Origin of the sequence: Paenibacillus hubeiensis, from assembly GCF_032334105.1 — a bacterium.
Lineage (GTDB): Bacteria > Bacillota > Bacilli > Paenibacillales > Paenibacillaceae > Paenibacillus > Paenibacillus hubeiensis.
This window is the reverse complement of the sequence record NZ_JAVYAE020000004.1, coordinates 288357-346027: the sequence shown is the minus strand read 5'-3', so window position 1 is coordinate 346027 and position 57671 is coordinate 288357. Positions and strand designations below refer to the sequence as shown.

General features: G+C 50.7%; 49 protein-coding genes and 1 pseudogene (1 of these 50 only partly in view). 38 read left to right on the top strand and 12 right to left on the bottom strand.

What is annotated here, in order from left to right:
• The 4 genes in view from RSX24_RS14925 to RSX24_RS14910 are tightly spaced (at most 19 nt apart) and all read left to right on the top strand, a layout consistent with a single transcriptional unit that may run on beyond the window.
• A protein-coding gene (locus tag RSX24_RS14925; RefSeq protein WP_343261026.1) for a PEP/pyruvate-binding domain-containing protein crosses the window boundary here: on the top strand, positions 1–843 show its 3' portion. The gene continues 1134 nt to the left of window position 1, outside the view; 843 of the gene's 1977 nt are visible here — the last part of the coding sequence; its start codon lies beyond the left edge, outside the window; it ends in the stop codon at positions 841–843.
• Position 844: 1 nt separating this feature from the next.
• Positions 845–1996 (top strand): nucleotidyltransferase domain-containing protein, encoded by a 1152-nt coding sequence (locus tag RSX24_RS14920; protein ID WP_343261025.1) that lies wholly within the window; start codon positions 845–847, stop codon positions 1994–1996.
• Between the two features lie 12 nt (positions 1997–2008).
• Positions 2009–2263 (top strand): acyl carrier protein, encoded by a 255-nt coding sequence (locus RSX24_RS14915; protein ID WP_343261024.1) that lies wholly within the window; start codon positions 2009–2011, stop codon positions 2261–2263.
• 19 nt (positions 2264–2282) lie between these two features.
• Positions 2283–3428: an aminoacyl--tRNA ligase-related protein gene (locus RSX24_RS14910; protein ID WP_343261023.1), complete on the top strand. Its 1146-nt coding sequence runs from the start codon at positions 2283–2285 to the stop codon at positions 3426–3428.
• A 180-nt stretch (positions 3429–3608) separates the two neighbouring features.
• Here the strand turns inward: RSX24_RS14910 and RSX24_RS14905 are convergent, their stop codons facing one another.
• Entirely contained in the window at positions 3609–4481 is an 873-nt protein-coding gene (locus RSX24_RS14905; RefSeq protein WP_343261022.1) for a helix-turn-helix transcriptional regulator, read from the bottom strand.
• Positions 4482–4796: 315 nt separating this feature from the next.
• On the opposite strand from RSX24_RS14905, the gene RSX24_RS14900 reads away from it, so the two are divergent.
• The 9 genes from RSX24_RS14900 (at position 4797) to RSX24_RS14860 (ending at position 14512) form a co-directional block, all read left to right on the top strand.
• Complete coding sequence (locus RSX24_RS14900) at positions 4797–6011, top strand: LLM class flavin-dependent oxidoreductase (RefSeq protein ID WP_339273441.1); 1215 nt, start codon at positions 4797–4799, stop codon at positions 6009–6011.
• Between the two features lie 44 nt (positions 6012–6055).
• Positions 6056–7327, top strand: coding sequence for an ABC transporter substrate-binding protein (locus RSX24_RS14895; RefSeq protein ID WP_343261020.1), 1272 nt, complete (start codon positions 6056–6058; stop codon positions 7325–7327).
• A gap of 3 nt (positions 7328–7330) precedes the next feature.
• The gene (locus tag RSX24_RS14890) at positions 7331–8203 is read left to right on the top strand and encodes a carbohydrate ABC transporter permease (protein WP_236416361.1); all 873 of its coding nucleotides are present in this window, start codon (positions 7331–7333) and stop codon (positions 8201–8203) included.
• 46 nt (positions 8204–8249) lie between these two features.
• A complete protein-coding gene (locus tag RSX24_RS14885) occupies positions 8250–9062 on the top strand; it encodes a carbohydrate ABC transporter permease (RefSeq protein ID WP_236416360.1) in 813 nt (270 codons plus the stop codon).
• A 273-nt stretch (positions 9063–9335) separates the two neighbouring features.
• On the top strand, positions 9336–10025 hold the full coding sequence (locus RSX24_RS14880; RefSeq protein ID WP_343261019.1) for a DUF8580 domain-containing lipoprotein: 690 nt from the start codon (positions 9336–9338) through the stop codon (positions 10023–10025).
• A gap of 450 nt (positions 10026–10475) precedes the next feature.
• Positions 10476–11693 (top strand): MFS transporter, encoded by a 1218-nt coding sequence (locus tag RSX24_RS14875; RefSeq protein ID WP_236416356.1) that lies wholly within the window; start codon positions 10476–10478, stop codon positions 11691–11693.
• Positions 11694–12135: 442 nt separating this feature from the next.
• On the top strand, positions 12136–12819 hold the full coding sequence (locus RSX24_RS14870; protein ID WP_438286835.1) for a cell wall hydrolase: 684 nt from the start codon (positions 12136–12138) through the stop codon (positions 12817–12819).
• Between the two features lie 251 nt (positions 12820–13070).
• Complete coding sequence (locus tag RSX24_RS14865; protein ID WP_343261017.1) at positions 13071–13790, top strand: DUF421 domain-containing protein; 720 nt, start codon at positions 13071–13073, stop codon at positions 13788–13790.
• 95 nt (positions 13791–13885) lie between these two features.
• On the top strand, positions 13886–14512 hold the full coding sequence (locus RSX24_RS14860; RefSeq protein WP_343261016.1) for a histidine phosphatase family protein: 627 nt from the start codon (positions 13886–13888) through the stop codon (positions 14510–14512).
• Between the two features lie 229 nt (positions 14513–14741).
• On the opposite strand, the gene RSX24_RS14855 is transcribed toward RSX24_RS14860, so the two are convergent.
• Positions 14742–16094 (bottom strand): right-handed parallel beta-helix repeat-containing protein, encoded by a 1353-nt coding sequence (locus tag RSX24_RS14855; RefSeq protein WP_343261015.1) that lies wholly within the window; start codon positions 16092–16094, stop codon positions 14742–14744.
• Positions 16095–16430: 336 nt separating this feature from the next.
• Here RSX24_RS14855 and RSX24_RS14850 point away from each other — a divergent pair, with 336 nt between their 5' ends.
• The 4 genes and pseudogenes from RSX24_RS14850 to RSX24_RS14835 all read left to right on the top strand — a co-directional run bounded on the left by RSX24_RS14850 (position 16431) and on the right by RSX24_RS14835 (position 18289).
• Complete coding sequence (locus RSX24_RS14850; RefSeq protein ID WP_343261014.1) at positions 16431–17090, top strand: hypothetical protein; 660 nt, start codon at positions 16431–16433, stop codon at positions 17088–17090.
• A pseudogene (locus RSX24_RS14845) lies at positions 17091–17439 on the top strand (sigma factor); the annotation flags it as partial.
• Between the two features lie 96 nt (positions 17440–17535).
• A complete protein-coding gene (locus RSX24_RS14840; protein WP_343261013.1) occupies positions 17536–17715 on the top strand; it encodes a hypothetical protein in 180 nt (59 codons plus the stop codon).
• Positions 17708–18289, top strand: a complete 582-nt coding sequence (locus RSX24_RS14835; protein ID WP_343261012.1) for an ATPase — start codon at positions 17708–17710, stop codon at positions 18287–18289. Before RSX24_RS14840 ends, RSX24_RS14835 begins: the two co-directional genes overlap by 8 nt.
• Before the next feature lie 212 nt (positions 18290–18501).
• Here the strand turns inward: RSX24_RS14835 and RSX24_RS14830 are convergent, their stop codons facing one another.
• Positions 18502–20100 carry a catalase gene (locus RSX24_RS14830; protein ID WP_343261011.1) on the bottom strand — a complete coding sequence of 533 codons (1599 nt, stop codon included), beginning with the start codon at positions 20098–20100 and terminating at the stop codon, positions 18502–18504.
• 204 nt (positions 20101–20304) lie between these two features.
• On the opposite strand from RSX24_RS14830, the gene RSX24_RS14825 reads away from it, so the two are divergent.
• Positions 20305–22272 carry an ATP-dependent DNA helicase gene (locus RSX24_RS14825; protein WP_343261065.1) on the top strand — a complete coding sequence of 656 codons (1968 nt, stop codon included), beginning with the start codon at positions 20305–20307 and terminating at the stop codon, positions 22270–22272.
• On the opposite strand, the gene cysK is transcribed toward RSX24_RS14825, so the two are convergent.
• From cysK to RSX24_RS14805, 4 genes are all read right to left on the bottom strand, one after another.
• Positions 22269–23204 carry a cysteine synthase A gene (gene cysK / locus RSX24_RS14820; protein ID WP_343261010.1) on the bottom strand — a complete coding sequence of 312 codons (936 nt, stop codon included), beginning with the start codon at positions 23202–23204 and terminating at the stop codon, positions 22269–22271. The genes RSX24_RS14825 and cysK overlap by 4 nt on opposite strands.
• A 455-nt stretch (positions 23205–23659) precedes the next feature.
• Positions 23660–24046: a YhjD family protein gene (locus RSX24_RS14815; RefSeq protein WP_236420078.1), complete on the bottom strand. Its 387-nt coding sequence runs from the start codon at positions 24044–24046 to the stop codon at positions 23660–23662.
• 362 nt (positions 24047–24408) lie between these two features.
• Positions 24409–24648 (bottom strand): hypothetical protein, encoded by a 240-nt coding sequence (locus RSX24_RS14810; RefSeq protein WP_236420076.1) that lies wholly within the window; start codon positions 24646–24648, stop codon positions 24409–24411.
• Complete coding sequence (locus RSX24_RS14805) at positions 24645–25682, bottom strand: nucleotide-binding protein (protein ID WP_236420074.1); 1038 nt, start codon at positions 25680–25682, stop codon at positions 24645–24647. The genes RSX24_RS14810 and RSX24_RS14805 overlap by 4 nt, the downstream gene beginning before the upstream one ends.
• A 690-nt stretch (positions 25683–26372) precedes the next feature.
• Between RSX24_RS14805 and RSX24_RS14800 the strand changes: the two genes are divergently transcribed.
• Positions 26373–27092, top strand: coding sequence for a YitT family protein (locus RSX24_RS14800; protein WP_343261009.1), 720 nt, complete (start codon positions 26373–26375; stop codon positions 27090–27092).
• 110 nt (positions 27093–27202) lie between these two features.
• On the opposite strand, the gene RSX24_RS14795 is transcribed toward RSX24_RS14800, so the two are convergent.
• Positions 27203–27673, bottom strand: a complete 471-nt coding sequence (locus RSX24_RS14795) for a DUF2188 domain-containing protein (protein WP_343261008.1) — start codon at positions 27671–27673, stop codon at positions 27203–27205.
• A 274-nt stretch (positions 27674–27947) separates the two neighbouring features.
• On the opposite strand from RSX24_RS14795, the gene RSX24_RS14790 reads away from it, so the two are divergent.
• Complete coding sequence (locus tag RSX24_RS14790; RefSeq protein WP_236420068.1) at positions 27948–28754, top strand: lipid II flippase Amj family protein; 807 nt, start codon at positions 27948–27950, stop codon at positions 28752–28754.
• A 197-nt stretch (positions 28755–28951) separates the two neighbouring features.
• On the opposite strand, the gene msrA is transcribed toward RSX24_RS14790, so the two are convergent.
• Both msrA and RSX24_RS14780 read right to left on the bottom strand, forming a co-directional pair.
• Complete coding sequence (msrA, locus tag RSX24_RS14785) at positions 28952–29911, bottom strand: peptide-methionine (S)-S-oxide reductase MsrA (RefSeq protein ID WP_339273395.1); 960 nt, start codon at positions 29909–29911, stop codon at positions 28952–28954.
• A gap of 139 nt (positions 29912–30050) precedes the next feature.
• Positions 30051–30662: a TVP38/TMEM64 family protein gene (locus tag RSX24_RS14780; protein ID WP_343261007.1), complete on the bottom strand. Its 612-nt coding sequence runs from the start codon at positions 30660–30662 to the stop codon at positions 30051–30053.
• A gap of 262 nt (positions 30663–30924) precedes the next feature.
• On the opposite strand from RSX24_RS14780, the gene RSX24_RS14775 reads away from it, so the two are divergent.
• Positions 30925–31866, top strand: a complete 942-nt coding sequence (locus tag RSX24_RS14775) for a Gfo/Idh/MocA family protein (RefSeq protein WP_343261006.1) — start codon at positions 30925–30927, stop codon at positions 31864–31866.
• Positions 31867–31908: 42 nt separating this feature from the next.
• The gene (yxiS, locus tag RSX24_RS14770) at positions 31909–32217 is read left to right on the top strand and encodes a protein YxiS (RefSeq protein WP_236420061.1); all 309 of its coding nucleotides are present in this window, start codon (positions 31909–31911) and stop codon (positions 32215–32217) included.
• A 154-nt stretch (positions 32218–32371) separates the two neighbouring features.
• On the opposite strand, the gene RSX24_RS14765 is transcribed toward yxiS, so the two are convergent.
• Positions 32372–33190, bottom strand: coding sequence for an AraC family transcriptional regulator (locus RSX24_RS14765; protein ID WP_236420059.1), 819 nt, complete (start codon positions 33188–33190; stop codon positions 32372–32374).
• 154 nt (positions 33191–33344) lie between these two features.
• Here RSX24_RS14765 and RSX24_RS14760 point away from each other — a divergent pair, with 154 nt between their 5' ends.
• From RSX24_RS14760 to RSX24_RS14735, 6 genes are all read left to right on the top strand, one after another.
• Positions 33345–34403: a Gfo/Idh/MocA family protein gene (locus RSX24_RS14760; protein ID WP_236420057.1), complete on the top strand. Its 1059-nt coding sequence runs from the start codon at positions 33345–33347 to the stop codon at positions 34401–34403.
• Positions 34404–34602: 199 nt separating this feature from the next.
• Positions 34603–35571, top strand: coding sequence for a sugar phosphate isomerase/epimerase family protein (locus RSX24_RS14755; RefSeq protein WP_339273388.1), 969 nt, complete (start codon positions 34603–34605; stop codon positions 35569–35571).
• A 25-nt stretch (positions 35572–35596) separates the two neighbouring features.
• Complete coding sequence (locus RSX24_RS14750) at positions 35597–36325, top strand: ThuA domain-containing protein (protein ID WP_343261005.1); 729 nt, start codon at positions 35597–35599, stop codon at positions 36323–36325.
• A gap of 496 nt (positions 36326–36821) precedes the next feature.
• Positions 36822–37118, top strand: a complete 297-nt coding sequence (locus RSX24_RS14745) for a winged helix-turn-helix transcriptional regulator (protein ID WP_236420112.1) — start codon at positions 36822–36824, stop codon at positions 37116–37118.
• A gap of 212 nt (positions 37119–37330) precedes the next feature.
• Entirely contained in the window at positions 37331–38035 is a 705-nt protein-coding gene (locus tag RSX24_RS14740; RefSeq protein WP_343261004.1) for a hypothetical protein, read from the top strand.
• A 182-nt stretch (positions 38036–38217) separates the two neighbouring features.
• Complete coding sequence (locus RSX24_RS14735) at positions 38218–38928, top strand: hypothetical protein (protein WP_339273384.1); 711 nt, start codon at positions 38218–38220, stop codon at positions 38926–38928.
• A 61-nt stretch (positions 38929–38989) separates the two neighbouring features.
• On the opposite strand, the gene RSX24_RS14730 is transcribed toward RSX24_RS14735, so the two are convergent.
• Positions 38990–39706 carry a Crp/Fnr family transcriptional regulator gene (locus tag RSX24_RS14730; protein WP_236420047.1) on the bottom strand — a complete coding sequence of 239 codons (717 nt, stop codon included), beginning with the start codon at positions 39704–39706 and terminating at the stop codon, positions 38990–38992.
• A 414-nt stretch (positions 39707–40120) separates the two neighbouring features.
• Here RSX24_RS14730 and adhE point away from each other — a divergent pair, with 414 nt between their 5' ends.
• The 10 genes from adhE (at position 40121) to RSX24_RS14680 (ending at position 57525) form a co-directional block, all read left to right on the top strand.
• Entirely contained in the window at positions 40121–42733 is a 2613-nt protein-coding gene (gene adhE, locus RSX24_RS14725; protein WP_236420045.1) for a bifunctional acetaldehyde-CoA/alcohol dehydrogenase, read from the top strand.
• A 635-nt stretch (positions 42734–43368) separates the two neighbouring features.
• Positions 43369–45627, top strand: coding sequence for a formate C-acetyltransferase (gene pflB, locus RSX24_RS14720; protein WP_343261003.1), 2259 nt, complete (start codon positions 43369–43371; stop codon positions 45625–45627).
• A 56-nt stretch (positions 45628–45683) separates the two neighbouring features.
• Complete coding sequence (gene pflA / locus RSX24_RS14715; protein ID WP_236420041.1) at positions 45684–46436, top strand: pyruvate formate-lyase-activating protein; 753 nt, start codon at positions 45684–45686, stop codon at positions 46434–46436.
• A gap of 246 nt (positions 46437–46682) precedes the next feature.
• Positions 46683–48047, top strand: coding sequence for an ABC transporter substrate-binding protein (locus RSX24_RS14710; RefSeq protein WP_343261002.1), 1365 nt, complete (start codon positions 46683–46685; stop codon positions 48045–48047).
• Between the two features lie 51 nt (positions 48048–48098).
• The gene (locus tag RSX24_RS14705; protein WP_339273374.1) at positions 48099–48983 is read left to right on the top strand and encodes a carbohydrate ABC transporter permease; all 885 of its coding nucleotides are present in this window, start codon (positions 48099–48101) and stop codon (positions 48981–48983) included.
• Entirely contained in the window at positions 48983–49813 is an 831-nt protein-coding gene (locus RSX24_RS14700) for a carbohydrate ABC transporter permease (RefSeq protein WP_343261001.1), read from the top strand. Before RSX24_RS14705 ends, RSX24_RS14700 begins: the two co-directional genes overlap by 1 nt.
• 30 nt (positions 49814–49843) lie before the next feature.
• A complete protein-coding gene (locus RSX24_RS14695; protein ID WP_343261000.1) occupies positions 49844–51679 on the top strand; it encodes a cache domain-containing sensor histidine kinase in 1836 nt (611 codons plus the stop codon).
• The gene (locus RSX24_RS14690) at positions 51680–53332 is read left to right on the top strand and encodes a response regulator transcription factor (RefSeq protein ID WP_343260999.1); all 1653 of its coding nucleotides are present in this window, start codon (positions 51680–51682) and stop codon (positions 53330–53332) included.
• On the top strand, positions 53329–54915 hold the full coding sequence (nagZ, locus tag RSX24_RS14685; RefSeq protein ID WP_343260998.1) for a beta-N-acetylhexosaminidase: 1587 nt from the start codon (positions 53329–53331) through the stop codon (positions 54913–54915). Before RSX24_RS14690 ends, nagZ begins: the two co-directional genes overlap by 4 nt.
• 252 nt (positions 54916–55167) lie before the next feature.
• The gene (locus tag RSX24_RS14680) at positions 55168–57525 is read left to right on the top strand and encodes a copper amine oxidase N-terminal domain-containing protein (RefSeq protein ID WP_339273366.1); all 2358 of its coding nucleotides are present in this window, start codon (positions 55168–55170) and stop codon (positions 57523–57525) included.
• The last annotated feature ends 146 nt before the right edge of the window (positions 57526–57671 follow it).

Genomic DNA, 57671 nt, shown 5'->3' with positions numbered 1-57671 from the left:
TTTTCGTGCAGTGAAGGAGTTTCAACCATATGCGTTTCGGAATTCCTGCATGCAGGAAAGTCCGGTTATTCCAAGCAGGTTGGCGATCGAATTTATATTGAGGCTATTAACGGTGGGTTCAATGCGCTTTGGAAGGATGGGGGCATACCGTCGCGTTATGAAGTAACGTTGGAGGGAACAGTTCTATCTTCAGAAATTCATAGTACAGCCTTCTATTATGCATACGATGCCGATAGAGGGGCATGGAAAAGATGCGAACTGAAGGATGAAACGGAGTGTATCTTACAACAAAGTGAGATTTTGCAGATCGTCCAATTAACGACGCTGCTTGAAAGCAAGTTGAGTAATGCAAGCGTGGAGTGGACCTCTTCCCCAGTGGAAGGAGGCGTTACATTTTTCGATCTTTCTCAGGAAAAGAATTCACAATTCTCTACCGCATTCAATATTTTATCGGATGGATCGTGCCAAGGTAAAGTCAAAAGACTTTCAGCCGACGCACTCGATAATTTATTTAGCACAATTCATGAAATTAATGTGATTCCGACCCAAGCTTATATTGAAAAGATAAATTCAAGCCATTTCCAGCAAGCTATTTTTAATAGCATCGGATCCGATAAACCTATCGTGGTGAGCGATTTTCCCAAAAGATCATTAGCACCGCTGATTCCCTATGTTAGCGGATTCATATTTGAAAAAGGCGCCGTTTTATGTCATTTGAGCATTTTGCTTCGTGAGGCGGGGATCCCTGCGATGATTAGCGGTGAGATGTATGAAACGTTGAAAGATGAAGAGGAAGTTTTGTTTACAGAGAAAGCGATTATTCGATTGGAGGAAAGCGTATAGTATGAATCACTTAAATTATGACCAGTTAAACAATGAAGAACGACTCATCTTGTTGACTTCCAAAATCGCACTTACCTCAGAAGAAGAGAAGCAGATCGGGACTATAATTGAAGAAGGTTTCGATGTGGGAAGGTATACGGCCATTGCAGTAAAACATAAAGTGCTGCAGCTTTCCAGTCGCCATGTTATACGATTGGACCATAAAGATAAAGTGAACATGCAGTACAAGCGGCTTTTCGAATATAACTATTTGGGCAACAAGGAAAAAAACAATCTGTTGTTTCTAGAACTTGCTAACCTTCTCAGACACTTTGCGAAAAAGGGGATCAAGGTGATTCCGGTCAAAGGCGTAATCCTTGCTCCCGAGTTGTATGGCGATTATGGTCTTCGAACATTGAATGACATCGATTTCATCATTCGACCGGAAGATCGAACCAAGGTCTCCAACGCCCTGCTTGAAGAAGGATATGATATTGGCGATTATGATTGGGCTTCTCAAGAGATCATTCCCGCTAAGAAAGAAGAAGCTTTAATGTGGAAAATGAACGCAGGTAATTTGCATCCTCATGTGAAAATGGTTGAAAACCCGTTCTTAAAATGCGTAAGGGTAGACTTCTCCTATGATGTGGATCTGCAAAAGGATTTTCAGGCAACGCAATCCTTAATGCAGAATGCCAAGGAAAGTACGTTATTGGAAATAAAGGTTGACAGATTAGATCAAATTGATTTTTTACTCCATATTTCCATTCATTTATATAAAGAGGCAAGCAATGTGAAATGGATTACGATGGGTGAAGAGCTTTCGCTTATTAAATTTTGCGATTTCAGAGAATATTTGCTGAGCATAAATGAACAGTTGGATTGGCAAATGGTGTATAAACGTGCACAACAGTTGAATGCCGTTAGTTCCATGTATTACAGTTTGTTTTTTTGCAATTTTTTGTATAGAGAAAACTATGGAAATGAATTTATGGCTAATGTACAAGAGATGAACATTACTGAAATTGATCAGTTCGGACAGGCGGATTACAACCGTAAAGTCCAATGGGAAAAACCGTTTATTGAAAGATTTTTCAGCGATTCGAACAGAGATCAATTGACTTCTGGAAGCAAGCTTGATAGCTATAAACAATCTTTATCCACTAAATCTTAAGGGAGCGATTACATGAGCGGAAATATACTAACCAGTCAAGAACTGATTACAGCAGTAAAATCTAAGGTTGCTAGTGAACTAGCTATAGAGGAGGCATTCAATGATGATGCCGATTTGACCAATTACGGACTTGATTCGATGAGTACGGTCCGGATGTTGGTTTCGCTTGAAGAAGAGTTTCAAGTTACGTTTGAGGATGAGGATTTATTATTGGAAAATTTCCGTACGGTATTAAAAATAGCCCAATTGCTTGAAAAAAGAAAATAACGTTAAAGGGGGAAGAAGAATGAAAAGAACCTATGTCACTAAGGGGAGATTGTCCACAAAACAAGCTGAGGCACTCCTCTCTAAGCTTATATACAGTATCGAAGAAGTGTCAAATTGTTATTTGGATACAGATCAAGGGGTTATATGTATTGAAACAAAAGCAGAGGCCAACTTGGAGGCCATAGATGAAACGGTCAATCGACTCATAGAACAGCAACAGGGGATCCGGCCATTTGCTGTCCAGACGTTGCATGAGCATGATGGATTTTCTTTAGATTCACATGTCATTGATGAAGAACAGCTCTCAGAGTTATTTAATGGAAACCTAAAAAAAGATGCTGCAGTCATATTGTACGAGGCAATTGACGAAAAGATTAGCCAGTATGCCAAATCGCTGCAGGCATCTCTGAGATCGTACCCCTCCATGATTGATAAAGATGTTTTGGAGACTTGTAATTATATTAAAAGTTTCCCCCAAAATCTTTATGCAGTTTCGGAATTTCCACATCGCAATGTCACGCTTGAAAAAGTGAGAGAGGATGACAATTACCAGCAACATCTTAGGGACTCTACTAAACTGCTTTCGCCGGCAGTATGTTTTCATTGCTATGCTGAGTATAAGAACCGTACATTGGAACAACCTGTGCTTTTGACAGCTGCAGGTAACTGTTTCAGGCATGAGGTTCCTTGGCGTTTAGGGCAGCATCGATTAAGCGAATTTAAAATGAGGGAAATCGTGTTTATCGGTTCACCCGATTTTGTTGAAGAAACACGCACAGCCATTATGAAAGATATATGGGAACTTTTTGTGGGACTAGGGATGTCAGGGAAGATTGAGACTGCACATGACCCATTCTATTTCCCTAAGGATGCAATCAAACAGCAATATCAACTAATGTCAAGTATGAAGTTTGAGTTGATAGCTGAAATGAAAAATCGCGGTTCTGCATTTTCTATCGCGTCCTTTAATAATGTGAAAGATACACTTTGCAAAGAATTTTTGATAACGAACGCAAAAAATGAGTTTCTTCACTCCGGTTGTGTGGCATTTGGAATCGATCGTTGGGTGTATGCAATTTTGGAAACTTATGGTACAGATATTGCGAATTGGCCTTCTTCACTGACATCACAGTTACCGGCTGATTATGCCATGTTAACTTTGTAACCCCTCAAGAGGCAAAACTCTAAGGAAGGATTTCTATGCCATTGCACTTTTTGTAGGGGGATGGGAGGAGGTGAGAAAGGGACTGAGGGCTATTTTACGGTCATATTCATGACAGTAAAATAGCCTTTTTTTGTTGAATACTCCGTCAAATGTCCAAACATTCGAAATAGAAATAGAAGCTTAGTTTCTGCTGCGCTCTATCATGCGGTATCGGTTGGGCGGCTGCCCGACCTGCTTTTTGAACGCTTTGGAGAACGAAAACAAGTCCGGATAACCGACCGAGTGCGCGACTTCGGTTAACGTCAGCGGTGTCTGAACAAGCAAACGCTTGGCCTGGTTCATTTTGAGCTGTTGGATATACTGCACGGGAGAAAGACCGTAGGCTTTGCGGAACTGTTTCGCGAAATGGGTGCGATCCACCCCGGCATGCGCCGATACGCCTTCCACCGTAATGCCTCCCGCAAAATGAATGTCCATGTACTCCTTGCCTTTTTGAAGCCAGGGGATGGAGACGTCGGGCTGAAGCTCACGGGCTGCCGGTGAACGGCTGATCCGGTCGAATAGCCCCAGAAAACGGGTAAGCCGGCCCAGGTCGCTTGAACCTCCTTTGGGCTCGCGCACTTCCTCCATGAAAGCACGCATGCCATTCGCTGTTTCCGGCGTGAGTACGCCTGAGCGGTGCGGGGAGTCTGGCGTAAGGCCGATGCGTGCCAACAACTCGGTCGCGAGTTTTCCGTCGAAAGCGATGAATATTTTTTGCAAAGGTTCTTCCGGATGGGTCCAGTATTCGTGCGTGACGTGGGGAAAAAGACAGAAGGCATCTCTCGGACGCAGTGCATGACGCTGCCCGTTCTGAATGAATGTACCCTCGCCCTCCAGCACGAACAACAAATAATGGAACGGCGTGGTCCGCGGTCCAATGTGATAGTTGGTTTTGGCCATGTTGCGGCCGATACGGATCGGCCAGGCTCCGCCGGATTTTTCGAATTCGGATGGAGTGAAAAAAATGATATCCAAAAATTCGTGGTGATCCTCCTTCATGCGCTCGATCATGGGAACACCTCTTTTATCCCTAGAAGTATATAACCTATTATACAGGTGGGTTTTGTATATATTCAAGATGGAATCCGTCTCGTTTTTCATATTGACCACAAAATGACAAATTTAAGTTGTCGTAAAATGACATTGATCACAGACAAATCAATTGTTATGATGTGCATACCTTATTAAACCAAGTTAACTAATAGGCATATTAAACCAAGTTAACTAATAGGCATTTGAGAATATGATGATCAGAAGCGATGAGTAGCTATATAAGTTGAATTTCCCTTTGAAAAAGGGGATCAGGAGAATTATCGGATGAAAGGAATGACCATGTTGAGTAAACACGAAGAGAGCAAACGCGAGGAATTGTCGTTCGGCTGGTTTTTGCCGACGGCGGGAGACGGAAAATATGTAGGCGTTGCGCCGGAAAGAGAGCCAAGCCTGGATTACCTGGTGCAGGTCGCTCAGACGGCGGAAACGGCCGGTTTTGAATTTGTGTTGATTCCGACGGGTGGAGCGTGTCTGGACGCATGGGTTGTCGGCTCGGCCGTCATGAGCCATACGCAGACATTGCGCCCGCTCGTCGCCGTGCGGCCCGGGTTGGTGGCTCCTGTACTCGCTGCCCGGATGGGGGCGGCTCTGGATCAGCTGTCCGGCGGACGGGCCATGATCAACGTGGTCACCGGAAGTTCGGTCAAAGATTTGGAAGAGCTCGGCGATCCGCTCGCTCATGCCCATGATGAACGTTATGAACGGGCGAGCGAATACATGGAAGTGATGAAACGCTCATGGACCCAGGCATCCGGCCTGAACCTGACGGAATTTGCCGGCAGCGGAGCAGGCGAAGAAGAGCAGGGATCGCAGACGGAGTTTAACGGGAAATATTACCACTTCAAAACGCCGGTAGGCATGCCGGAAACGGTGCAAAACCCGCACCCGCCCTTTTATTTGGGAGGCAGCTCGCCCATTGCCAAACGCATTGCGGTGGAACATGCGGACACGTTCCTGATGTGGGGAGAACCGCACGACTGGATTCAGGAACAGATCGAAGAAATTGAAACGATCCGCGAGCAGATCCGTCAGGAGACGGGGCAGAAGCGCGACATGCGTTACGGCATGCGGGCACAAGTGCTCGTGCGTGAAACCGAAGAAGAAGCATGGGCAGCCGCGTGGGAGATTATCAGCAAGGTGCCGCCTGAAGCGATCGAAAAAGCGAAGGCGGCATTTGCCGAGACAGATGCTACCAATCAGCGCAGACAGAACGAGCTGCGGGAGTTGTCCGAGAAACAGCAGTTTGTTGTTGGACCAAACCTCTGGACCGGATTGTCCGTCGTTCGTTCAGGGGGTGCCATTCTGATCGTAGGTACGGCGGACCAAGTTGCGGAACGGTTGCTGGAATATGCCGACCTTGGCGTGAAAACGTTCATCCTGTCGGGATACCCGCACCTGGAAGAGGCTGAGAATTTCGGCCGCACAACGCTTCCGCTCATCCACAGCAAATGGAACGAACGGCGTAAGCAGCATCAGCCGCAGTCATAAGGTTTGGCGAATTCATTTCACTATTCATCTGGAGGTCAATGTTTATGAAAAAACATAAAAAAATGCTGCTTCCCTTGGTCAGCCTGCTCATCTTGTCCATCGTGCTGTCCGCTTGCGGCAGCGGGGCGGCTGAAGGAGGAAACGGCTCCTCGGATTCTTCGGGCAAGGTGACGATCAGCTTCATTCACTGGCGCGGGGAAGACTCCGAGGCGCTGAACCAAACGATTGCCGCCTTCGAGCAGGAGAACCCGAACATCAAGGTGGAAATGCAGACCCTTCCTTCCGATCAGTATCAGTCCACGGTGCAGTCCAAGCTGGGTGACGGTTCGGTAGGCGACGTGTTTACTTCGTTTCCGGGCGCGCAGTTCGAGGCCTTTGCCAAAGCGGGACTGTTCACCGATCTGACGGGATCTTCCTTCCTGTCGTCTTATAATCCGAAACTGATCGAAGCCGGGCAGAAGGATGGCAAGCAGTATGCCATTCCATACCAGCTCGTGTACAACATGCCGATCTATAACGTCAAACTGTTCGAAAAATACGGCCTCACGCCGCCGAAAGACTGGGATGGTTTCCTAAAGGCAGCCCAAACGCTGAAGGATAATGGCATTATTCCGATTGCTTTTGCCGGAGCAGATATCGGACCAGGGCAATTCATGAACACGATGGTTATGAACAATGCGCCGAGTGACGACATTTTTACAAAAGTAGAAGCCGGCGAAGCCAAGCTGACCGACGAATTCTGGGTCAAAACGCTGACCCAAATCAAAGAATTGAACGACAAGGGATATTTCCAGCCGAACGCGCTCGGAACGAAAGATGCTGCGGCCGGAGCGCTCTTCATTCAAGAGAAAGCGGCCATGCTGGCCAGCGGTTCGTACCAGCTCGCGCAAAACAAGCAGCAGAATCCGAATTTGGAACAAGGGCTGCTTGCTCCGATTACGGTCAGCGCCGACCAGGCCAAATATGAGGGCGTGCATACCACCACATTTATGTTGGCGGTGAACAGCAAGTCCAAACATCCGGAGGAAGCGAAGAAGTTCATCGAGTTCCTGAGCAAGCCCGACGTAGCTGCCGAGTATGCCAATGCGACTGGACAGAACGTAACGGTGGACAACGTAAAATACAATTCGCCGGAGCTGCAGGTGGCAGGCGGCTGGTCCGGCAAAAAAACGGTATTCCAGCCGCGATTTACGATTCTGAACGGAGACAACCAAAAGGCGGTCACCAACTCGATCCAGGCCGTGCTGAGCGGCACGTCTCCCGAAGAGGCTGCGCAGCAAGCCCAGGCGATCATTGATCAGAATATCGGGAAATAAGCCATGAAAAATCGGTTTCAGCTATCCCTGTTCCTGCTGCCCGGGTTACTGCTGTACGCTGCGCTGTTCGTGTTTCCAACGTTGACGGGGCTGTTCTACTCCTTTACGGATTGGGACGGGGTTTCCCCGTCCTATGCATTTGTGGGGTTGGACAACTACAAGGACAGTCTCGGCAGCATCGTTTTCCACAAAGCCTTTGGCAACAACGTCAAGTTCATGCTGACGGTGGTCATCGCGCAAACGTTCATTTCGCTGGTATTGGCATTGCTGCTCGTGCGCAATAGCAAAAGAAGCGTTGTATTACGGGCTTTGTATTTCCTGCCGGCCATTCTGTCCTCGGTATCGGTCGGCCTGATCTGGGCTTTCTTATATGATCCGTCCATCGGTTTGATCAACTACGGCTTGAATGAGATTGGCCTGACAAGCATGGCGCGCAACTGGATCGGCGATCCGTCCATCGCGATTTATTCCATTGCATTTGTACAGGTGTGGGCCCATGCCGGACAAATGATGATCGTTTTCATTGCTGGCCTGCAAAGCATCCCGGCCGAGTTGTACGAAGCGGCACGCATGGACGGAGGCGGCAGATGGCAGGTGTTCCGCAACGTGACCTGGCCGCTGCTCGCTCCATCGGCAACGATTGTGGTGGCGTATACGACGATTCAATCGTTCAAGGCGTTCGACCTGATCTTCACGATGACCGATGGCGGACCCAACTATGCGACCGAAATATTGACGACCTACATTTACCATACCGCCTTTGGCAGTTACTCGTTTGGTCTGGCCTCTGCGGGGTCCATGATCTTCCTGGTATTGCTTGCGCTGCTGACGCTCTTGCAATTCAAGGCACTGCGCGCCGATCGCGTCAGCTACTGATATCGGAACATCCGTCACTGAGCCGAGGCAGAAGGGAGTTTTCAAGTTGTTCAAATGGTTTAGCCGCCTGATTCTGCTCATTTATGCACTGCTCGTTCTGGTGCCGCTGTACTTTGTATTCATCTCGTCGTTCAAAACAAGCAGCCATTTCTTCACGAGCCCCTTCGGCTGGCCGGACCCGTTCACATGGGATAACATCACGGGCATGTTTCGCAACCAGCCGATGTGGCAGTACTTTGGCAACAGCCTGATCGTCACGCTCTCGACCGTTGCGATCGAACTGCTGCTCAGCAGCATGATCGCCTACGCCATCGTCCGTTGGGGAGGCAGTGTGGGCAAGGTGGTGTTTGCCCTGTTCGTGGCAGGGCTCATCGTACCTTCGCAGGTCAGCATGCTGCCGATCTATTCCTTGACGCGCACGCTGGGGTGGTCGGATAGCCTGACCGGGCTGATCGTGGTATCCGCCGCGATGCTGATGCCGGTTTCCGTCTTTATGCTGACCGGGTTCATGCGCATGCTGAATGCCGAAATTTTGGAGGCAGGCAGCATGGACGGCGCGAGCGAGTGGAAGCTGTATTCCCGCATCGCGCTGCCGCTGGCGGCACCGTCCCTGGCCGCGACGACCACCTTTTTGCTCGTGATGGTCTGGAACGACCTGCTGATTCCGATGCTGATGCTGAGCAGCAAGTCCAAGCTGACGCTGCCGCTCGCGCTGATGCAGTTCCGGGGCGAGTACGTCACCAATTATCCGATGCTGCTCGCCGGCGTGTTGATCACGGCCGTTCCGATGATTGCGCTGTTCATCATGCTGCAGCGGTATTTCGTGGCAGGCATGACGGCGGGATCGCTGAAAGGATAGAAAGATGCATGAAACCGGATCGAGCTTAACGTTCGATCCGGTTTTTTGTGAGCGTTGCATTTTGGCTGAATTCGTGTTGGTCTTCGCCAATGAAGTGCTTGCACGGTATATGGGTAAAAAAACTAAAAGGATGTTTATGGTTTGTAATATGGGAAATGGAGGGACGAGGACCTATTTTCGTTTATATCGGTAACCTTTTTAATCGTCGGCGCGTTTGGGTATGTAAGTGTAACAAAGGTAAGTGAGCTTACCGAATCGAAAGGGAGATCTGCCATGATTTCGTTATCTAACGTATGGAAGAGCATACCGATATTGGCCATGGCCCTTGTGTTCGCAGCATGTTCTGAGGCTAATGAACCGTCTTCTTCGCCTGAAATTTCCGCCCCGTCGCAAAATACGGAAACGCCGGAGTCGTCCCCTTCCGCAGAAGAAGGCGAACCGAATTCGGACAACGAACCGGGTAAGGATGAAGAGGCGTCACAGTCAGGCTCCGAAGCGGTACGCCCCCAGAGCGAAAGCTTCGGCATGTTGACGCCGGAAGGAAATCAGACGCTGAACGCGCAGCTTCATCAGGGCGAAGGATTTTCCCTGTACGTGTTTGACGGATTTGCTTTTGATGCGGAGAAAGGTCGTCTGTCGCTGCAGAAAAACGCTGATTATTACGCAGATATCGAACCGCTACCTGCAGGATATAATCTGGAAGAGCTTCGGGCAGCGGGCGAGAAAGAGCTGGGCGCCCACGGCGAGGTGGCCGATTACAGCGGCGAACTGGTGGAACATCCGCTGGGCTTTGCGGCGCTGTATCTTCAAACCTCGGGCGAGGACGGAGTGTGGGACTACATGGTTTGGGAATCGGAAACGGGAGATGCGTTCCTGTTCCGTCTTCATAACCCAAAAGGGGAGGAAGCATCCGATTTTGCCAGCCCGGTTCTCGTTTCTTTATCCACGGTTCGCAGCGATTAGATCAGTTGAACCAATGATTTTTACACGGAGCCACTACGTAGTTAGAAACATCTTCCGATCGCTGTTATCCCCAGATTTCTCCAATCCCCTTGTTTAAAGGAAAATCCAGTTAACAGTCTATGCTTCCGATGCAGCTTTCTTTCAGAAGGCTTTCAAGCGACGGCTCTGCTTCTCCAGATTGGTTCTGCCTCTCCATTAACATGCGGATATTTTTTTGCGGTTTATATCAGAATATAAATTTTAAAGGGCAAATTTGAAGGTAAGGGCGCAGGGTGCAAGGAGTTGTTGCATCCTGTTTTTTTATTTTCTCCCATTAACAGGATGAATGCCGCAACCAGGCTGTAAACGGTTGGTCATTCCTACGTATTTTTCATTGCTTTCTGGATCATTCTGCATAATAATGGGTTAGTGTCATTATGACGATTACGAGATCGAGGGAGCAATGATCGAATGAGCAATCTGGAAGTATTGCGTAATCCCAAGCAGCGCAAGCTGCTATTCAGTGCCGGCATGAGCTGGTTGTTCGATGCGATGGAGGTAGGCATGATCTCCTTCATCGTGGCTGCGCTGGCCAAGGAATGGAACCTGAGCGCAGGTCAGGTGGGCGTGCTCACCAGCATTAATTCCATCGGCATGGCGCTTGGCGCGCTTCTTGCGGGAGCGCTTGCCGATCGCTACGGCCGCAGGGCGATCCTGATCTGGACGCTGTTAATTTTTACGATCGCAAGCGGGTTGTCCGCGCTTGCCACCGGATTCGCCGTGCTGTGCGTGCTGCGCCTCGTGGCCGGCATCGGTCTGGGCGGAGAGCTGCCGGTAGCTTCGACGCTGGTATCCGAGTCGATTCCGACCAAGGAACGCGGCCGGGCCGTCGTGCTGTTGGAGAGCTTCTGGGCGGGCGGCTGGATCGTATCCGCGCTGGTGGCGAACTTTGTCATTCCGGAATACGGCTGGCGCATCGCCTTTGCGATCGGTGCGGTGCCCGCAATCTATGCGCTTTATTTGCGCAGAGTCATCCAGGATCCGCCACGGTTCAAGGAGAACACGACGATCCGCAAAACGACGTTCCGCGAAAAAGTGGCTACTGTCTGGTCCGTTCCGCATCGCCGTACCACGCTGATGCTGTGGATTCTGTGGTTTACCGTCATTTTTTCGTATTACGGCATGTTCTTGTGGCTGCCTTCGGTCGTGATGGCCAAAGGGTTCACGCTGGTGAAGAGCTTCCAGTACGTGTTGATCATGACGCTGGCGCAGCTGCCGGGATATTTCACCGCTGCGTATTTCATTGAACGGTTTGGCCGCAAGTTTGTGTTGGTCGTTTATCTGACCCTGACCGCAGTGAGCGCGATCGCCTTTGGATTGGCAACGACGGAAGCGGCGATTTTGACGGCAGGGATTTTCCTTTCTTTCTTCAACCTCGGTGCATGGGGCGGATTGTACGCATACAGTCCGGAGCTCTATCCGACATCGGTGCGTTCCACGGGCGTTGGCTTGGCAACATCGGTTGGCCGGATCGGCGGCGTCATCGCACCATTCATGGTCGGTATGCTAGTGCAGCGAGAGGTGCAGATCAGCACGATTTTCACCATTTTCTTCGTCACCATCCTGGTCGGAGCCGCGGCGGTATTGTTCCTGGGCCGGGAAACCAAGGGACAGGAGCTGGAAGATTAGACGGCATAAGAAAACCAATCATTCCCTGTGCAGGTCTGTCAGCCTAAGTTGTACGTGATTGGGCAAGTTTTAATGCAATGTTAGAAGAAAGGCGTGAGCTTGGCGTGACCCAGGACTCATGCCTTTTTGCGTTGTGTTTTCAGAGCGTGTGCCTCTGCTCCATCGGTCCGATAGACTTCGTTTCCGGCATTGCCTAAGATTATAGAACGTGGAACGATCACCGGCATGAACGATCCATGAAGCCAATCCGGATGCATTGAAGTGGAGGTAATCCGAAATGATGAACAAGCTGAAATCGATGAAAGATCTGAAAAAACTCATTCAACTCAAAAACTTGAAAAACGCGCGAAATACGATAGACACAAACGACATGCATAACATAACTGCGAATGTGCTGGAGCATCCATCGGTGACACTTCAGACAGCAAGCTTGGGAGAGTCCATGCGGCCGGAGCGCGGCCAAGCACGCAACAAACGCCCGGGGAGGGGGGCTGTACTGCTTGGCACATGCTTGTTGGCAGCAGGCCTGGCCTTCTCGGTGGGTGTACCTTCGGCGGAAGCCCAGAAACTGGCGCAGGGCGTGCAGAGTGATCAGGTGCTGCAGCTGCAGGAACAACTTAGCGACCTGGGCTATTTTAATGCAGGCTTGACCGGATATTACGGATCAGTGACCAAGAGCGCAGTACGTAATTTCCAGCGCCATGTCGGTCTGAGCGCGGACGGCATCGCTGGCCCGAAGACGTTAACCAAGCTGAATGCCAAAATAAAGGCTGAAGGTCGGACGTTACGTCAGCTCGCCAAACTGATCCACGGTGAGGCTCGGGGCGAATCGTTTGAAGGACAAGTGGCAGTCGGCGCGGTTGTGCTTAACCGTGTGCAGTCGGACAAGTTCCCGTCGTCTATTTCGAAGGTCATTTTCCAGAAAGGGCAGTTTACGGCGATTGATGACGGCCAGTTCAACCAGAAGCCGAGCCAAACGTCGTATCGTGCCGCCCGCGCCGCACTGAACGGTTCAGACCCGACGAACGGTGCGCTGTATTATTACAATCCGAAGATCGCAACGTCCGTGTGGAGCAAAAGCCGACCAACACTGCTGACGATCGGCCAGCATGATTTTACGAGGTAGAAAAAGCAAAGAGACTAGATTCGAACATAGTGACACTGCGGGTTGTTTGGGAGGGGATCATTGTTTGTTCTCCTACAATCTTTTACTATGTTTAGCATAAAGGCACCTCATCGCTTTGAAAGTCGCTAATTTAGCGGCTTTTTCTCATTATCGGTATAAATTCAGCTCCCGAGCCGAGGACAACCTTATATTTAGGGGAAATAAAGTTCATACTTGAGAAATAGTCCAACCCATTTTTAATAAGCGAAAGGATGCTGACATTGATCGGTCACTTTATTATCCTCATTCGAAGTATCTCTGCCTTCTTACTTCTATTGGTCATCGCGCGAATACTCGGAAAACAAACGTTGTCCAATATGAACTTTCATGAGTTCGTAACAGCAGTCATTATGGGGGCTATAGCTGCTAATTTGGCCTTTAACGAAAAAATGGAGGTTACGCACCTGGTTATATCGCTTATCGTTTTTACCGGAACATCTTACTTACTCTCGAAAATAAATATTAAAAGCAGAAAAATGCGTTTATTAGCTGAAGGTTCTCCTACAGTTTTAATTGAAGGGGGAAAGGTTCTCGAACAAAATTTAGCGAAGAATAAATTGACTTTAGATTCTCTTAACCAGGCCCTGAGACAAAAAGATGTCTTCGATATTAATGAAGTGGACTATGCATTGCTTGAAGTAAACGGTCAAGTTTCAGTCATGAAAAAAAAGAAATTTAGAACCGTTACAGTGCAGGACATCGATGAAGGATATAATGGAAAAGAACGGTTGCCTATAGAATTAATTATGGATGGAAAAATGCTGAAGGAAAATATGAGTTTAAACCATGTTTCCGAAGATCATTTATTGAAACAGCTTACGTCCCATCAAAAACAAATTAGCGATGTTTTCTATGCAGTTATGGGGAGCGATGGTCGACTATATATCGACTATTATAAAGATCAATTAAAACATCCCATTGACGTAGAATAACTTATTGTTAATTTATAATGCTTAAAGTTGACTGACGATACGTTGTATAAAAAAATCCAACAAGGGGGAAAGTAGGAAAAAAAGGTGGAAGAGATATGTATCGTTTACTCGCTTTCGTGCCCTGTCTGTTACTGTTGCTCGGAGCGTCTTTTATTACCGAGCCGTCGGAGATTTCCACTCCTTCTCTCATAAAAGATCTCCAAAAAGGAGGTTATATCCTTTATATTCGACATGGAGACGCAACTTCAGGGGAAGACCAACCCGGTTTTAGTCTGACAGATTGCTCCACACAAAGGAATTTAAGTGTTACTGGTAAAGAACAGGCACAAAAATATGGCGATGCGATTCGAAAACTAAATATACCCATCATTTTTCCAGTGGAAGCAAGCCCACTTTGTAGAACTTATCAAACCGCGCAGATTGCTTTTGGTGCTCAGAATGTAACGGTGAATGAATTCTGGCTAAATATATATGAGCTTAGCAAAAACACGAGCACTGAGAATGTAAACAAAACGCTTCAAGCATTTACGAACGAAGTTGAGCGTATACCTTCAGGCAATTCAAACAGGGCAATTGTAGCTCACTCTTTTCCTCAAGGTGTGGGATTGGGGGAGATTTCAAGTATGGAGACCGTTGTTCTAAAACCACTGGGAGAACATAGAGGATATGAGGTTATTGGAAAATTGACTCTGGAAGATGTTTTAAGGCTAGCTGAAATGTAATATTTCTAATCAGAAAGTTACTTTACGTCCATGTATGTGGAAGCGGCGTTCGAGCAAGGTTTTCGCACAGGCGGCAGACTCATCATCGAGATTTTAGGCAAAGCGTGAGTATTTATCATCCTAGAAATCAGTAGGTGCATACGGCAATTCAAAAATCCCCTTCTTCATAACCATCGCTTAGGCTGGCATGGTGAAGGGGATTTGCTTTTAATTTATGTTTTTACTTCGCCTATCTGGCCCCGATATTGGTACCCGAAGGTGTACCCGAACCGATCAGGTCGCTGCCGGTGGCTAATTTAAGGAAATTACCCAGCACGGGCGTGCCGTCGCTGCCGCGGGTGACGGACGGCGTCAGGGAGACAAAATCGTCCGCGCTTGCGAGCAGTCCTTTGGCGTTGACGCTTTTTTTGTTTTTCCACCAAACGTTGGTGCTGTCCACATCCGTGCCGCTTGTTTTGTCGCTGGCGCCGCCTTGGAAGGACAGGTTGTTGGTGAAGATATGGGTGCCGACGTCAAAGGCAAAGTTGCTCTGCCCATTGTTCCAGGACGTATTGTTTTTCATCGTAATGGAACCGGGATTGCTGTTATAGGTGAAGCCGTGTTTTTTGTTGTTAAACGCAATGCTGTTCTCGACAATATGGTTTACAGCGATTTTTTCGCCGCCCAGCTTGAAGCCGTTGCCGTCGCTGTTGGAGGTGGATGTACCGTCGGAAGTTGCGCCGTTGCTGTAGGCGATGCTGTTGCGGATCGTCACAGCGCCAATGGGGCCTGTGTCTGTTTTGCTGTACAGATCCCAACCGTCATCCACATTGTAGGCCGCGATGCAGCCATCGAACACGTTGCCCGGGCCTACGGTCAGCTTGGCCGCAAAACCGTCGGCATCTTCGCCATCGTCCGGATCGTAGTTGTCGTGGGAGTAAGAACGTATGATTTCGTTATATGCCGGCCACTCGTTGGTTGCAGCGGTGGAAGCGTAACGTCCAAGCTGGATGCCCGTGTCGCGATTATGATGTGCTTCGATCTGCTCCAACCGGTTGTAGCTGCCGCCGATGAAGATGCCGTTGTCTCCGGCTCCCTTCACTTCAAGTCCTTTGACGAACCAATAATCGCCGAACATTTGCAAGCCGCGATTCGCGGAGCCGAACGATTGTGCCGAGAAATCGAGGACAGGCTTCTCCGAGCCGTAGGCAACCAGCCCTTTGCGCTGCCCGGACGTGCCGCTATTGCCGCGCTGAATCGTGATCGTTTCGGAAAAGCTGTACGTGCCGCCGCGCAAATAGATCGTTTTGCCAGGTGCGATCTGGGTTAAGGCATTCGCCAAGGACGTGGGGCTGTCCAGCGTTCCCGGATTGCTGGCAAGGCCGTTCGGCGCGACATATAAATCCCCGGCGGCCAGCACCTGAGCGATGGCGGAGGGCTCAGCCAACGTTGGCGGATTCAGGTCTGCTGCACCTGCCGTTCCACCGCTAATTAATAATAGAGGCAGGGCGGCACCCAGGCAGAAGCGCGTCATTTTCTTTTTCAACGAGCGATGGGCAGATGAGCGGTCACGGGATGTGGGGGAAACGGAAACGAGTTTCATGGCAAAAACCTCCTTGGATGGAATATGTGCGGCAAGCACCTGCGGCACATATTTATCGTAAATGTTGTAAACGTTACCATAAATAATCATTTGATTAGGTATACAGAAACCGTCTCAATCATCAGACCATCGCTTGTATTTAACGCTTCATCAGCTGGATTGAACGTATTTTTTCCGGGGTTTGCATGTGATTTGTGCTGGCATTAGCCTGGCTGTTCCGGTTTGAACTTGAGAATGATGCACGGCGAGGTGAGTCAAGGTACAAAACGACGGCTCCCCATAGGGAGGTATGATCTGATAAACGGCGAATCGATGATAGTAAAGGAGGAGGGCCTATTGAAAAAGACTCGATGGACCATGTGGATGATCATTTCCTTCCTGATTGTGTCAGGTTGTTCAACCGTTCCAGATGTGCCACCCCGTCTTTCAGACGAAAGAATGCAACAACTGCGCAAGGAGTATCCTTTCTCCACAGGATATCCCAGTAATATACAGATGAGGGATGTACCTTTCGACGAAATACTGGATTATTCCGATGCGGTCATTATTGCCGAAGTTCTGCAGCGGGACGCGGATTTTCAGGTTGATTTAATGGCAGAACCCGGAACTCCCGAAGCTGACTTGAAAGAAAAAAAGCGGCAGCAAGGGGGCGAACCATACCAGCCTACATTTGTGTCTTATAACGTAAACGTTCGGGAAACGATTGTGGGAGAGAAGGTGGAAGGGCACGTTCAATTATTTTATAATGCGGACTTCAAGGGCGTTGAACCTGATTTGAAGCCAGGCATGAACATTGTCGTTTCGGTGAAAAAAGGAACAGCTCCGGCCCAACAAGACAAATACTCCTTCACCAGATATGCCACCTACTATATCGTGGATGAAAATTATGTTCTCGCTGCGTTCCAAGGTCAAACGGATGAAATGAAAGTCTTCACGGATCAAACGGATGGTACAACGCTCGCTCATCTTGTAGAAATCATCAAAGAATGTTGGTAAACCAGCGAAGAAATAGAAGACCTAATTTCCATCGGCACGATAAGATTGGATTAAAGCGATTGAGAGTGATTTGACTCGCCAATGGGAGAAATTTTTCCATTTTTTCCGTACGTTGCATTGAAAACGAAATTCTAATGCACCTTCGGTCTTTGAAAAAACGTAAAGATGTATCGCTTCATGACCCTCCCGATGGATAAAGAAGGCAATGAGATCACTCTAATTGATATTTCGGCTCGGAAATGGACGGTCAATGAAGGAAGTTGATCTGAGGATAGAAAACAAGTAACATTTACCGCATTCTCGATATCTCGATGAGCTTGACAAAGAGGGTGTTGTCGGCCGCATCGGCCAGGACACCGACTGAATTATGCGTAAAGCTTTAGGCAGATATAAAATGTGGTGTTGTGGTATACTCCAAATAAAAGTGAAAATGAGGTGTTTCTATATGACGGACCTTACGCAGGATCTTGCCAAATTAATCAGACTGACAGGTGACCGTGCAAAATTGGATGCTAAAGCAAATGGGACATATATAGTATATAAGACAACTGATGGGCAAATTGTTAGAGAATATAGTACGGGTAAGATTGAGAAAATGAATGAACAGGACTTTAACCATGAATAAGACAACTGCAACGATGTTTGTGTTTGCCGGCAATAACGGAAGCGGTAAGAGTACCATTCGTAACTTGATTGTTGACCGGCTTGGGGTAAGTATAAACATTGATCCGGATGCACTCGCTCGTAGAATGAATCATGGACATCCTGAAAAGAGTAAAGTATCTGCTGGGAAAGAAGCCATCCGAATAGCAAGGGAATGTATCCGAAATAAGTGGGACTTCACTGTGGAAACCACTTTAGCGGGTGGTAACGTCATAAGGCAGATGAGAGCCGCAAAGGAACAAGGCTTTGAAATCATGATGTTTTATGTGGGACTAGGGGATGTTCGACTTAATATTGAACGTGTGGCTTTGCGCGTGAAGAATGGTGGTCATCATATTGAAACCGAGGATATTGTTAGACGCCATGTAACAAGTATGAATAATCTGTTATCTCACTTAGATCTTATTGATCGGTTAATTGTTGTTGATAATAGTAAACACGATGGCGAGATGATTCTAGGGTCAGATCAAAGTGGGATAAAATATTATACAAACGAATTGCCTGAATGGGCCCGAATCATCGATAGACAATTATAAATTACATATACAGCACAAAAATAAACCAATTCGAATCGGGCTCGATCGTCATTGGTTTATTTTTTGACTTCGTACGTTGTACTTGTGAAAAAAATCCCCCTGAAGCCAGGCAGCCGGCGGCTGCGTGCATTCAGGGGGAAGAAGAAGCCAGCGACAACGCCCCGTGCCTGCCGAAGCAGGCATGCCCGGGAACCCGCCTGGCTTCTTTCAGGTCAATACCGGTCGGCCTCGCGACCGCGCTGCTCCGCCTGTTCGGCGGCTGCGGAGCGCTTCGGCTGAACGGCGGCGCTGTCGTCGGTCGGCACCGACGCCAAGCCTTCGGCCACGCGGCGGCCGTAATCCGCGTCCGCCTGCGTGAAGTAGCCGATCATGCGCTCGCGGATGTCCGGCTTGCACTTCGCCAGCGCGCCGACGAGATTGCTGATGAGCTCATCGCGCTCCCAATCCTCGAACGCACGATACGTATCCCCGGCTTGGCCGAAATCGTTCGTGCGATCGATCTTTTCGCGGACAAGCCGCCCTTCGACAAGCGGTTCATGCTCCTTGCCGGGCTGCGTCGCCTCCTTCAGCCCGCCGAGGGAGGACGGCTCGTAGTTCACATGGGGGTTTTGCCCGGGGGCACGGTCGACGCGGTACTGCATCTGTCCGCCGCTTTGATTCGTCGCTACGGGTGTCTTCGGCGCATTGATCGGCAGCTGCAAATAATTGGTGCCGACCCGGTGCCGCTGGGTATCTGAATAGGAGAAGGTGCGGCCCTGCAGCAGCTTGTCGTCCGAGAAATCAAGCCCGTCGACCAGCACGCCCGTGCCGAACGCCGCCTGTTCGACCTCAGTGAAATAATCCTCGGGATTGCGGTTCAGCGTCATTTTGCCGACGCGCAGGAACGGGAACCGATCGGTCGGCCACAGCTTGGTTGGATCAAGCGGATCGAAGTCGAGCTCAGGATGATAGTCGTCCTCCATGATTTGCACGCACAACTCCCACTCGGGATAGTCTCCACGCTCGATGGCGTGATAGAGATCCAATGTGGCATGGTTGAAATCCATGCCCTGAATTTCGTTCGCTTCCTTCTGCAGCAGGTTGCGAATCCCCTGCTGCAGGGGCTCCCAATGGTATTTGACGAGCACGCCTACGCCCTCCTGGTTGACCCATTTGTATGTATTCACGCCGGAGCCCTGCATCTGGCGGTAGTTTGCCGGAATGCCCCACGGGGAGAAAACAAACGTGATCATGTGCGTGGCTTCGGGACTAAGGGATATAAAATCGAAGAATCGTTCCATATCCTGCGCGTTCGTCAGCGGATCGGGCCGGAAAGCATGAACCATGTCCGGAAATTTGAGCGGATCGCGGATGAAAAAGATTTTCAAATTGTTCCCGACCAGGTCCCAGTTGCCGTCCTCGGTATAGAACTTGACCGCGAATCCGCGCGGGTCACGCAGCGTTTCGGGCGAATGCCCGCCGTGAATGACGGTGGAGAAACGCACAAACACCGGCGTTTGTTTCCCTTTCTCCTGAAAGAGGCGTGCCCTTGTGTACTTGGATATCGGCTCGTCCCCGGCGGTGCCGTATGCCTCGAAAATGCCGTGTGCTCCGGCGCCTCTCGCATGAACGACGCGTTCCGGAATGCGCTCGCGGTCGAAATGGGTGATTTTCTCCAGCAAATCGTAATTTTCCAGCGTTGTCGGTCCGCGGCGGCCTACGGTGCGTACGTTTTGATTGTCCGTGACGGGATGGCCCTGCCGGTTCGTTAAGATGTCGCTATCGTTTGCGGATGGGGTAAACTGAACTGAAGGGGGATGATGTTCTTTCATGATGGAAAAAACCACCTTTCCTGACATTGGATTCCCGTATAGATTTTCCCTGATCGGTGGTTCTATGCATAATGGAGACAAAAACACCTTGTCAGCCTGCGCCTGACATGAGATAATTAACTTTTGCCTAGCGGTCTTTTTTTGAAACGGAATCCGTTCCGCCAGACCGCTTGTATAAGAATGGAGGCTGACACGGGATTGGCTATGGAACAACGTTATCCTTTTGCATATGATCCGGCAGAATCGTTCGTTCCCCGGCTCGGGGAATGGGTTGCCGATGTGTTTTACGATATTTTGCCGGAGGCCGGCTTCGAGGTTCGGGATGAGCAGATTTTTATGGCATACCAGCTGGAGCGGGCGTACGGAGACAAAAAAACGATTATGGCCGAAGCCGGCGTGGGCACGGGCAAAACGCTCGTTTACCTGCTCTACGCCGTATGTTATGCACGGTATACGGGCAAACCTGCGGTCATCGCCTGCGCGGACGAATCGCTGATCGAACAGCTCGTCAAACCGGGCGGCGATATCGAAAAGCTGGCGCGCCATCTGGATTTGCAGGTGGATGCAAGGCTGGGCAAATCGCCCGACCAATACATCTGTTTGAACAAATTGAGCGCAGTGCGGTTCGCGGATGAGGACGCGCCGGTGATTGAAGACGTGCACGACAGCTTGCCGGATTTCGTCAACTCGCCGGGCACGCTGCAGGCGTTTCATCCTTACGGGGATCGCAAGCAATATCCGCACCTGAATGACCGCCAGTGGAGCAAAATCAACTGGGACCCGTTCCAGGACTGTTTTGTCTGTCCCAAACGGCAGCGCTGCGGCTTGACGTTATCTCGTGACCATTACCGCCGATCGCGCGATATCATTATCTGTTCCCATGATTATTACATGGAGCATGTGTGGACATATGAAGCGCGCAAACGCGAGGGTCAACTGCCGCTGCTTCCGGATCATAGTTCGGTGGTGTTCGATGAAGGGCATTTGCTGGAGGAAGCTGCGCTGAACGCGCTGAGCTATAAATTGAAACATCGCATCTTCGAGGAACTGGTGACCCGCCTGCTGGAAGGCGAAATCCGCGAATCGCTCGCGGAGCGCATCGACGAAGCGATCGAGAGCAGCGAGCAGCTGTTTGCTTTGCTGGATCGCAGCACGGTAGCCATTCCGGGGTCGGACCGTAAAGAAGTGCGCGTGGACGCGCCTTTGCTGGCAGCCATTGAACGCCTGACGAATGTGCTGGATGCCATCGGGGAAGAGCTCGTGTTCGAGAGCGGCCTCTTCTCGCTGGACGGTTATCAAATGCGCGTCGTCGAGGAGCATCTGGATATGATCCAAACGGCGCTGTCGCTGTTCCGTAAGCAGGACGGCTACATTTGCTGGGCAGAGGAAAACGACGAGGAAACGACGCTGTCGATCATGCCGCGCACGGTGAAGGAGATTTTGAACGAACGCGTGTTCAACAAAAACATGCCGATCGTGTTCTCCTCCGCAACGCTGTCCGTGGACGGATCGTTCCGGTACGTCGCGGACAGCCTCGGCATCTCCGATTTCGTGTCTTTCTCGGTCGCTTCGCCGTATGAATATGCGGACAAAATGCAAATGCGCATTGCCGCTGAGACTGCCCCGGGACAACCTGAAAATGCGCGCCGCATGCAAGATGCCGTTTCGTTATTGCAGCAAAGCGGAGGTCGCGCGCTGATTCTGTTCCGGACGATGGAGGAATTGCGGACGTTCAAGCAGGACATCGCGAGCATGCCGGAAGTTTCCGGGCTGCGATTCATGTTTGAAGGGGATCGCGAAATAAGTGATCTCATCGCCGCTTTCCAGGAAGACGAAGAGAGCGTGCTGTGTTCGGTCAACCTGTGGGAAGGGCTGGATGTTCCGGGATCGTCCCTGTCGAACGTCATCATCTGGTCGCTCCCTTATCCGCCGCAGGATCCTGTGTTTAACGCCAAACGCACAGCGTCGGCCGCACCGTACGAAGAGATCGATCTGCCGTATATGCTGCTGCGGGTGAAGCAGGGATTGGGACGTTTGATCCGGACGAGCTCCGACTCCGGCATGGCGGCGATTCTCGACGAAACGCTGCACAGCAAAAAGGAAGCCAAGGACCGCATCGCGGCCCTGCTTCCCGAAGGGGTGGAATGGACAGTACTGCCCCGTTCCGTTTAAAAGAAACCTGTGCTCAAATACCGTTCCCCGGTATCGGGCGCAATGCAAAGCACGCGGCGGCCCGGGCCAAGCTCCTGCGCGATGCGCAGGGATGCCCGCACCGAGGCGCCCGATGAAGGGCCGAGCAGCAGCCCTTCGCGGGCGGCAAGCTGCCGCATCGTCTCCAGTGCGTCCTCGTCGGACACCTGGATGATGGCATCCCAGACGTCGGTATTCAGGATGTCCGGCACGAAGCCCGGACTGGTACCGACGAGCTTGTGCGGCCCCGGCTCGCCGCCGGACAACACGGGTGAGCCCATCGGCTCGACCGCGTAGATGCGGATGGCGGGCAGCTGCTTCCGCAGCTCCTCGCCGGTGCCGGTAATCGTGCCGCCCGTGCCTGCGGTCGCAACGAACGCGTCCAGCCGGCCTTCCATCTGCGCCATGATCTCCGGCGCGGTCGTAACCCGGTGAATGTCCGGGTTGGCCGGATTCTCGAACTGCTGCGGAATGAAGCTGCCCGGAATATCCGCGTGCAGCTCTTTCGCTTTGCGAATGGCGCCGGGCATGCGCTCGGCCGCAGGCGTCAGCACGACCTGTGCGCCGTAGGCTTTCAAAATGTTGATGCGCTCCATGGACATGTTGTCCGGCATGACCAGAACGGCTTTGTAGCCTTTCGCCGCCGCGTTCATGGCGAGGCCGATGCCCGTATTGCCGCTGGTCGGCTCGATGATGGTTGCGCCTGGACGCAGCAGCCCGGCCTTCTCGGCCTGGGCGATCAGATTATAGGCGGCACGGTCCTTGACGCTGCCGCTCGGATTGAAATATTCCAGCTTGACGTATACGTCGGCCGATTCCGGCCCGGCAAGCCGATTCAATTTCACGGCCGGGGTGTTGCCGATCAATTCGGTGACATTGGCAGCCACGCCTTTAGGGTTAACAGGTAAGTTCACGTTGGTCCAGCTCCTTGAAGGTTCACGCCCAAACATCGTTTCTTGCAAACAGGTCTGTTCGCCAATGGCGGACGGGCCTGTTTGTGCTTTAGCTGCATTTGGGGTCGAAATCAGATGAATGGATGGAAGGTTTCGTTTACATCTATATAAACCGGACTAATCAATCACACAAGGCCACTACGAGTGCAGCACCATCTTCCGATCGCTCTTATCCCCAGATTTTTTCGAATCCCCTTTTTCAAGGGAAAATCCGGTGATAAGCCTATGCTTCCGAAGCAGCTTTCTTTCAGAAAGCTTTTAGAACGCTTCGCTTCTTCAAATTGGTTCTGCCTCTCCGCTAATGTGTGTATGTTTTTTTACGGTCTATCTATCATCTTAATGAACCCTTCCTGACAAGGTCAACCTGTTTTGCACCGAAGTCCACTTCAATCATCGTGATCAAGAGAGAGAATGAACTATTCTGTCTGCGTCAAATCGACGTTAAGATGCAGGCTTAACTCTTTTTTGACCTCGCTGCGCGCAAATGACCATAACATATAGAATCTCTGTTGGTAACCCCGGCATAAATATAATGCTTCAATGCCTTGGACCTGACGATTTTCCGCGAAAATTTTGACGCCGCGCTTCCGCATCCGCTTGCGCAAGGCTTGCATTTCGCGCAGCACGTCATTTTGCACCTTCTTCAGGGACAGGACGTAGACCTCGGGCATTTTCAGCGGCAGCGTGCCCAGGGTGCGCATATCGCGCTCGAGCACATCCAGCAGCAGCGTGCGCACGACGATGCTTTTGACCAGATGGTGGTCTTCGTCCGCAGGGGAGGGAACGGAGGAGGGGAGGGGCATTCGCCTTCACTTCCTTAACCTGAAATCGGAATTAATATTATATTCGGAACGTACGTTCTTATATTATATTCAATATATGCAGGGGGCATACCCAAAAACAAGCGGAAAAATATGGAGCCGAATTGGCGGGAGCCCAAACGGGGTCTGCGAAAAAGGGACGGGCATCTCCAAAAAGTGGGTATAATTTGCGGGGGTTGAAGGCAATCTAAGCATAGAAGATTTGGAACGAACGACAAAGGGATGACCGCATCGCGCAGATGCAAAGGCTTGATTTCGACCGCGAAGGTAAAAACAAAAAAGCCCTGTCCGGAGACGGGGCGGGTCCAAGCTGCCGAACAGACGGCAGCGTTGCTCTAGCAGCGTTAAGCCAAATATTGCGGCTTTTCGTATAAAGCTTCTTTTTCCAGAATGACCTTGTAGGGCCGTTCTTTGCCCTTGAGGGAAGGGCCGATGGTCGTAAGCGGTACGGCTGGCTTGTGGAAGCGATCCTTATCCTTTTCCTTGGGTTCCGGAACCGGCCGTGATGAATCGTGCGCAGAACTGAGGCGTACTTTTTTTTCGCTGCCCCAGCGTTTGCTTATTTTTTTCATTTCCGGTTTCATTCCGGTTCGCCTCCTAATAAATCGTTGATGGCGTTGAACAGCTGACGGTTCTGTATGTCCATTTGCTGAAAAACGGCCTCGTCTGCTTCCGTATGCCCAATGATATGCACCGTAATTACATACCTCTTGGCTACAGGATAGCATAGCAAATATTCTTTCTCAAGGTAATCGTCAAATAGATTGATCTTGATTTTATTTTCTTTATAACAATCAATAACCAAAATTCGCTTCGGATCATCAGGCGGTTTGTCGTCGTTGGCCGTCAAATCGTATCTTCTGCCCGGCTCTCCAACATTTCCGCACAATTGTTCGATATACCCCTGATCATCCTTGCGGTAGATCGCCGTGCCGCGTACGGCAAAAGGGGGATGGGAGACAAAAGCGGTGCGGAGTGCATCGCTCATGCGTTCCAGCATGGCCGGATCGGGCCTGCGGGAACGCAGCAATTCCCTGAAGAAGCGCAGCAGCTTGAGCAGCTGGATCCGGGCTTCGCTCTCGGTTTGTTTCAATTCGGCCAAACGCTTCTCCAGTTCGGGATCGCTCCAGCGTCCTTGCTCCTCGATGCTGTCGGCGATTTTCGAGCAGGCGACGGACACGGCGGGAGCCCATTTGCCGTCGGAGCGGATTTCGTACGTTAACGGGTTCAATCCCAGGAGGTCGGTAGGCATCCGCAGACCCTCGACCTTCGTATCGTCCTTGCTGTCCGTAATATGTTCGGGAAGAATGAAAAAAATACGTTTGCGGCCTAACCGGCCCATGAACAAGCCCATTTCCAGCATCGTATTGTCACGGACGGAAGCATAATATTTGCCGCGTATTTTGGATATGTCATCCGGATGAAAAATAAAAATGGCAAAATCCGTTGTGCGGACCTCGGCTTCCAAATCGTCCATGGTATAGCTGCTGGGCTGGAATACCCCGGAAAACCAGGGAGTGACTTCGGCAGAGAAACGCAAATTTTCGTGCACGGCGGCTGCAACCGGCTTCGCTTCCAGCGAGCAGCCAATAAATACTCTTGGCTTGAACGTTTTCATGGATACGCCTCGCTTAAACGGTATTGGAGTGAATTGTTACATTATACCATAAATAGTTAGGAAAGGCTGGTAATATTTGGCGAGGCGCCGGTTTTCGTTTGTTACAGTGTATGTGGAGACGCGAAAGGATTCCAGTGAATTTTGCCTAAAATAAAAAAATGCCCCAATTTGCAGCGGTTAGGTGACTGGACAGTTCTAGAAGCCGGTTCATGTCATAGAATGAAGGAGCAAGATGAACCATTAGCAAGATTGTCTTGCTTTGGCTCAAGGATTCGGCTTCTTAGGCAGAACAGAGTGGAATAAGGCTGTTTTTTGCGAGGAAGTCTGTTTAGACCAAGCTTCGCTGGTGTTATATAATTAAATAACAAGCTAGTTAGCGGTGGGAAAATGAACAGAACGTCTAGACGGTTCACTTCACGAACTCAGCCCGTTAACAACAAACTGGCAGAAAGGATCAGGATACCATGAGCTCCCGAAGGATAAGCTCCCCAAGGATGATCTGGAAACGTTACGATCTATCTTACACTTAGCTCCTCTGCAGGGTAAATCACCGTCGTCAAACGGCTGACTCTGCGAAAGAGGGGATTGGAATGAATAGTCGAAGGATGAACACGATGTTTCCTTCCAGACTTGCCTTTTGCAGGGTACGGTCGGTTTACACCAACCTATACCAACTGCGAGGGATTCTGAATGAAGAGAACATCGTTGCAACACATCAGGGCAGAAGCGGGGAAATTGCTCCTCATGCTGCTCGGAACCTTTATTTTGGCGTTTGCTTATTATCACATTAATTTTCAAAACGAATTATCGGAAGGCGGCTTTGTCGGTCTGGCATTGCTTGCTAAATACGCAACCGGATTATCGCCTGCGGTGGGCATACTGCTGCTCGATATACCCGTCATGATTCTGGCCTGGTTCATCAAAGGCTGGAAATTCATGATTCAAGCGCTGATAGGCGCGGCTGCGTTTTCCCTGTTCTACGACGGATTCGAACGTTATTCCACATTGGTTATTTCATTTAACGGCAATCTGTGGATTCCCGCAATTCTATCCGGATTGCTGACGGGAATCGGTGCAGGAATCGTGCTTCGCTTTGGCGGAGCCACGGGTGGAGACGACATTCTGGCCGTGCTGGTCAGCCGCTGGAAAGGCTGGAAGCTCGGTACGGTATTTTTTGTCAGCGACGCCGTCGTGCTGTTGCTCTCGCTTTTCTTCCTGCCGGTCAAAGAAACGCTCTTCACGATTCTGGCCGTATGGATTGCCAGCAAAGTCATCACTTTCGTAGTTACTGTTCGTACGCCTCAAACGGTCACGACTTCGGCGGTCAAACGACCTGTGCCATCCGCACCCAAAGCGGTTGTCGGCGCGTCGGCCCCGCGTCCTACGATAGCAAGAGGTGTCACGCATTAATTTATATCGGATGATTCGCAAACCATGCGAAAATCACAAAGTCCTTTTGCTCGCCGGTCTGGCAGCGAAAGGACTTTTTTGGTTCAAAGACGAGCGAACCGAACCATCGGTCATGCACGGAAGGATGCAGCAATCTGGCCGTCCCGGTTATGGATAATCGCCCGAATGCTTTGTTTGCCGCTCATTTCGCGTGCGGCCTTCAGCGCTTCGTTTTTGGTGCGGTACGTGGAAAGGGGCTGCGCCTTTCCTTCCTTTTTGATGGACCAGCCGTCATCGTCGTTCGGAACGACATGAATGTTGGCATGGTTCTTGGAAGAAGAGACGGGCTCGGAATGGCCTTGTCCGGAAGAGACGCGGGAGTTTCCTGAAGGATGGCCGTGCCTGTCCGAATCGGAGGCAGAATGTTCATCTGCTGGATGATTCGCGTCCCATTCCTCCGCTTTTGCCGTAGCGATGGCGATGGAGCGGCCTTCGTCATATCCTTCATCCAGCAGGGCGTTGGCAATCTCGATGGCTTTATGCCTCACGCGCGGTTTCAAATTTTTCATCGATACAGGGTAATCCCGTTTGTTCCAAGGCATATCGTTTCCTCCTCTGCAATAGCGGTTAGTATATATTACCCTGCATGGGGAGCGATAAACGATGACTTCCTGCCACTACGCCGGGGAGCATGACGTTGGGGAGCCCGAGGTTTCGGGAAAGCTGCAGCCCGGGGCTTCAATCAGGTGGTCCAACGCTTCAAGGGATATGTCGATAATGGGTAAATTGGGGATGATATACAATGGGAGTCATGAGGCGTATAATGCAGAGATGAGTTTATGTACATAAAAAGCAAGACAAAGGAGAAGGACAGCATTGATAATAACGATGAGTCTTTTGATTCCAATGATGTTTACGATGGTCATTCATGCAGCTGACAGCCTGTCTTATGCTTTGCGTCTCGGAGGGCTGAGAACGCGGCGCATTGCGCTCGCGCTGTCGTTGTCAGGCATATTGCTGCTCGTCTCCCGCACGTCCAATATGGCGCAAGGCCCTATGGTCGGCAGGTTGGTCGACAATGCGACCAGCGGGGGCCATCTCCCCTTTTCGAGCCAATTGCACTGGCTGATGGCAGCGGCCAGCGTCGGCACGCTCATCGCGATCCTCTGTTTTCCGACGATGGTGAAGCTGGCGTCCCGCTTGGTCGTGCATTTCGAAGCGGCCGGCTCCATTCCGGCGATGGGCCGTCGCTTGCTCAGTCGGGATAAGATCAGAAACGCCATGCATTACGTTACTCCCCCCTCTTGGACGATGGCCAAGCGGCTGGTGCAGCACGGCATGCCGAGAAGGCTGATGGCGTTGAATGCAGCCGTAACCGCCATTTATACGACCGGGGTGCTTTCGAGCCTGTATGCGGCCTATTTGTATCCCGACCGGGCTGTTGCGGCATCGCAGTCCACGGGGCTGATCAACGGCATGGCCACCATATTGCTGACGATTCTGATCGATCCGCGCATTTCATTGCTCAGCGACAAATCGCTGCGCGGGGAAATCCGTCTGGACCGCATGAATCAAATTTACGGCTGCATGCTCGTATCGAGATTGTTCGGAACCCTGTTGGCGCAGCTGCTGCTGATTCCCTTTGCTTACTGGATCGGATGGGTTGTCAGCCTGATGGGATAAGGCAAAGGGGCGGAAAGTATGGATTGGAGTGAATCCTTTCGTTCCGGCCGCATACACGACGAGCCGCAATAAATATGGCACCGGCTGGAGCCGGGGCGTGTCGATTCCCGATAAAAAGAGCATGGACCCTTGGGGCCCATGCTCTTGATCTAATGGACGGTGATGCGGAAACCAATCCGAACCGTCCCATACGGCTCTTATTTGAACAGGATGGCGTACTCGCCGTATCCTTCCTTGACCAGGTCTTCTTTCGGCACGAAACGCAGCGCAGCGGAATTAATGCAGTAACGCAGTCCGTTTTCGCCAGGACCGTCATTAAATACGTGACCCAAATGGGAATCTCCCTCGCGGCTTCGCACTTCGGTACGAATCATGAAATGGCTGAGATCCGTTTTTTCTTTGATGCTGTAATCGCGTAGAGGACGCGTGAAGCTAGGCCAGCCGCAACCGGCATCGTACTTGTCTTTCGAGCTGAACAGCGGTTCCCCGGAGACGATATCCACATAAATGCCCTCGCCGTGATGGTCCCAAAATTCGTTTTCGAACGGGCGCTCGGTGGCGTTGTTTTGGGTGACCTCGTATTGCAGCGGCGTGAGCCGTTCCTTCAGGTCGCTTTTGTCGAGTTTGCCCGACCAGTTGCGTTCGATGAAGTCCTCGCGTCCGGAACCCTTGCTGTACCGTTTGTAGTGGCCCGGATTTTTGCGGTGGTACCCTTGATGGTACTCCTCTGCAGGATAGAACGTTTGGGCAGGCAGAATCGGCGTGAAAATCGGTTTGTCGAAGCGTCCGCTCTGCTCTAGCGCGGCCTTGGAGGCTTCCGCGATCTCGCGCTGCTCCTCGGTGTGGTAAAAAATGGCCGTTTGATACGAAGAACCGCGATCATGGAACTGTCCGCCCGCATCGGTAGGATCAATCTGCTGCCAGAACAGCTCGACCAGCTTGCTATATGGGAAGATGGCCGGGTCAAACGTAATTTGAACGGCCTCCACATGTCCTGTCGTCTCGGAGCAGACCTCTTCATACGTCGGATTCTCGGTGTGCCCCCCGGTATAACCGGATACAACTCCCTGGATACCTGGCAGCTCCTCGAACGGGGATACCATGCACCAGAAGCACCCGCCTGCAAACGTTGCTTTTTCGCTTGTATGTTGTTCCATGTATGATTCACTCCATTTCTTGAAGAACGATATGTTTGCTGCATCATTATTATAATATCAGAAGCTGTCAACTACCAAATGCCGAGAACCAAATATTACAAAGAAAACTTCTGCCTAAAGCACGGAGCCCAGAGCTGGTTCAACGTTTGCTTCGCGAACGGAGCCTGAACCCGAATAACACCAGGGCCATGAGCGTCAGATAAACGGCCAAGATGAGCAGGCTGAGCCAGATGGAACTTCCCGCTTGCGCTCCGGCAAAAGCAAAGACAACGATGGCCGGGATTTTGCCGATCGCCGTTGCCAGCATAAACGTCCAGACCGGGGTGTACGTCATGCCTGCATAAATATTGACGGCCACCTGGGGCACGATCGGCAGCAGACGCAGCGTCATCACGCCCATGAACGGGTGTTGTTCCATCCATGCGGTGAACCGGCTCAACCCGCGAATGCGCTCCAGATAGGCTCGCGCCTGGCTCCGGAACACGGTTCTCGCTCCCGCATAGATGAGCAGCGCAGCCAGCGAAGTACCGATCCAGCTGACCCAGGCGGCCGTTGTGGCGCCATATCCGTAACCCAGGGCAACGATGACGAATTTGTACGGAATGACGGGAACCAGCGCAAACAGCATGGCAATGAGGATGAGCAGCGGGATGGACTGGTGGGCCTCCGTCCAGGCGAGCACTTCATATCTGTAAATAAACGTGGCTCCTGCCAGCAAAACATAAAGCAGAATCCATAACCATTTTCGCAAAATCCAAAAAGCTCCTTTCAACAACCCGCCAAATAAGGGAATTGCCTGAACGTTGATTTCTCGTTCAAGTGTACCACGTTCGATCACGATCGAGATAGAGCAGGAGACCGCGCAAGCGGAGGCTTTCCGAATCGAATTCTTGATATGGATACGCCTGCTCGCCAACCGTCCGTAAAGCTTGCGCGAAAGCTGGCATGTTGCTGCAGGAAGCGTTACACTATAGGGCGTGGATACGAAGAACTCATCTGAAGGTGGAATGATCATGACGGAAACAAAGAAACGCACCCGTGCCGCCATCGTCGGTCTGGGGGGCATTGCGCGCAAGGTCTACCTGCCGCTGCTGTCCGCCCATCCGAACGTGGAGCTTGTGGGCGCGATGAACCGCTCCCCGGGGCCGGTCGACGCTGCAAAGCAGCTGTACAGGCTGGAGCAGGGGGCGACCGATATAAAGGAACTGTTATCTTGGGATTTGGATGCGGTGTTCATACATACGGCAACCGAAGCGCATTTTGAGCTCGTCATGCAATGCTTGGAACGCGGCTTGTCCGTATACGTGGACAAACCATTGTCTTATGTGCTGCGGGAATCGGAGGAGATGACGGCTTTTGCCGAAGCACAGGGACTGCTGCTCGCGGTGGGATTCAACCGCAGGTTTGCGCCGATGTACCAAAAGGCGAAGGAATGGATGCAGGCGGGAAAGGGCTTTGAGTCTTTGACGGTGACGAAGCACCGGACAAGCATTCAAGATCGTCCGGCTGCGGAAACGGTCTATGACGACCTGATCCATATTCTCGATCTGATGATGTGGTACTCGGGTCATGATACGGAATTGGTTCAGCATTGGTTGCGCACGAACGACGCCGGCAGATTGCTGCATGCCGCCGGATCAGCCCGATTGGGACGTCATGCGATTGGCCGGTTCGATATGGTGCGTGAAGCAGGGGCTGATTTGGAGAAACTGGAGCTGCATGGCGGCGGCAGGTCCGTCGAAGTCGTCAATATGGAGACGGCCGTGTATACGGAGCGCGGTGCTCTGGAGCAGCGTGAAACGTTTGGCAGCTGGGATGATATTTTGAAACGCAGAGGATTTGCCGGGGCCGTGAACGATTTCCTGCAGTGTTTGGAAACGCCGGACGAATGCATCATTAGTGCGACCCATGTGATGGATAGTCATGAGTTGGCCGAGCAATTGCTCCGCAAATAAGCAAGAACGAAGAACCAAGGGAAAGTGGAGGTTGTCTGCACGATGGAATCGAAGGAACGCAGCAAACAAATCGAAGAAGCGGTGATCGAAAGTTACAAGCAGGAAGAGGAAATGATGATCCTTGTGTTCGCGCAATGGTGCGTTAACCAGGGAGTTGATCCGGAGGAGCTGTATCGGCAGGCCTACCCGAACCAACAGGGCAACGAGCGGCTGCAGCAAGTGCTGAAGCTGGTCGTGCCTAAGGAGGAAGCCGGCGACATTCCGGACGAGACGGTGCTCGGCGTACTTTCCATGTTTGGCAACGATGATCTGGCCATGGTTGTGGCCGAAACGATCTCTGCGCGAAAGTGAGAAAACAGGTCGTTGTGCTAGTATGACAGGCTAACGAAGCGGAGTGTCTTATGAAGGAGATCCATTTTCCCCATAAAGAGCCCGCGGCTCGTTAGCCGTTTTTTTTAAAAGTTGCGTTTCCGCAGTGCCCGATCGAGGGCTTCCCGCCTGGTGGTTACATTTGTTCCCGGTGGATGGCCCGAAATTCTCTGGGCGACATGCCGAAGCGGGAGCGAAACACGCGATGGAAATACGTATAATTGTTGAAACCCGAAGATTCGGCGACATGCTCGAGCGTCATCGGGCTGAAAATGATGCGTTCCCGCGCCATGTTCAGCCGTACATCGAGCGCGTACTGCATGATGCTTTTGCCGAACACTTCCTTAAACAAATGAACTCCGCGCGAAACGCTGATCCCGACATGGGAAGCGATATCTTCAAGTTTGAACAGGGAGGAAGCGTTCTCCTCGATGTAGCTCTTGATCTCGTAAGCCACATAATTGGTTTTGGCCATGGTGGGGTGCTCTGAGAGCAGCCTGTCCACTTCGAGGCACAGAATGCGCATATAATAGCTGGAAATTTCGGGATAAGGGTTGGAGATTCGGCGCTGTTCCAGAACCAACTGGCGAAACAGCGTCAGCAGGCTCTCGGTCAATTCGACCTTGATGCGGTTGGGCCGCTTGTGGTGATGCCACCAATCGTCCACCCATGGTCCGTTGAAAAAAATGTGATAGTCGCCGCTCTCCACCAGACGTTCCCCGAGCGGATTCAGCTCTGCATCGATTTTGAGTTCGTACGGCTCGTCCGGACTGAATAAAAGCAGATCACCCACATCCACCAGGGACAAGGATCCGTCCACACGGGCACGGCAGCGGCCATCGGTTTGAAGGCGAAGCAAATAGTTTTTAACCCCCTCAGGCATTATGGAGTTGTAAGGTTTACGGTGAAACGAAAAGCCCGCTGTAAGAACCTGACAAGCGTGATCGGATTGCATTGGCACTCTCCTTGCAACTTGAAAATTATGACCAGATAGTTCATGTTTCGATCATATTATTCATTTTAATCGAAGGTGAAACGGAATACCATAGAGGAAGTTGTTAGCAAGATTTTCAGCACAGCTACTCAACGTGCAAGGAGATGACCTCATAGTGGAGAAAATGAAAGCAGGCATCATCGGGTGCGGCAACATTAGCGCCATTTATCTCGAAAACCTGAAGAACAGCCCAGTCATTGAAGTGGTCGCCGTAGCGGATCTGATCCGCGAACGCGCGCAGGAACGGGCAGATGAATTTAATATCGCAAACGTTTACAATGTAGATGAACTGCTGCAAAACGAAGACATCGAGCTTGTGCTGAACCTGACCATTCCGGGCAGCCATGCCATGACCGATTTGGCTGCGCTGGAGGCCGGCAAACATGTGTATGCCGAAAAGCCGCTCGCCATTTCGCTCGAGGACGGACGCAAGGTCATTGAACTGGCGGAACAAAAAGGACTGTATGTCGGCTCTGCGCCGGATACGTTCCTTGGTTCGGGCATCCAGACGGCCCGCCGGGCCATCGAGGACGGCTTGATCGGCAAACCCGTTGCCGCAACGGCATTTTTCATGGGCGGCGGACCGGAAGCATGGCATCCGAATCCGGAATTTTTCTACACCGTCGGCGGTGGACCGATGTTTGATATGGGGCCATACTATTTGACCGCCCTGATTAAACTTCTGGGACCGATTCGCCGGATCAGCGCTTCTGCGGGCATCCAGATCGCGGATCGCAAAATTGGTTCGGGGCCGAAGGAAGGCACTTCGCTGCAGGTCGAAACGCCGACTCATCTTTCAGGCACGATCGATTTTGAGCAGGGTGCCATCGCCACGATGATTGCCAGCTTCGATATTCGGGGCGGATCGGATCTGCCGCGGATCGAAATCTACGGTACCGAAGGCGTGCTGAGCGTGCCGGACCCGAACTTTTTCAACGGGGACGTGAAGCTGCGCAGACCGGGACAGGATGAATGGGAGGTGCTGCCTCCGGCATTCGAAAGCGGGCACAACGAACGCGGCATCGGCGTTACGGAGATGGTGGAATCGATTCGGGCCGGAAGAGAGCATCAGGCAAGCGGCAAGCTCGCTTATCATGTCTTGGAGGCCATGCATGCGTTCCAGCGCTCTTCGTTGGAAGGCAAACACATTGCGCTTGAGAGCACCTATGCGTAAGCAGATTTTATTTGGACTACATCCGGACTCCGTTGCCGCCATTCATGCAGCCGTGCTTTGAATTTTTGGCTTTCAGGATAGAATGAGGCCTGATTTTCCACAATAAGTACAATGCAAAGGGCATAACGGCGGAACCGGGATTCGGAGCAGCAAGCATTCATACCATTTATTTAACTTATAATCCAGGGAGGAATCTCAAATGAAACTTGGCGTATTTTTGGTACTGTTCGGTGGACGCAAACTGGAGGACGCACTTGATTACGTAGCTGCAAAAGGGCTGAAAGCCGTGGAAATCGGCACCGGAGGATATCCGGGCAATGCGCACTGCAACCCGGCTGAGCTTCTCGAAAACGAGACAGCGCTCAAAAACTTCAAAAACGCGGTGGAATCCCGCGGTTTGATCATCAGCGCGCTCAGCGTACACGGCAATCCGCTTCATCCGCAAAAGGATATCGCCAAATCGTTCCATGACGATTTTGTCAAAACGGTGGAACTGGCACAAAAGCTCGAAGTGCCTGTCGTTAACACATTTTCCGGTTGCCCTGGGGACCATGAGGACGCCAAATACCCGAACTGGCCTGTAGCGCCATGGCCGAACGACTACCAGGAAATTTTGAAATGGCAGTGGGAAAACAAAGTCATTCCTTACTGGACGGAGTGGGGCAAATTCGCCGCGGATCGCAGCGTAAAAATCGGTCTGGAGCTGCACGGTGGCTTCTCGGTGCATACACCGGCAACTTTGCTGAGACTCCGCGAAGCAGCGGGCGAAGTCATCGGCGCCAACCTGGATCCGAGCCACATGTGGTGGCAAGGCATCGATCCTGTGCAAGCGATTCATATTCTTGGACGCGAAGGAGCTATCCACCATTTCCACGCGAAAGATACAACGATCGATCCGGTGAATGTGAACAAATACGGATTGACCGATATGCAGGATTACACGAACATGCTTGATCGGGCATGGCAGTTCCGTTCTGTAGGTTACGGCCACGACAACAAAACTTGGGCCGACATCATCAGTGCCCTGCGTCTGGTCGGATATGATTATGTCGTTAGCATCGAACATGAAGACGGACTGATGTCTGTCGAAGAAGGCTTCTCCAAAGCCGTGCAAAATCTCCAGCAAGTGCTGATCGAAGAGCCGCTGGGGGAAATGTGGTGGGTGTAGGGCCATTTTAGGGGGAAATTAAAGCATGATCAACGTCACCATTTGGAATGAGTATGTCCATGAGAAGATTCATGATGAAGTGAGGGAGGTGTATCCCGACGGACTGCATCGGGCACTGGCTGACGGTCTGGGCGGCGAAGGTTTTGCCATCCGGACAGCGACGCTGGATCAGCCGGACCATGGTCTGAGCAGCGAGGTGCTGGATACGACAGACGTGCTGGTATGGTGGGGACATATGGCACATGATCGGGTTAGTGACGAGATTACGCACAAGGTGGTTCAGCGGGTTTTGAACGGGATGGGGCTGATCGTGCTGCATTCCGGCCATTTCTCCAAACCGTTCAAGGCGCTTATGGGCACCAGCTGTGATCTGAAGTGGCGCGTGGCGAACGAACAGGAAATCATTTGGTGCGTCAATCCTTCGCACCCGATTGCGGAGGGTGTTCAAGGAAAAATCGTATTGGAGCATGAAGAAATGTATGGCGAATATTTCGATATTCCGGTACCGGATGAACTTGTATTCGTCAGCAATTTCCAAGGCGGAGAAGTGTTCCGCAGCGGGTGTACGTTCAAACGCGGCGAGGGCAAAATCTTTTATTTCCGCCCAGGCCACGAAACGTATCCGACGTATTACCAGCCTGACGTGCTGAAAGTCATCGGCAATGCGATCAAATGGGCGTATCCATCTCGCAACGTGAAGCCTGAATACGGGAACAGCGCACCTGTCAGACCGTTTGGCGGCGTAGTTGTCTGACTTTAACAGACAACAATATAACTATATAAACCGCAAAAACATCTACACGTTAACAGAGAGGCAGAACCAATCTGGAGAAGCGAAGTGTTCGCGTTTATCACCGGATTTTCCCTTTGGAAAAGGGAATCAAAAAAATCTGGGGATAATAGCGATCAGAAGATGGTACTGACTCGAAGTGCCCTAGTGTGATTGATTAATTCGGTTTATATAAACAGCATAGTCACACTAAGAACCCTTCTCCGAGTCAGAACGACTATGGCGGCAGGGTTCTTTTTGGAATCGTTTATGGTAAAAAGTGTTAGCAGAAAATTCCCCATGGCCCCCGGGAACGCGGTGAGGTATACTGGTATAGCTGCATTTGGACGTTCTTTGCTTAACTTTTTGCACGCAGACGTTTTAAATGTGACGCAAATGTGTTATTATTATATATACTAACGAAATGTAAGTTGTAATGATTCATTAAGGGGTGATTAATGTGGAAGGCCAAGATCTGCGGATGTGTCCGCGTTTTGAAACGGCGTTTTCGTTTTTGGGCAAGCGCTGGAACGGTTTGATCATTCAAACGTTGATGAGTGGCTCCAAGCGATTCAAGGACATTTCCACTCTGATTCCATCCATGAGTGACAAGATGTTGTCGGAACGCATGAAGGATCTGGAGAGTGAAGGTATTTTGATCCGTCACGTTTATCCTGAAACGCCGGTTCGGATTGAATACGAGCTGACGGAGAAAGGGAAAGCGCTGCAGCCGGTCATGAATCAAATTCAGGAATGGGCTGAGCAGTGGGTCGATTAATCGAATATTCGGTGTTGGACTCCATGAAGCGGTCCCATGGCACAAAAAATCCCGATTTCCACAAGAAATTGGGATTTTTTGTTTCGCGCCTTTTGCACATCTGCCTGAGAGTTGTAGTATAATGGGATGATCAACGTTCACAGTCGTATCTCCGAAAGTCGTTTCGTTTCCAAAAATGGCCGCACGCGGCCGGAGCGAGGAGGCCACTTGTCATGAGAGAAGAACGCTTATCCCGTGAAGTACGCTACGGCGAGCAGGACATTGCTGAACTTGAGAACGCATCCATTCAGGTACATCTCATTTACAAAAAAGCAGCATCGTTGTTTCAAACGGACGGACGGACGCATGCTGCATCCGATCGGAAGACGGTTGACGGCAAGATACAGGGCCCTCGTCCGGCCGTGCTGCAAAAGTGGATCCGGACGTCATCCGGCTGGAAGTGCATTGGCTGCGAGGTGAGAATAGGGCAGCTTCCGCTGCAGGGCGCGTGGTTCCCGAATACGATGGCCAAGATGCCTGACGGTCGAACGATTCGGAAAGAACTGCTCATTCAGGCCATTGTCTGGTCGCAATACGAAGAGATCAGAATGCTTGAGCCTTGGCTTGGCCAAGACACCTTTTATACGCCACAGGAAATGGACATTATCGCAAAATACGTCGTTCCGACGTATTTTTCCAAACGGCCGTTACATGAGCAAGGCAAGCTGTACAAGGTCCATCGCAGCCCCGGATCCTCCATTCCGTTATATCAGGAATATGTGAAAGCTCCCTTGTTGTGCGTGCACGTCGACGGGGAACTGCTTGAAGGGCAGCTGTTGACGGAAGTCACCGTTGCGGAGGAACAAGTTTTCGGGCTTAATCCTTACGTGAAAAACGGGGATGGAGGCCGAACGTACATGCAGGCCAACATTCAATAGTCAAACATGCAACGGTTCTTTTAAGAACCGTCATATGATCCAAATTGAGCCTGCTTGCAGGCTCTTTGTGTTTCCCGGAAATGAAAAGTAACGGCTTTGACACTTTTTTCGGTTAAAATCTGTGCCATAATAATGGTTATGGACAACAGACAAATGATTTTACGCAGGGTGGTGTTACCTACATGAACTACAAATTCCCGGGACTAATTGGGTTTTGCCTGCTGTTACTGGCCATATTGGCAGGATGTACGGAACCCCAGCCTTCCGAGCAGCCTGTCGTCAAAGACGCCGATTCGGCGAATACGATTACGGTTGCAGTGGATGGCAGCACGTTCCTGCCGGATGCAACCAAATCGATCAAAAGGGATTTCAGCGAAGGAATGACGCTTAAAAAAGCGCTTTTGAACAGCGGACTTGTCGATTTCACGGCGGACGGCAAACGAATCCAATCGGTTGGAGAAGTATCGCTGGATGCCTCGCTGAGCTGGGCCGTAAAACTGAATGGAGAGGACGTCGACCCCGAGCATTGGGATATGGAGCTGCATGCCAAGGACGAAGTGGTCATCTATGTCAAAGCCGCCGACAGCTCTAATGAGGGGGTTGCTTATCAGACAACCCTGCTCAAGGTGAGCGGCGGTAACATTCTGCCATCGCTCAATCGGCAGTATGCAGGCGTATACGTGCCGGAATGCACGGTGCGCGATGTGTTGAAATCCAGCGGCGTGGTTCGATTGTCGGAAAACAACAAATACGTCTTGTCCGTGGAAAACGTTAGCCCGCGCATGAATCAACGCTGGGTGATTATGGTCAATGACAAAGAATTGATGGACAACGGCCTGGACATGAAATTGAATCCGCGTGATGCGGTTAAACTGGAATTGACGGCATCCTGATGGACAAGCCGTGCAGATAGAAGCCCAATCCTCCTAGCGGGGGGATTGGGCTTTTTGGGGGTTAGATCCGGCAAATTTCCCGTGGGCACAATTCGCAATGGCAGATGCCTTGCAGCATTTGCAGATCCTTGATGACGATCATGCCGTTCTCATATTCGATGGCGTCTTTTTTGCGCAGGTCGCTAAGCATGCGGTTCACGCTCTCGCGAGTGGCACCGATCATGTTGGACAGGTCGGTGTGGGTAATTTTTTTATGAATGATGACATGTTCGCCGTGAGGCTCCCCGTACGAATTGGACAAACGGATTAACGTGGAGCATAGGGCACCCGGTTTACCATACAACATGAGGTCACGGAATTTGGTTTGGGTCAACCGGTGATGGATACCCATCCATTTCATGAAATCAATCGCAAAATCGCAATGCTGGCAGATCAGCATTTCCAGGTCTTTGTGCTCCAGGACGCCGATCTCGCTGTCCTCCAGCACTTCGGCCGAGAAGGAATGACGGGAACCAAAGAACGGGTCGGCCTGGCCGATCATGTCCCCGGCTTGGTACATATACATGATAAGCTCTTTGCCTTCATCCGTAGATTTGGTGATCTGGGCGCGTCCCCGTTTCAGATAATACAATTTGTCGGAGACATCGCCTTCCCAGTACAGGTGGGTACCTTCGGGATAGGTGCGTTCTTTCATCGTTACGAGCAGATGGTTGAAGTTCACTTCCGAGAAACAGCTTGTATTTCCGCGCTCTTCCAGTACACTCAATGGTTCTCTCATAAGTCTATCTCCCCTTTGTATCCGCCGGCGTTCTTTCATGTAGGTGAATGAGCTGCCGTGGTTCGCCGCAAGCCGCCGTCCTGATCAGGTGAATCCGGCCGGTGAGGGACGGTACAAATTGCGGTGGTTCAATTTTTAAGTTCAGTATATACCTAATGCGGGGGCTGGGAAGGAGGCAAAAATGGCAATATTTCAAACATTGTGATTAAATTCACTTTTCTAAGGAAAGGATGATGATGACAGAATATCATTTTAAATATGAAGAGCCGTAAGGGGAGTGGAGCGATGCTCCAAAACATAAATTAAATTTGTTATACTTTGTGAAAAAAATCACATACCGACCGAATTCGCCATGGTACGATGTGATCGTAAGCAGAGAGACAAACAATACGAACCTTTAGGAGGATGAGGGAGATGGCTGTAAAGAACGAAGTCGCCCCAGTAAAAGAACCGACAGCAGGCCAGTATATCCAAACGTTGATTGACAAAGCAAACAAGGCACACGCAGCGTTCATGTCCATGGATCAGGAGCAGATCGACCGGATCGTGCAGGCCATGGCACTCGCAGGACTCGACAAACACATGATGCTTGCCAAAATGGCCGTCGAAGAAACAGGTCGAGGCGTGTATGAGGATAAAATCACTAAAAACATTTTTGCCACGGAATATATTTATCACAGCATTAAATACGACAAAACGGTAGGCGTGATCGAAGACAACGAATTCGACAGCTTCCAGAAAATTGCCGAACCGGTGGGCATCATTATGGGGATCACACCGGTTACGAATCCAACGTCCACCACGATGTTCAAAGCGCTGATCTCCATCAAAACGCGCAACCCGATCATCTTTGGATTCCATCCGTCCGCACAAAACTGCAGCCGTGAAGCTGCCAAAATCCTGCTTGAAGCAGCAGTGAAGCATGGTGCTCCGGCCGATTGCATCCAATGGATCGACGATCCTTCCATGGATCGGACCAATGCCCTGATGAATCACCCTGACGTAGCGCTTATTCTGGCCACAGGCGGATCAGGCATGGTACGGGCCGCATACAGCTGTGGTAAACCGGCACTGGGTGTCGGACCAGGTAACGTTCCTTGCTTCATTGAGAAAAGCGCGGACATCAACCAGGCGGTGACCGACCTGATTCTGTCCAAATCGTTCGACAACGGCATGATCTGCGCATCCGAGCAAGCCGTCATCATCGAAGAAGCGATTTTCGACCAGGTGAAAAAGAAAATGATCGCCAGCGGCTGTTACTTTGTGAACAAAGAAGAGCTGGCAAAGTTGACGCCAGGCGTGATCAATGTCGATAAATGTGCGGTCAATCCGGCGATCGTAGGCCAATCCGCCGTCAAAATCGCCGAACTGTGCGGCATTGACGTTCCGGCAGGCACCAAAATCCTCGTTGCCGAAATCGAAGGCGTAGGCACGAAATACCCGCTGTCGGCCGAAAAACTGAGCCCGGTGCTGGCTTGCTACAAAGTGAAAAACGCAGCCGAAGGCATTGAGCGCGCAGCGGAAGTGGTTGCTTTTGGCGGCATGGGCCACTCCTCGGTGATCCATTCGAACAATGAAGATGTCATCACCAAATTTGCGGATCGTTTGCAAACAGGCCGGATTCTGGTCAACTCGCCATCCACGCATGGGGCGATCGGCGATATTTACAATACGAACATTCCGTCCCTGACGCTGGGCTGCGGCTCGTATGGACGCAACTCGACGTCGTCGAACGTATCTGCCGTCAACTTAATCAACGTGAAAAGGGTGGCTCGCCGTACCGTGAATATGCAATGGTTCAAAGTGCCGAACAAAGTCTATTTCGAAAAAGGCGCAACGCAATATCTCGCCAAAATGCCGGACATCACCCGCGTTGCCATCATTACGGACCCTGTGATGGTGAAGCTTGGTTATGTCGAAAAAGTAGAGCATTACCTGCGTCAGCGCCAGACTCCGGTTGCGATCGAAGTGTTCTCCGAAGTCGAACCCGATCCATCGACAACGACGGTTGATCGCGGAACCGAGATGATGAATCGCTTCCAGCCGGACTGCATCATCGCCCTCGGCGGCGGTTCGCCGATGGATGCCGCGAAAGCGATGTGGCTGTTCTACGAATACCCGGATACCGACTTCAACAACCTGAAGCAAAAATTTATGGACATCCGCAAACGGATCTATAAATATCCGCGCTTGGGCATCAAAGCGAAATTCGTAGCCATTCCGACGACATCCGGTACAGGATCGGAGGTTACCTCGTTCGCGGTCATTACGGACAAAGAGAAAGGCAATACGAAATATCCGCTGGCTGATTACGAATTGACGCCTGACGTGGCTATCGTGGATCCGGAGTTTGTGTACAGCTTGCCGAGAACCGCAGTGGCGGATACGGGCATGGACGTTCTCACCCACGCGATCGAAGCTTATGTGTCGGTCATGGCGAACGATTATACGGACGGTTTGGCGATCAAAGCGATCCAACTGGTGTTCCAATACCTGGAGCAATCGGCTTTGCAAGGCGACAAACTCGCCCGCGAAAAAATGCATAATGCATCGACGATCGCAGGTATGGCTTTCGCGAATGCGTTTCTGGGCATCAACCACAGCCTTGCGCATAAATGGGGCGGTCAGTACCACACCGCACATGGACGTACCAATGCGATCCTGATGCCGCACGTCATTCGCTACAATGCGAAAAAACCGAGCAAATTCGCTTCGTTCCCGAAATATTCGCACTTCGTTGCCGATGAGCGTTATGCCGAGATTGCCCGCATCCTCGGGCTGCCGGCCCGCACGACCGAAGAAGGCGTCAACAGCCTGATCAACGCCATCCGCAAGCTGAACAAAACGCTGGGCATCGAGGAATCGTTCCAGGAGCTCGGATTCGATCCGAAAGATTTCGAATCGCGCGTAGACTATCTGGCCGACCGTGCGTTCGAGGACCAATGTACAACGGCCAATCCGAAGATGCCGCTGGTTACCGAACTAGCCGATGTATACCGCAACGCCTTCTATGGACGGTTTGAATAAACAATAGTGCAGCATAGCAAACCATTCGTTTGAGGTTAAGGCAATAGGAGCAGGGTTCCCCGAAATGGGGAGCCCCGATTGCCGTCTTTCTGTTCAACGGAATCCTTGCGGTATCAGTTGAATTCAACAATTTACACGACAACGGAGGGACAGAAATAACCTGAAAAAGCGAAGCGTTCGCCTTTATCCCGGGAGTGTATCCTTTGAAAAATGGATCAAAAAAACGCGGGGGATAACAGTGATCGGAAGGTAGTTCTGTCATCGGAGTGGGCAAGTGTAAATGTTCTTTGTTCAGTTGATAAAATTCAATCGGGAGATATGGAGTGGATTGCGATCGGAAGTTGTTCTACTCTCGCAGTGGCTAATGTGAATTAATGTAATTCACTATGATTCAGCAATGGTGGAGTGAAGAAGCTCACTGGCTTTGTGATAAAAATCACAGAGTGTGAAACAACGTAAACGTATAATGAAAACAGAAAGAAAACAATCAATTCCGCGGTTCCGGTTCCTATAAGAGAGAGTATCGATCCGGCATATGTGAAAATATTCACATTATATCGCGGTTCTGGACACGGATGCGACGTGCGAGACAACCTGTCCCGTGTCCGGAAATCCAAATTACGGAGGGATTAACGATGTCGGTGATTGAAAAAGATGTCAAAGTGCAAACAGGCTGGAGAAACTTTGTCAAAGGTACTTGGAACAGATCCGTAGACGTAAACGATTTTCTGGTGCGCAACCTGACGCCGTATTACGGGGACGAGGAGTTCCTTGCAGGCGCAACCCAAAATACGAAGGACCTGTGGGAAATCGTTTCCGATTTGACGAAGAAGGAACGCGAGAACGGCGGTGTCCTGGACGTGGACGTGAATACGCCTTCCACGATCGTGTCCCATCAGCCGGGTTATCTGGATAAAGAGAAAGAACAGATCGTCGGCGTTCAGACCGATGCTCCGTTCAAACGTTCCATTCAGCCGTTCGGCGGCATTCGCATGATGATTGATGCATGTCAGGCTTACGGTTTCGAGATGCCTCAAGAAGTCATTGACATATTCACGAACATTCGCAAAACGCATAACCAAGGCGTGTTCGATGCCTATACATCCGAAATGCGCGCAGCGCGCAAAGCGGGGATCATTACCGGTCTTCCGGATGCATACGGCCGCGGCCGCATCATCGGCGACTATCGTCGAGTGGCCTTGTACGGTGTAGACTTCCTGATCCGGGACAAAAAATCACAGCTGAATTCGCTGGAAGTGGACGCCATGGACGAAGATGTCATTCGTCTGCGCGAAGAGATCTCCGAACAGATTCGTGCGCTGCAAGAACTGAAGCAGTTGGGCGAAATGCACGGCTTCGATATCTCCTTGCCGGCCACCAACGCCAAAGAAGCTTTCCAATGGCTGTACTTCGGCTACCTGGCTGCCATCAAGGAACAAAACGGTGCGGCAATGTCCCTGGGAAGGGTATCCTCTTTCCTGGACATTTACATCGAGCGCGACCTGCAGGAAGGCGTGCTGACCGAAGAACAGGCGCAAGAGCTGGTCGATCATTTCGTCATGAAACTGCGCATCGTGAAATTTCTGCGCACGCCGGATTACAACGAGTTGTTCAGCGGCGACCCGACCTGGGTTACCGAATCCATCGGCGGAATGTCCGTTAACGGCGAAACCCGCGTAACCAAAAACAGCTTCCGTTTCCTGCACACGCTCTATAACTTGGGCCCTGCACCAGAACCAAATTTGACGGTTCTCTGGTCCGTGAAGCTGCCGGAAGCGTTCAAGGAATACTGCACTAAAGTTTCGATCGAAACGAGCTCGATCCAATATGAAAACGACGATTTGATGCGTCCGATCTATGGCGACGATTACGGCATTGCCTGCTGCGTATCCGCGATGAAGATCGGCAAACAAATGCAGTTCTTCGGCGCCCGCGCCAACCTGGCCAAAGCGCTGTTGTATGCGATCAACGGCGGACGCGACGAAAAATCGGGCGCGCAGGTCGGACCGGAATATCCGGCGATCACCAGCGAGGTGCTCGATTACAACGAAGTGCTGAAACGCTTCAAACCGATGATGGAATGGCTGGCCAAACTGTACATGAACACGCTGAATGTCATTCACTACATGCACGACAAATACAGCTATGAACGCATCGAAATGGCATTGCACGACCGTGACATCCTGCGTACGATGGCTTGCGGCATCGCCGGATTGTCGGTAGCCGCCGATTCCCTGAGCGCGATCAAATACGCCAAAGTCAAACCGATCCGCAACGAGCAAGGCATCGCGGTCGACTTCGAAATCGAAGGCGAATTCCCTTGCTACGGCAACAACGATGATCGTGTAGACAGCATTGCGGTTGAACTGGTCGAGTCCTTCATGGGCATGATCCGGAAACACAAAGCTTATCGCAACGCACTGCCTACCCAATCCGTGCTGACCATTACGTCGAACGTGGTATATGGCAAGAAAACAGGCACAACGCCGGATGGACGCAAAGCGGGCGAACCGTTTGCTCCGGGAGCCAACCCTATGCACGGACGCGACAAAAAAGGCGCCCTTGCTTCCCTTGGCTCTGTAGCCAAATTGCCTTACGAGCACAGCCTTGATGGTATCTCCAACACATTCTCCATCGTGCCTAAAGCACTGGGTAAAGAGGGCGATATCCGCAAATCCAACCTTGTCGCCATGATGGACGGATATTTCAGCCAAGGCGCTCATCATCTGAACGTCAACGTGTTTGACCGTCAACAGCTGATCGATGCGATGGAGCATCCGGAAAACTATCCGCAGCTGACCGTTCGGGTATCGGGTTATGCCGTCAACTTCATCAAGCTGACTCGCGAACAACAGCTCGACGTCATTAACCGTACGTTCCACGGTTCGATGTAATAGAGAAGAAACAACATAAACGCACAGCGGATGCGGAAAAGAAAGGAAGAGGCAGCATGGTTAACGGACATATTCATTCACTCGAAACTTTCGGGACGGTTGACGGCCCAGGCATCCGCTTCGTGCTATTTATGCAAGGATGTCATCTGAAATGCCAGTATTGCCACAACCCGGATACATGGGCGCTTGATGGAGGCCGGGATATGAGCGTGGAAGAAGTTCTTGCGGAAATCGAGCCCTACTTGACCTATTATCGCAGTTCCGGTGGCGGACTTACGGTGTCGGGAGGGGAACCGACGCTGCAGGCTCATTTTGTGGCCCAAGTTTTCAAGGAAGTGAAGCGGCGTTGGGGACTGCATACCACCTTGGACAGCAACGGCTACAATGAACCGGATCGCATTCTTGACTTGTTGGACCATACCGATCTGGTCATGCTGGACCTGAAACATATCGATGATGAAAAGCATATCCAGCTTACCGGGAAATCCAATGAGAGAACGCTTCGTATGGCCCGCTGGTTATCCGATCATGATCGGAAAATGTGGATTCGCCACGTATACGTGCCCGGCATTCACAATGATGAGCAGGATTTGCTTAATCTGGGCCGATATATCGGCACGTTGAACGGGGTAGAGAAGTTTGAGATTTTGCCCTATCACCAGATGGGCATCTACAAATGGCAGGCGCTGGGTAAGGTGTACCCGCTCGATGGCGTGCCTTCTCCAACCGAAGAAGAGGTGGAACGGGCGTATCGCCTGATTGAACAGGGCCGGAAGGAAACGGCTGGCACACTTGCTGGGGCGAAATGATCCAGATCCATGGGTCTGCTAGAAATCAACAAACGTATATATGGATCCGCTATTCAGGCAGTCTTTGCGACCGATGTCGCCGAGACTGTTTTTTGTTGCATTTTACAGGAGGAACACGAAGAGGCTTGTTCAGTGAAGGATTTTATCCCCTCATTGATGAATTGTCATCCTTACGATGGAAGCTCCGGCTTTTTATAATCAGAGTGTAAAACCAAAAGCGCAAAATGCCGAGGAGGGTCAACGACGATGAAAAAAAGAATGATCATGCTGCTCTCACTGCTGCTTGTCACTTCCTGGACGCTGGCTGCATGTTCGGGCTCAGGGAACGAAAATCCGCAGGGAGCCTCAGGTTCGGCCCCGGAAACGAGCAAGGAACCGGTGGAAATGCTGCTGCGTCACACCCAAGTAGGAGCGGATAAACAGAAACGGCTGGCCATTCTGCAGGACGTCGTCGACAAGGTGGAGAGCGAGGTGCCTAATCTGACCTTTACGCTGGACGGGGTCGAATCCGATGTGAACCGGAAGGAAAAGCTTCGCGGAGAGATGGCTGCCGGCAATCCGCCGGATATATTCGAACTGTTCGGCAGTCCGGATTCGAAGGTGTATGCCAAGGAAGGCATGCTGCTGGATCTCACGCCGATTTTGCAAGAGCTGGGCATCCAGGATCAGTTTACATCCCTTGAACCGTTCACGTATGAAGGCAAAGTATACGGACTGCCGATCGGGGGTTCGGGTGAAGGTTTTTTCTACAACAAAGAATATTTCGCACAAAAGGGCTGGCAAGCACCGACCACCATGGCTGAACTGGAAAACATGCTGGCCGAGATCAAAGCGGATGGCAAAGTACCCCTTGCATCTGCTTCCAAGGCGGGCTGGGTCCCGCTGATGTTAACGAACCACCTGTGGTCCCGTTACGCCGGGCCCGAGATTACCGCGAAGTTTGCAACAGGTGAAGCCAAGTGGACCGACCCGGGCGTGGTTCAAGGCTTTGCGAAGCATAAGGAATGGGTCGATAAGGGTTATTTCAAAAAAGGCGAGCTCGGCTTCGAATACGCAGAGTACACGACTCAATTTACAAGTGGCGAAGCGATACTGATGTATGACGGAACATGGAAATCATCCGTATTCAAGGAAGGACAGAGCGGGGAATCGCTCATCGGCAAAGTTGGATTTTTTAATATGCCGCCGGTAGAGAACGGAGTAGGGGACCAGACCTCACTCATGCGTGACGTCAATAATGGCTATGGTTTCTCGGCAGCCGTAGCGGAAGATCCTCAGAAGCTGGAGGCGGTAAAAGCGTTTATCAAAAACTTCTACAATGAAGACATGCAGGTGCGCGGACTTGTGGAAGATGGGGTGCTGCCTGCCATGAAGCTGGATGAGAAGGTGTTAACAGACAGCATTACCGATGAACTGATGAAAGAAATCGTTGCTGTCCTGAATGCATCCAAAACGTCATTTCCGGCATTCGACGCGCTGGTTCAGGCGGATGTAACCACCGAGATCAGCAACCTGCAGATTCAAAAACTGATCGGCGGGCAGACCACGCCGGAGAAGATGGCGGAGGAGCTGCAGCAAGTTCAGGAGGAAGCGAACGCATCCGTGGAATAACGGATACACCTGGACCATCGCTGCAACTGAAGTTACTGAAGGAGGCTGAACATGAATACTTCACTCCGCAGCCCGCTGATCTATGCGCTGTTTGTATTGCCGGCATTGATTCTGTTTGTAATGTTTTTTCTGTATCCGATCGGCAGCTCCCTGTATTATAGCTTGACCAGCTGGAACGGCGTTTCGACAGACCCACGCTTTGTGGGTTTGTCGAATTACGCCAAGGCGTTGTCTGATGAGCGGTTTTGGATTTCCACGCGGAACAACGGCTTTTTTATCGGGTTTTCCGTATTGATCCAGGTTCCGTTGATTGTATTATTCTCATTGCTTATTGCCAACGTCAAACGATTCAAGGGGTTATACAAAACGGCTGTTTTTTTACCTTCCATTATGTCAACGGCGGTCATCGGCATTTTGTGGGGATTTATCTATGAGCCCAACATCGGGTTGTTGAACCAACTGCTGAATACGTTTGGCATTCCGCCGGTGTATTGGCTCTCCGATAATCGCTTTGCGATGCTGTCCATTCTGGTAACCAATGCCTGGCAGTGGACCGGATTTTACATCGTTATGGTGCTGGCGGCTATTCTGGCCATTCCCCGTGACCTGGAGGAAGCTGCAGCCATCGATGGTGCAACGGCCGTACAGCGGGCCACCCGAATCACGCTGCCCTTGATCAGGCCCATTATTTCGGTCGTCATCATGCTGTCCATTGCCGGAGCGATGAAGGCGGCAGATATCGTGCTTGTCATGACCAAAGGCGGTCCCGCCGGGTCCACCGAGGTGCTCGCCACGTATATGATCAAATACGCGATCACCAATTTTAAATACGGCTACGGCAATACCGTCGCGGTCCTGATCTTTGCGCTGACACTTGTGCTTACGGCTGTATATCAGCTGTTGGTAGCGAGGCACAACGAAAGGGTGGAGTATTGATGGTGAAGAGTATACGGAGCACCATTCCTCATGTGCTGTTGATGCTGTATTTAATCGCCATTCTGTTTCCCTTTTTATTTGTCATCTTCTCTTCATTCAAACAGGATAACAATGAGATCGCACTCCATCCGTTCAGTCTGCCGACCCACTGGGTGTTCAGCAATTACGTGGAAGCCTGGGTCAACGCCAAGATCGGTACGTATTTCTGGAACAGCATGTACATTTCGGTTCTGTCCTCGGCAGGTACCATTATACTGGGGGCCATGTTTGCTTTTGCCGTAACCCGCATGAGACACCGCAAGTGGAGCCTGTTCCTGTACAGTCTCGTTCTGGCTGGCATGCTCATTCCGAATAATGCGCTGATGCTGCCCATTTATTTGCTCGTCCGCAAGCTTGGCATATTGGATACGCATCTGGCTCTGATCGTTCCTTATGTAGCGAATGCGATTCCATTCACGATCATCATACTGGCTGCATTCATGAGATCCCTCCCCGGAGAGATTGAAGAAGCAGCGGTGATGGATGGCTTGAGGGCCCCGGGAATCTTTGCTAAAATAGTGATACCTCTTACGGTTCCAGCCATCGTTACGGTATTTATCGTGAATTTCCTCGGCAACTGGAACGAATTTTTGCTCGCCAATTATTTCCTATCTACAGATAAGCTGCGCACCCTGCCTGTAGGCATGGTCCAGTTTCGTGATCAGTATCAGATGAACTATGCCCAGATGTCCGCAGGAATCGTATACAGCGTTGTGCCTGTTATTGTCATCTACGCCATACTGCAGGAGAAAATTATTGAAGGTGTGACCGCCGGCAGTGTCAAAGGTTGATGGACGAGGCGGTGAATGGGGAGAACGGATATGAACTTGCGCATGAAGCTGGCCATGGCCTTTCTGCTGCTGATCATTGTACCGATGTGCGGACTGGGGATCGGGATGTTTCTGGTCACCTCACATACGATTGAGAAAAAATACAACCAGCAGGCCGAATACGCCCTTCAGGCCATCAGCTACAATATCGAGAACGGTTTTCAGCAAATTAACAATGTCACCGATAACGGAATCGCCACGTCGGTATTTCAAATGGCACTTAACGCCAAGGACCCGACCAAACAGGATCTCGGAACCGGTAACCAGTTGTCGCTTAATGCCAGCCAGCGCAATTTTCGTTCCCTTCTATATAACTATCCGTTTATCAGCTATGCTTTCTTGTATGATTTGCGTTCATCCCAGAACAATCAGATCGTCTCCATATTCACCAAGGAAAATTTTGAAGCGCTTTCATTTCAGCAGTTCAAGGTTCATCCCTTATTCCAGGAAATCCAGCAGCTTAACGGTGTGCCCAAATGGCTTGCACCACTGGAGTATCCCGAACTTACCGGCGTCGATCCTGTCTTTACGCAGATCAGGCTGGTGAAGGAGCTCAGTTATTTTCAAAATATCGGGATTCTTGTTGTTCAGATCAAAAAGGGAGAGATCGATCGGATCTTCCGACATCTGCAGATTAACGATTCCGCACAAAATACATCCTTTCTATTAATAAATGAAGAAGGTTTGATCGTCTATGACCCTACCGGCCGGTACAGCGGGGAGAAGATGGAGAACCTCGGTGTCAACACAGTCAGTTACGGGCCCGGCTTCAGCAGCATTCGGACGGTATTTGACGGCACGGAGAGCATCCTGTCCCAGTATCATCTGAAAAACTACGGCTGGAGTTTAATCAGCGTAACTTCATGGGAAGCGCTGTCGGCTGAAACGAATGTGTTTGCAGGCTGGTCGGTCATTATCATTCTGGTTTGCCTTCTTGCGGCAATGGTCTTCAATTTGTTTTTCATGAACCGTATTACCGGCAATATTGCGGTATTAGTCCGCTTCATGCGGCGAGTGGAGGATGGTGACTTTAGCGCACGGGTGAAGGGAACAGGGTTCGATGAGATGCAGCTTCTAGCCCATGGATTTAATGAACTGCTGGACCGGATCGGAAGCTTGTTTCGTCGTGTGCGGGCAGAGCAGCAGCAGAAGGCCAAGGCTGAACTGCGTGTGCTGCAGGCTCAGATCAAACCACACTTCCTGTTCAATACATTGGAGTCGATCAACGGGCTGGCCATGCGTGGAGAAGGACGGAAAGTCAGCGAAATGGTGAACCGTCTCGGCAATATTCTTCGGATCAGCATTCAAGATCAGGAGGAAATAGCACTGGGCGAGGAAGTAAGGCATCTCCAGAGTTATCTTGAAATACAACAATACAGATTCAGTGATTTGTTTACGTACGAAATAGATATTCCTGCTCATTTGTACACATCCTTCGTACTTAAACTGACGTTGCAGCCATTAGTAGAAAATAGCGTCCAGCATGGCTTCGAGGGCATTGAGTACAAGGGAGTGCTTCGGATCCGTGCATTCGAGGATCGCCATAATCTGGTACTGCGGGTGGAGGATAACGGACTTGGCATTCCCCAGGAAATATTGGGGAGATTCGAGTACATGGCAGAGGACCCTCCGGTACATCCGCATGCAAATGAAGGGGAGCAGTCCCCGTCTTCAATGGCCGAGCGCCGCGGGCTGGGTTTACGAAGTGTGGCGGATCGGATACGAATCCGATATGGGGCAGGATACGGCATATTTATCTGTTCAGCTCCAGGCCACGGGACAGTGATTCAATGCATAATTCCACGATATGAGCAGGGGGATGCCTAGATGAATCTGACCGCAATGCTAGTTGATGACGAACTGCCGATTTTGGAAAATTTGAGCTTGATCCTGCCCTGGGAGGACATGGGGATTGAACTTGCGGGCACGGCCAGAAGCGGGGCTGAAGCGCTGGATAAAGCGGCTGATTGTCATCCGGACATCATGCTGTGCGATATTCGCATGCCTGCCATGGATGGTTTGGAGCTTATTCGAATACTGCGCGAACGGGGCGAGTCATGTGAAATTATTTTGCTGACCGGATACCAGCAGTTTGAATATGCCCGAACGGCCATCCGCTACAACGTACATGAATACATATGCAAACCGATTGATTACTTGGATTTGGAGAACAAACTGCGCGAGTTAACCGAACAGATTCATAAGAAGCGCAGGGCAAGCGAGTCTGAGCGCCATCGTCATGTAGAGATGGAAAACTGGATCAGACATAAACATGTGACCGACTTACTGCGGGGTGAAAAGGGAATTTCGCCGTGCTGCTCTGTGCCGTCAACAGAAGGGCTGTGCTCTTCTGATCGCTATATTCTCATCCTTGTGAATGCGGAAGGTTACTTCCGCCATTCCATCGGCTGGTCTGCTGACCAGCATCAGCAATGGCATGATGTGATCAATGCCAGTCTTGCAGATTTAACGGAAGCCCTGGAAGAAAGCATGATAATTGCCGTACGCAAAGGGGGATGGGGGATTCTGCTGAAGGCTGCGACCGGATGGGAGCAGCAGGCAGATGAATTAGAACAGCGTATCCGATGGAGGCTTAATGCCATGTTTGCCAAAGACCCGGCAATGAAGGCAAGAACGATTCGGGACGATCAGCCCGTGCGCTTGGATCAACAGATTACCGAGCGATACCTGCACTGTCAGCGCAGGTTGATGATTTCATTCGAAACCGGCGATGAGACGAGGTCGCTACCCACTTCCGCTCACCCCATCTTACGGCCAAACGACGAAGCATTCCAAAAGGCGGCGTGGGTGACCAAAGAGGACCTCGATCTGCTGACTCGCTGTATTCGGCAGGGGAACAAGCAGGGGGTGTTCAATCTGCTGCATTCCCTTAAGCAGCAGCTGAACCAAACTAAATTTTCATCGGACAGCATAGGTGAAAGCAATATTCGATTTTTGCTCGTACACATGCTGGGAGAGTTGAGGGAGGTTCATGCGCTTGCAGAACACGAAGAAAAGCAGTTCTGGGACGCGCTGCAAATGGCAGCCTCCATGAAGGAATTGATCGAACTGGCGGAAGCGATCGCCCATGCCTGGCATAACAAACAAGGCACGTCACGTCCTTCGACTTCAGATTTGATAAAGTCTGCATGTGATTATATGGACACACATCTGGACCGTGATCTTGGCATCGATGAGGTTGCAGATTGGCTGGGAATCAGTTCAAGCTACTTTTGTCAGCTGTTCAAAAGCCATGCAGGAGTCACATTTGTTGAATATTTGACCCATAAACGGATGGAGAGCGCAGCGCACTTATTGAGTACAACGGAGTGGAGCATTACAGCGATCGGGGAAGCCACGGGTTATAAAGAACGGCGTTATTTCTCCAAAGTATTTCATAAACATTTTCATATGAAGCCGTCGGAATACAGGCAGAGCAAGAGAGCAGCTACTTCATTGGAGGAGGGAATGCTTTCATGAGACCATGGGACAATTTCACGCTGGAGCAGAAGGTCGGCCAGCTGTTTATGTGCGGCTTTCATGGACAGCGAGCGGATGCACAGATCACCCGTTTAATCCAGGACTACCATGTTGGGGGCGTCATTTATTTCAGGCGCAATGTGGAGAGCGTGGAACAATTGACCCGCTTGTCTGCCGAATTGCAAAGGATGGCCGCTAAAAGCAGTGAACTGCCGCTTATGATCTCGGTGGATCAGGAGGGCGGCATGGTTGCCAGAATCGATAAAGACGGCGTGACCAGAGTACCGGGTAATATGGCGCTCGGGGCGACAGGCAACCCGGATTACACGTATCAATGTGCACGGATTCTTGGGGATGAGCTGAAACGGATTGGAATCGATATGAACCTTGCACCAGTCCTCGACGTGAACAATAACGCGCTAAATCCGGTGATTGGAGTGAGATCCTATGGGGAAAACGCGGAGAAGGTGGCCGCTCATGGTGCGGCAGCCATTACAGGATATCAGTCGCGGAGCATAGCCGCAACAGCGAAGCATTTTCCAGGGCATGGAGATACGGCCGTGGATTCTCATCTCGGCATGGTAACCGTTCCCCATGGGCGGGAGAGACTGGAGCAGGTAGAACTGCTGCCTTTTCGCCAGGCCATTGAGGCGGGCGTGGATGCCATCATGACAGCACATGTCATTTTTCCGGCGATCGAACCAGAGCCGATTCCCGCAACGTTGTCCCGCAGCGTATTACATGGTTTATTGCGCAAAGAAATGGGTTTCGAAGGAATAATCATCACAGATTGCCTGGAGATGCATGCCATCTCCAAACCGTATGGAGTTGCGAAGGCGGCTGTCCGTGCTGTGAAGGCAGGAGCGGATTTGATCCTGGTCAGTCATACCCTTGACGAACAGATCGCAGCCATAGAGGCAGTGGCAGAAGCGGTTCGCCACGGAGAAATCGACGAGCAGATCATTGACCAGGCGCTGGAGCGTGTCGTGAATTGGAAGCTAAAACGCTGTGGCGATCAACCAAGCGAACCATCGAGTATGACAGATTCGTTTTCATCCGTCCCGCACGATGTACTGTTACACGAAATTGCGTGCCAGAGCATCACCGTGGTACATAATGACGGTTTACTGCCCTTAAAACCCGAACAAAACGTGTTCGTTATATGGCCCGAGGTTGTACAGCGAACAGAGGTGGATGAGCCTTGGTCCCATTCGGATTCGCTTGGTAGGGTGCTTGGGCAATTCAGGAATCATGTCCGCGAGTATAAAATAACGACCCAGCCGTCCTATGATGAAGCAGAACGAATTTTGCAAAGCGTGATAAAGGGAGACCAAGTCATCGTATGCACCTATACCTCGGCAGGAGTTCTTCCCAAAGGTCAGCGCAACATAATCGAACGGCTGAGTGAGGAACATTCATTGATTGTCGTAGCTTTGCGTAATCCCTATGATCTGTTCGAAATTCCCCGGCCGGGAGCTTACGTGTGCACATACGAAAATACGCCTGCCGTGGTACGTGGACTCTCCCTTTTGATTACGGGCGAATTGAATCCGAGTGGAAGCTTGCCCGTCCGATTAAGTTAACATGGAAGGCAAGGACAAACCTTTCCGTTATGTGGTGAAGTTCATCCATATAGCGGCAAGGTTTTTTTGATGGATGAAGCTATGAATGCAATGAAATGATAACTAACTATTTTCATAGTGTTATCACTCTATTAAAACTTTACATTTCTAATCAAATAATTTTAGCAACTTTTCCCGGTCGCCCGCGTCTAATAGTATGACTTTTTGAGGGGGATAATATTACGTGGGAGCAGAAGGAGCCAAAGAAAAAGAATGAATTTGAAGAAAAAATTGTCCATATTTACCGCTTTAGCTGTTTTTCAAGCATTTGCAGTTGGTTCGGTGAATGCGCAACCAGCAGCTCAAGGCGATGCAGAACCAGTTCATACTGCCAAAGTAAAATCCGTAGAGGTCATCAAGAAAGAACAGCCGCTTGCCGAGAGTGAAGTCAAGACAGGGAGCAGCGACGCTTCCAACAGTGCTCAGTCCACTGAAGGCAAAGAAACTTCTACAACAACCGAAACAGCACCGACAACTGAAACAACGCCAACAACCGGAACAACACCAACCAAAGAAGTAACGCCAACAACACCAGCAACAGGTGTGGATACACCAACCACAGATGGGGAAACATCAGCGACTGAACCTGATCCGGATGCTGCGGACCAAGAAGACGGCAGCGCGGAGGATGTCGAGACTCCAACCACTCCTGTTCAGGCAGAGCAACCTTCTGCAGGAGGAACGTCTTCCGGAACATCAGGCGGTGATCTGACGCTGTACATGAACAGCAACAAAATGGAGCAAGACGGAAAGACGTATTTGGCTGGGCAGCCCATGACGGTCAAAAACGGCGTGTCGTATGTTGCCATTCGGGCATTGGTAGACCGTGTAGGATATGAAGTCAAATATGACAACACCACCAAGGAAACGATCATTATTAGCGGCGAAAGCGAGCTTCGTTTCAAAACGAACAGCACGGTCTACACCGTAAATGGCGAGTCCAGAACGATGAAAGGCCCTGCCTATCAGCAAAAAAATACGTTCATGGTCCCGTTAACTTCCATTACGCAGGCCTTGAACATTACTTATAAAGTAAATCAGTCGGCCAAAACGGTTGTGCTGAATCTGAATACCAAACCGGTTGCAAGCTTCAAGATTTCCCAAAAGGAAATTTTTGCAGGTGACAAGGTAGATTACGTGACTTCATCCAGTTCTCCGAAAGGGTTGAACATTGTTGACGAACGCTGGACCGGCCGTCAGGAATCGTTCGATCAGCCTGGTACGTATACGATTACTTATGAAGTTCAGGATTCTAGCGGTCAATGGAGCGACCCGTATTCCGTGACCATTCAAGTACAGAAACCAAACCTGCCTCCTGTCGCCATGTTCGAGACCGACAAGGAAGAGTACAAGATGGGCGAAAAAATCACGTATATCGACCAAAGTACGGATGATGAAAACGCCATCGAAAAAGTGGAATGGGATAACAATGCACTGGCCTTCTTCGTTCCAGGTCCCAAAACGGTGACCATCACCGTTACGGACAAACACGGTGAAACCGACACATACAGCAAAGTCATTACAATTACCAATGAGACGTTGTATACTCTTTCTGATTTCAATCAGCTTTTCACCCCGGTAGGACAGAAATTCGTCTTTAACGGCGGCGATGTGCCTGCCATGGAAAAAGTGCCTTATACGTATACAGACGAACCAAGCCTGCTGATCCGCAGCAACAGTCCGGAAACGGTGAATTCCGAAGGTATTGTATATAAAGAGTCTTCTTTCGGTCAGACCCGCTTCATGATTCACCATGTAAACAACACGGGGAAAGCCGTTAAAATGTATGTTGTCGCAACGAACAACAACGCGTATACGGCGCAACTCGAACAGCAAAACATGGGCTTTGCGGGACCTTCCCCAATCGCTACAGCCGCAGGGAAATTGTCCATTGATCGATGGTTCCAGTCGATGCAGGAAGGTAAGGATCAAAAGAAAATCTATATTGAGCCTGGCGACAGCAAGCTGATTTTGACGGAGCTTAGTGCGCTGCCGATGAAACAAGGACAAGTTATTTCGCTCTATTCGGACGTATTCAGTGATTATCAACTCGATTATAACGTCATCATGATCGATGCAAACAAAGATCCGATGGAAGCTTTGGCTACATTGCCTGTGCTTGACCGCGACGGCGTTCATAACCGTGGTACGTATCCGAATGCTACACGGGTTATTACCTACGATGAGCCAATCGGTGCCAAACCGTCCCGCATGCCGCTTGGCGATAATGCAAGCGATCCGAATCTGGTCGGAACGGATCCGATGGCTTACACGGATGCGTCCAATGCAGGCAACTTTGGCGTGTTATACAAAATTACGCTGAACAACGTTGCTCCACGGACGTTGATTTCCCTGAACCCTCGCGGAGGCAAATACTCCGGCGTTGCCCTGGTCAATGGCCAGGTTGTACAGATTGCGCAAAGCAGCTCCGTTAGCGCGCCGAATGAACAAAGCGTGCTTTATCGCACCGGATCTTATGGAGAGAGCGTAACGATTCTGTTCTCTGCCGCACCGGGTAGCAATCTGCCGGTTAACTTGTTGTTCACACCGCTTCCAGAAGAGAAAAAATAACAATTTTTATATAAACCGCAAAAAACATACACACGTTAACGGAGAGTCAGGAGCAATCTGGAGAAGCGAAGCGGTCGCCTTTATCACCGGATTTTCCCTTCTAGAGAAGGGGAATCAAAAAAATCTGGGGATAACAGCGATCGGAA

Excerpts from the sequence above, each read along its gene's own strand:
- RSX24_RS14710 (WP_343261002.1), top strand. The coding sequence starts at position 46,683 with ATGAAAAAAAGAATGATCATGCTGCTCTCACTGCTGCTTGTCACTTCC.
- RSX24_RS14920 (WP_343261025.1), top strand. The coding sequence starts at position 845 with ATGAATCACTTAAATTATGACCAGTTAAACAATGAAGAACGACTCATC.
- RSX24_RS14825 (WP_343261065.1), top strand. The coding sequence starts at position 20,305 with ATGGAACAACGTTATCCTTTTGCATATGATCCGGCAGAATCGTTCGTT.
- RSX24_RS14915 (WP_343261024.1), top strand. The coding sequence starts at position 2,009 with ATGAGCGGAAATATACTAACCAGTCAAGAACTGATTACAGCAGTAAAA.
- RSX24_RS14755 (WP_339273388.1), top strand. The coding sequence starts at position 34,603 with ATGAAACTTGGCGTATTTTTGGTACTGTTCGGTGGACGCAAACTGGAG.
- RSX24_RS14905 (WP_343261022.1), bottom strand. The coding sequence starts at position 4,481 with ATGATCGAGCGCATGAAGGAGGATCACCACGAATTTTTGGATATCATT.
- RSX24_RS14795 (WP_343261008.1), bottom strand. The coding sequence starts at position 27,673 with ATGCCTTGGAACAAACGGGATTACCCTGTATCGATGAAAAATTTGAAA.
- RSX24_RS14700 (WP_343261001.1), top strand. The coding sequence starts at position 48,983 with ATGGTGAAGAGTATACGGAGCACCATTCCTCATGTGCTGTTGATGCTG.
- RSX24_RS14730 (WP_236420047.1), bottom strand. The coding sequence starts at position 39,706 with ATGAGAGAACCATTGAGTGTACTGGAAGAGCGCGGAAATACAAGCTGT.
- RSX24_RS14865 (WP_343261017.1), top strand. The coding sequence starts at position 13,071 with ATGCTGACATTGATCGGTCACTTTATTATCCTCATTCGAAGTATCTCT.
- RSX24_RS14910 (WP_343261023.1), top strand. The coding sequence starts at position 2,283 with ATGAAAAGAACCTATGTCACTAAGGGGAGATTGTCCACAAAACAAGCT.
- pflB (WP_343261003.1), top strand. The coding sequence starts at position 43,369 with ATGTCGGTGATTGAAAAAGATGTCAAAGTGCAAACAGGCTGGAGAAAC.
- RSX24_RS14775 (WP_343261006.1), top strand. The coding sequence starts at position 30,925 with ATGACGGAAACAAAGAAACGCACCCGTGCCGCCATCGTCGGTCTGGGG.
- RSX24_RS14890 (WP_236416361.1), top strand. The coding sequence starts at position 7,331 with ATGAAAAATCGGTTTCAGCTATCCCTGTTCCTGCTGCCCGGGTTACTG.
- RSX24_RS14900 (WP_339273441.1), top strand. The coding sequence starts at position 4,797 with ATGACCATGTTGAGTAAACACGAAGAGAGCAAACGCGAGGAATTGTCG.
- RSX24_RS14750 (WP_343261005.1), top strand. The coding sequence starts at position 35,597 with ATGATCAACGTCACCATTTGGAATGAGTATGTCCATGAGAAGATTCAT.
- RSX24_RS14875 (WP_236416356.1), top strand. The coding sequence starts at position 10,476 with ATGAGCAATCTGGAAGTATTGCGTAATCCCAAGCAGCGCAAGCTGCTA.
- RSX24_RS14740 (WP_343261004.1), top strand. The coding sequence starts at position 37,331 with ATGAGAGAAGAACGCTTATCCCGTGAAGTACGCTACGGCGAGCAGGAC.
- RSX24_RS14705 (WP_339273374.1), top strand. The coding sequence starts at position 48,099 with ATGAATACTTCACTCCGCAGCCCGCTGATCTATGCGCTGTTTGTATTG.
- RSX24_RS14690 (WP_343260999.1), top strand. The coding sequence starts at position 51,680 with ATGAATCTGACCGCAATGCTAGTTGATGACGAACTGCCGATTTTGGAA.
- RSX24_RS14815 (WP_236420078.1), bottom strand. The coding sequence starts at position 24,046 with ATGCCCCTCCCCTCCTCCGTTCCCTCCCCTGCGGACGAAGACCACCAT.
- RSX24_RS14880 (WP_343261019.1), top strand. The coding sequence starts at position 9,336 with ATGATTTCGTTATCTAACGTATGGAAGAGCATACCGATATTGGCCATG.
- RSX24_RS14680 (WP_339273366.1), top strand. The coding sequence starts at position 55,168 with ATGAATTTGAAGAAAAAATTGTCCATATTTACCGCTTTAGCTGTTTTT.
- nagZ (WP_343260998.1), top strand. The coding sequence starts at position 53,329 with ATGAGACCATGGGACAATTTCACGCTGGAGCAGAAGGTCGGCCAGCTG.
- RSX24_RS14840 (WP_343261013.1), top strand. The coding sequence starts at position 17,536 with ATGACGGACCTTACGCAGGATCTTGCCAAATTAATCAGACTGACAGGT.
- pflA (WP_236420041.1), top strand. The coding sequence starts at position 45,684 with ATGGTTAACGGACATATTCATTCACTCGAAACTTTCGGGACGGTTGAC.
- yxiS (WP_236420061.1), top strand. The coding sequence starts at position 31,909 with ATGGAATCGAAGGAACGCAGCAAACAAATCGAAGAAGCGGTGATCGAA.
- RSX24_RS14765 (WP_236420059.1), bottom strand. The coding sequence starts at position 33,190 with ATGCAATCCGATCACGCTTGTCAGGTTCTTACAGCGGGCTTTTCGTTT.
- RSX24_RS14830 (WP_343261011.1), bottom strand. The coding sequence starts at position 20,100 with ATGAAAGAACATCATCCCCCTTCAGTTCAGTTTACCCCATCCGCAAAC.
- RSX24_RS14860 (WP_343261016.1), top strand. The coding sequence starts at position 13,886 with ATGTATCGTTTACTCGCTTTCGTGCCCTGTCTGTTACTGTTGCTCGGA.
- RSX24_RS14800 (WP_343261009.1), top strand. The coding sequence starts at position 26,373 with ATGAAGAGAACATCGTTGCAACACATCAGGGCAGAAGCGGGGAAATTG.
- RSX24_RS14805 (WP_236420074.1), bottom strand. The coding sequence starts at position 25,682 with ATGAAAACGTTCAAGCCAAGAGTATTTATTGGCTGCTCGCTGGAAGCG.
- RSX24_RS14870 (WP_438286835.1), top strand. The coding sequence starts at position 12,136 with ATGCGGCCGGAGCGCGGCCAAGCACGCAACAAACGCCCGGGGAGGGGG.
- RSX24_RS14745 (WP_236420112.1), top strand. The coding sequence starts at position 36,822 with ATGTGTCCGCGTTTTGAAACGGCGTTTTCGTTTTTGGGCAAGCGCTGG.
- RSX24_RS14810 (WP_236420076.1), bottom strand. The coding sequence starts at position 24,648 with ATGAAACCGGAAATGAAAAAAATAAGCAAACGCTGGGGCAGCGAAAAA.
- RSX24_RS14855 (WP_343261015.1), bottom strand. The coding sequence starts at position 16,094 with ATGAAACTCGTTTCCGTTTCCCCCACATCCCGTGACCGCTCATCTGCC.
- RSX24_RS14735 (WP_339273384.1), top strand. The coding sequence starts at position 38,218 with ATGAACTACAAATTCCCGGGACTAATTGGGTTTTGCCTGCTGTTACTG.
- adhE (WP_236420045.1), top strand. The coding sequence starts at position 40,121 with ATGGCTGTAAAGAACGAAGTCGCCCCAGTAAAAGAACCGACAGCAGGC.
- RSX24_RS14695 (WP_343261000.1), top strand. The coding sequence starts at position 49,844 with ATGAACTTGCGCATGAAGCTGGCCATGGCCTTTCTGCTGCTGATCATT.
- msrA (WP_339273395.1), bottom strand. The coding sequence starts at position 29,911 with ATGGAACAACATACAAGCGAAAAAGCAACGTTTGCAGGCGGGTGCTTC.
- RSX24_RS14835 (WP_343261012.1), top strand. The coding sequence starts at position 17,708 with ATGAATAAGACAACTGCAACGATGTTTGTGTTTGCCGGCAATAACGGA.
- RSX24_RS14895 (WP_343261020.1), top strand. The coding sequence starts at position 6,056 with ATGAAAAAACATAAAAAAATGCTGCTTCCCTTGGTCAGCCTGCTCATC.